We start from the raw sequence: 57,671 nt of genomic DNA, 5'->3' as shown, positions 1-57,671 counted from the left end.
AGTGAATGGCCAAGAATGGACTATCCGGCATAGAGAAAAAAGTCGCTTTTTCGTTAGCCAGCGTGTTTGGTTTACGAATGATGGGCTTGTTTATGATCATGCCTGTGTTTGCGCTTTACGGCCAACACTTAGAAGGATTCTCGCCATTATGGGTCGGTATTGCCATAGGGGCATACGGCTTAACGCAAGCTTGTTTGCAAATTCCCATGGGCATGTTGTCTGACAAATATGGCCGAAAACCTATCATTTTGGGTGGTTTAGTCATTTTTGCTATTGGTAGTATTGTCGCTGCGATGTCTGATCATATTTACGGCGTGGTGCTGGGCCGTGCTTTACAGGGCATGGGAGCCATTGCAGCGGCGGTATTGGCACTCGCTGCCGACTTAACCCGTGATGAACAACGAACCAAAGTCATGGCAATCATTGGGATGTGTATTGGCTTTTCTTTCGCTTTATCCTTACTTGCTGGGCCGATAGTCGCTCAATATGCAGGCCTTGAAGGCTTATTCTTTTTAACTGCCATTTTAGCTGTGTTAGGCATGGTGATTGTACAGGTCTTAGTACCAAACCCTGTGTCTCAAGCCCCTAAAGGGGATACTGTTGCTACGCCGACCAAGCTTAAACGTATGCTGATGGATCCTCAGTTATTTCGATTAGATGCGGGCATTTTTATTCTTCATTTAGTATTAACAGCCGTGTTTGTGGCGCTGCCGCTGGATTTAGTTGATGCTGGTTTAGTCAAAGAAAAGCACTGGATGTTGTACTTCCCCGCTTTTGTTGGCGCATTCTTTTTAATGGTGCCTTTGATCATCATTGGCGTTAAGCGCAATAACACTAAAACCATGTTCCAAATCTCATTGCTTATAATGATGCTATCACTCGCTGCTATGGGAGTTTATGCTGATAATTTGTGGGTGCTCAGTGGCGCTGTGGTGTTATTTTTTACCGGCTTTAACTATTTAGAGGCATCATTGCCTAGCTTAATCGCAAAGTTTTGTCCTATGGGCGATAAAGGTTCTGCGATGGGGGTTTACTCGACCAGTCAATTCTTAGGTGCTTTTTGTGGTGGTATGTTAGGTGGCGGCGCTTATCAATTGGTCGGCGCTTCAGGTGTCTTTTATGTCGCGTTAGCGTTGATGTTTGTGTGGTTATTATTGACCATTGGCATGGAAAAACCAGTGCTTCTTAAAAGCTATACGCTTGAAGCTGAAGCGAAAGATAGAAATCATGCCCAAGATATGGCAACTCAACTATCACAACTTACAGGGGTTGCTGAGGCAATTGTCGTGATTGAAGAGAAAGCGGCTTATTTAAAAGTAGATGATCAATTCGATTTAAGAGAAGCTCGAGCTGTGTTAGGCTCTGTCAGCTAAGAATTAAATTCGTATTTTTGTGTGATAGTTGATGTGTCAACAGACATAAAAATGGCATAATTGATTCAACAGAATTTGAACATTAATAAATGTAGAACATGGTAAATCGCAGGAGATTTCAATGGCCAGTCGTGGTGTGAATAAAGTAATTTTGGTTGGTAATTTAGGTAAAGATCCTGAAGTTCGTTACATGCCAAACGGTAACGCAGTCGCTAACTTTACTGTAGCAACAAGTGAATCTTGGAAAGACCAACAAGGTCAGCAACAAGAACGCACTGAGTGGCACAACATTGTAATGTACCGTCGATTAGCTGAAGTGGCTGGCGAATACCTGAAAAAAGGTTCTAAAGTTTACTTAGAAGGTAAACTGCAAACCAGCAAGTGGCAGGATCAGACTACGGGTCAAGATCGCTATAAAACCGAAATCAATGCAATGGAAATGCAAATGCTTGATAGCCGTGGCCAAGGCGGTCAGCAAGGTGGTATGAACCAAGGTCAAGGTGGCTATGGTAATGCGCCTCAGCAAAGTGCACCGCAATCTCAAGGCGGATACGGCCAACAGCAGCAATCTCAAGCTGGTTATCAGCAGCCTGCTCAACAGCAAGCAGCTCAAAAGCCTGCTTACACGCCTAAGCCTCAAGCGCCAGCGCAGCAGCAAGGTAGTTACCAGCAGCCTGCTCAACGTCCAGCACCTGCCCAGCAACAAGGCGGTTTCCAACAACCTGCTCAACAACAGCAAGGTGGTTTCCAGCAACAATCTGCTCCAGCACAGCGTCCTGCACCAACACCACAACCGCAGAACACTACGCCAGATTTAGGCGGTGATTGGGATGACGATATCCCGTTCTAATACACAGTATTCGCTGGATTAATCGAAGTGATATTTAAAATCCCTGTTATGCAGGGATTTTTTGTTGTTCATTAACAAGTTTGATTGATGATGAGTGTGAAGCACGCTTTGTTGGTATAAAATGAAACATTCATTGGTTTATTTTGACGGATAACAAAGAGTTTAGGATCTGAATAAATGAAAAAAATTCTGTATGTTCGCCATGATAAAATTGGTGACTTCACTACCAAGTGGCCAGCGCTGAGTATGCTCAGGCAAGCGATGCCAGATGCTACGATTGACGTATTTGTTGCTCCTGTAGTGAAAAGTTTTGCCGAGGCATGCCCTCATGTGGATAACGTCTTAGTTGATACAGGTGATGATGCGGCTATTGCAGAGCTGATTAAAGAGCAACATTACGATGCAGCTATCGTTTCATTGTCTCAATACCGAGTTTATAAACTACTTAAACCAGCTCGAATTCCTTATGTACTGGTTCCCACGCTAAATTGGTACCAATATCTCTATAAACACAGAACCAACGCACAATATCAAGACGGACTTTCCGTTTGGCGTAGAGCCTGTAATGTTGTTGAATACTTTCTCAAAGAGCACAGTTACGATATTCCAGAAGTGAAGCGACCTTTTTGGGATATGAGCAATAAAAAACACAAGTGGCAAGAGTATTACAATAAACAGGGTGAAGAAAAGTTGATTTTCGCTCACCCTGGAACGGGCGGTTCGTCGGGCGGAGTGCCAGTTAAGTCATTTTCAAATATGCTTATTGATATTAATCAGCGTACTGCGTTAGATTGCCGATTTGTGGTCACTTACAGCGGTCAAGAAGAAGTGCTTGCCGATGAAATGGTTGCCATTTTGTCTGAAAGCGGCATTAAGGTTGAAAAAGCCAAACCACTGCCGAGCTTAAGCGACTTTGCTGAGTCATTAGTGGCTGCAGATATGTTTATCGCAGGTTCGACAGGGCCTTTGCATTTAGCAGGCCTTCATAATGTCCCGACTCTAGGGTTTTATGCTGGCAGACGCTCTGCACCGCATATACGTTGGCAGTCATTATCAGCAGATGATCGCCGTTTAACCTATACGCCGCCTGTTGGCAAAAGAACGGGTCGCAATATGGCGTTAGTTGATTTTGACAAGGCAGCCAATGAGGCTGCAGCGTTTTTAGATTCATTTTATTCAGACGTTAGTCGTTAAGTTAAGGCTATCAAAACAAGATTTGGTTTAAGCGTGATGTATGTTCACGCCAATACACAGGAATTGAGCTTATGATCGTGGTTACAGGTGCTGCAGGATTTATTGGTAGTAATTTAGTTAAATCGCTTAATGAAATGGGCCGTACAGATATCATCGCCGTCGATGATCTTACTGATGGCACGCAAATGTTTAATTTAGCCGATTGCGAAATCGCTGATTACTTAGATAAAGATGCCTTTTTAGCCAGTATTAAAGCGGGCGAGTTTGACGGTAAATTAGAAGTGATTTTCCATCAAGGAGCATGTTCATCGACCACTGAGTGGGATGGCAAGTTTATGATGCAAAACAACTATGAATACTCAAAAGTATTACTGCATTATAGCCAAGCAAATGATGTGCAATTTATTTATGCATCATCGGCATCTGTGTACGGTGGTAGTGACACTTTTGTTGAGAAGCGCGAAGTTGAAAAACCGCTAAATGTGTATGCTTACTCTAAGTTCTTATTTGACCAATACGTCCGTCAACAAGACACAACTGCCCAAGTTGCAGGTCTTCGTTATTTTAACGTTTACGGTCCTAGAGAGCAGCATAAAGGCGGCATGGCGAGTGTAGCATTCCACTTTAATAACCAAATCAAAGCGAACGGCGTTTGTCGTTTATTTGCCGGTGTAGATGGCTATGAAGATGGTCAGCAACTACGTGATTTCGTGTTTGTTGAAGACGTCGTTAAAGTGAACATTTGGTTATGGCAGAACAAGTCGGTGTCTGGCGTGTTTAACTGTGGAACAGGTGAAGCACAAAGCTTTAATGATGTAGCAAATGCCGTTATTCAGTACCATGGTAAAGGCGACATTGAATACATTCCTTTCCCTGATAAATTGAAGGGTGCTTACCAGAGCTACACTCAAGCAGATTTAACCTTGCTTCGTTCAGTGGGTTGCGACCATGTTTTCAAAACGGTTGAACAAGCAGTGCCTGAGTATTTAGATTGGCTAAAAGACCAACATTTTATCGGCCAGTAATCATAGATTGATGGCAAATCTATAAAGCCTTGATGAGTAAATCATCAAGGCTTTTTTATTGGCAAAATCCTAATGCTATTGACTAACCATGCCTTTAAGCACGATATCGTCATAAGTCACAAAGCCAATAATGTTGCTGTTTTCAACCACAGGTGCTTTATTGATTTGGAATTGATCAAATAGCCTAGCGGTATAACGGATATCCATATCTGCGCTGACAGCCATCACGGGCTTTATCATGATTTCATATACGTTAACTCGCTCCGGTGACTTATTTGTTGCGAGGACTTTTCTGGCAATATCGCTGAGCAATAGCATGCCGTATTCGTCATGCTCATTACGCTTGTTGACGACCAAAATAGAGACATTCTGTTCCACCGCGATCGCAATAGCTTCGCTAATGGTCAGCATACCGTCAATCATAGCGTATTGATTCATCAATACATCTCGATTTTTAATAGGCGTTGTCGGCTTCATATTTGATCCTTAATATCATTGGTGAGTTTTTCAACTTGATGAGCAACACCAACGGCATCTTCAACATCAATTTGAATCGCAATACCTTGGCCTGGGTTAGTGTTAAACCCGCCCACCTCGCATATTGTCTCTAAAATATGGCGACTCATATGCTCTTCTACTAGCCATAAAATCACATCACGCTGAACATCTAAGCCTAAGCCCATGAAGGTTTTCTTTTTCTTTAGACCTTCACCTCTAGCATGGTTGATAACTGTGGCGCCAGTGGCGCCAGCTTCTCGGGCGGCATCAAGTACAGTGTCTGTCGTGATGTCGTCAACAAAAGCGATAATTAACTTAAATCGCATTTATTACTCCTTAATGGAATGATTATTTTTTATTGTTGAAGTTGGCACTGCTGAACTAGGAAGTGCCTCTGATATATCTGCTGGAACGGCTGCATTTTTTTCATTGAGCTCAGGTTCATCAATTGCTTGGGATTTTCGTTTATCTAGCCAGGCTACAAGTTGGGCATAGCTCATTACAGCAATAATGGGGAACAAACTGGCAAAAGCGATAAGCCCAAAGCCATCAATAAGTGGATTACGCCCTTCAACATTTGAGGCTAAACCTAAACCTAATGCCGCGACCAGGGGCACGGTAACAGTTGAAGTGGTGACGCCACCTGAATCATACGCGAGTGGGATGATGGATTTAGGTGCGTAGAAGGTTTGGATCACTACCACCACATAACCTGCCATGATGTAATAATGGATTGGGTCACCAACGACGATGCGAAAGCAGCCTAGCGAGATGCCGAAAGCCACGCCAATTGCCACCGAAATACGTAACCCTTGAGTGCTAATCGTGCCACCTGACACTTCGTTCGCTTTAATAGCGACTGCAATCAATGAGGGTTCGGCAATGGTGGTGCTGAATCCAATAGCGGCAGCAAAGACATACACCCATAAATAGTCTTGCCAGATGTAAGGCCCAGCAGAACCATCAGGATGCAAAATTTCTGGTGAGGTTAACTGATTTGCAAGATTTTCACCGATTGGGAACAGCGCCAGTTCGAGTCCGACTAAGAAAAAGCTTAACCCGAAGGTGACATAAACAAACCCAAGCACCACCGTTTTCCAGTTAGCTATAGGACGTTTAAGTACACCTAATTGGAATCCAAATAGAATGATGGCTATCGGGATCACATCTCGCATTGTGAGCAGCAAGGTTTCTAATAACTGATAAAGCCACGTCATTTGGCCTCCTTGGAAAATTGTACCTGCTCATTAAGTAAAGTAATGCCTTTATTGCACATCATTGTCATAACACCATGCCGTAAAGTAAGACAAAAATTACCGGCGTTAAACTTGCAAAAGCAATGAGTCCAAAGCCATCTAACATTGGGTTTCGGCCTTTAATCACAGTGGCTAAGCCCACTCCTAATGCCGTCACTAATGGCACTGTAATCGTTGACGTGGTCACGCCACCCGAGTCATAAGCGATGCCGATGATATTTTCTGGGGCGAAGCTTGTGAGGATCATGACAATAATGTAGCCACCGATGATCAGGTAATGAATTGGCCAGCCTTTAACTATCCTGATTACTCCAAGCAAGATGGCTAAGCCAACGGAGACTGCTACCGTTAATCTCAGTCCCATCGCATAACTGTCCATTGCTGCTTCTGTGGCGGCAATGGCGCCACCTTCTGCTGCGACTTCAGCCGCTTCAGCTGCTACAGCGGTCAGCGCGGGTTCTGCTAGGGTCGTGCCAAAGCCGAGTGAGAAAGAAAAAATGACTAACCAGAATGTGCTACCTTTGCGAGCAAGGGCATGAGCTAAGGACTCACCGATTGGGAATAGGCCCATTTCCAATCCGAACACAAAAAAAGTCAGTCCTAAAACGATAAAGATGACACCGACAAGGATAGAAAAAAGGTTATCAGGAGCTTGTTGGAGGATAAAAATTTCAAAAAAACTCACCACTAAAATAATGGGGACTAAATCTCGAAAACTGCCGAGCATAGATTGTAATAACTTAACTAATCCGCTCATTCCACCTCCTGTGAAAGTTAATAATGACAATCGCTTAAGCGTAATTCCTCGCGTATATGGAAAAGAAAACGCCTTATTGGAATGGTCTAACTTATGTATTCAGTTTGCCAAGGTTACACAGTGAGGCAACAGAAATTTAACAAAAGTTGCAATAGTTTTGAGCTAGATCAATTTGTCTTTGAAAATGTGCGCTAGGTGAATCGAACTGAGGGTATTTGCAATAAACAATCAAACCTAAAAGGTGCTAATTGTGGGGGGAGTCGTACAGTGCGAGGCATGTATAACTAGGGCATTGTAAAGCAAGGGCATTTAAAACTAAGGAGTTAGCGCTAATGGATCTGCTGGGTGCTCAATATTGTATTTATCCAATATTTGTTGGTATTCCCCCGTTTTTTTGAGCTTAGTTAGCCCTTGATTAAACATTTTGGCAGCTTTAGTCGCGCCTTGGTTAAAGCCAACATACAAAGGCAATGGTTCACCGAAGGTACCTGCAAAGCGAATTTGATCATCTAGAGCTAGCTTTTCAGCCGTGTTTTGAATAACCACTTTATTACCCAGCATGACATGAAAGCGGCCTTTGATAAGCCTTTTTAGGTTCATGGTTAACGGCTGGTTTCCAGTCGCAATGTAGAAACGATTTGAATTGGCAATTTTATCGTTTAATCGCTCGCCATAGTCATAACCACGAATGATACCAACTTGCACGTTATCTAAATCTTCAAGCTGGTTAAATTGCCAAGCAAACCCTGTCGTGGTGTAGAAATCTTTGCTTGCATAACCCACAACGACTTCATCAGTATATAAATTAAATTGGCTAACATGCTCTGGCGTGACGGCTAATATTGCATCAATATTTCCGTGTTGTACTTCTTTTAAAGCACGATTAAATGGCACTGCGATAAAATGAACCGGTTGATCCATTTCAGCAAAAGCCCTTTTGGTTAATTCAGTGACATAGCCTGTTTGACCTTCACATACGTAAGGGCACCAAATATCAGATGCGATTAAAAGGGGCTTAGCAGATAAAGACGCTGACCAAAGGCTACTAAGGCACAATAGACATGCTGTAGTGCAAGCGAACAACTTAGTTAAGGCTGTGTTTAGCGTCATTTTCACAATGATATAAATTCCAGTCAGTTTATGTGTTCGCAATTCATAACAGGCCTAACAAGCAACCCATTATTAGTTTGTTGAGTCAATAGAGAACAGTATAACTAAATCTTCCCGAGTAATAAGTTACTTCGTGTACATTTGAAGTCATAAGGTTAAGCAGTGAGTCTAACTCTTTGAGTTATTGTATCTTAAAGCGGCAATCTATTAGATTAAATTTAATCGTTCTTGGTATTTTTGCCACTTTTGTAAAGCGAAATCGTTAATCGTCGTGAGTTATTGATAAGTTATGTAGCAATGCTATCTTCATGCTTTTGTCTCGGCGCAGTTTTCGAGTTGAAGGTGTCTAGAGGCTAATTTGTTTCAAGGTCATGTTGTCCATCTGGTCACATTCTGGTGCTTATTTCATCCTTGTGCGACTGACTATTATTGAGGTTTATATCATGAAATATATTACTTTTACTGAGCCTGGAAGCGCAGAAGTTATGAATATTGCACAATCTCAAGATGACTTAATCACTCAAGCATTAACGTCGGATCAGGTTGTCATTAACGTCCATGCTGCAGGTGTGAACGGCCCCGATATTAAGCAGCGAGAAGGGGCATATCCAGCCCCCAAAGGGGCTAGTCCTATTTTAGGCTTAGAAGTGTCAGGTGAGATTATTGCTGTCGCAGAAGGTGTTTCTCAATGGCAAGTTGGCGATAAAGTATGTGCCTTAGTTCCCGGTGGCGGCTATGCCGAACAAGTCGTGACGTTTGCTAGTCATTGTTTACCTATTCCTAAAGGTTATAGCTTTGAGCAAGCTGCTGCACTACCCGAAACCTGCTTTACGGTTTGGGGCAACATGATGATCAGAGCAGGGTTGAGTAAAGGTGAGTCTGTGTTAATTCACGGTGGCTCAGGTGGTATCGGAACAACAGCAATTCAAATCGCTAAGGCAATGGGAGCACGCGTATTTGTCACTTCTGGTTCTGATGAAAAGTGCCAATATTGTCTGCAACAGGGGGCAGAACTTACCATTAATTATCACACACAAGATTTTGTCGAGCCGATACTTAATGCGACAGATGGCCAAGGAGTCAATGTGGTGTTTGATATAGCGGGTGGAGACTTTGTGAATAAAAACCTCAAAGTGGTGGCAACGGATGGCCGAATGGTGACTGTCGCCATGCAAAGGGGAATAAGAGCTGAAGTGGATATTTTTAGACTCATGGCAAAGCGGATCAGCTGGACAGGTTCCACCTTGAGGCCGCAAAGTGTTGAAGCGAAAGCTGACATTGCTGCAGCACTGAGAGCGCAAATTTGGCCATTACTTGATAGTGGCTCAATTAACATCAAGCTGGATAAGATCTTTGCCTTTGAAGAGGTTATCGCAGCACATCAATATATGGAGTCAGGACAGCATCAAGGTAAAATTGTATTGAAAGTGATATAGAACAGATTTTTTCGAATTGAGAACTTGAAGCTTACGTATTTTGGGCTAAATTTGAGCGTGTATGAGAGGGTTAATTTTCAGCCATATTGTCTGATTATTAGCGATTGATATGCGGGTAGGTGAATCGCCTAGCTCACTATGATATCGATTTTATTGTTGAGTTCAAAATATCAAAAACTTCATAAAACATCAGTTGATTTTTGAAGAAGTTTTTGATTAATTACCCTCAATAGTCATGCGTTAACTGTATGGTTTATTTATTAAACGATGTACTCATCAGTACATTTTTAAAGGTATGTGTTGATTTAAGGGCGTTAGCATATATGTATAACACTGCAAAAAAACAAGTGTGGTTCGGTGAATTAAGAACTGCAAGAGGCACGTCAATCGTCGTTCATGATAACCGTTTACCTGACGCGTCACCTGGACGGATCTACTTATTCAATGCGAGTCGAAATACCATTGGTGAGTATGTCGAAGATATTGTTAAAGTGAATCTTCATGAACTTGATGATGCGCAACTTGCTGCGGCAAAAGCTGAACATGATGCAGCATGGCAAGCCGCTAGAGCTGAGTTTATGGCAAAGCATGAGGCACATATTGAACTATCTTCAGTGCCAGATTCAGCACCTGAAGTGAAAAGTAAGGCGCCGGTTGTTCCCGACGAACCAATGGATGATGTCATGGATGCTGATGACGATATGGAATTTGAAGATACGGGTTTTGAAGCCAGTATGAGTGATGATGGTGGCGACGACAGGTAGCATCAATGTAAAACGGCATTGGTTGACTATAGTATTGTCATTACAATAAAAAAGGCGCTCCCTTCAAGGGTAGCGCCTTTTTTATGGCGAATTCTCAGGGCTTATAGCACACCAAACTCATAGCGAGTGTGATGGTGATAAGTATCACCTGCAGCAATCCACGGCTCACCCGGTAAGTGGGGTTGATTTGGAGAGTCTGGTAGCATCTGCGGCTCAATACATACAGCGCGATGGGATTGATAAATCTCCCCTTTAAAACCTTTTGTTCCCTCAAGGAAGTTTGCCCCATATAGCTGAACGCCAGGCTGATCAGTGTAGATGGTCATAGTGCGGCCGCTTTTAGGGCTTGATAGGCAACCAAAGCGAACAAGATCATGATTTGTCTGAGCTAGAACATAACAATGGTCAAAACCATTGGTAGCGCTTAATGCTGCTCGCTGTGTCTGCTCAGAAAAAGGCGTCGGTTTTGATAAATCTAAGTCGCTGCCGAGCGTTTCATCCATTGAGGTAGGCACGCCGACATCGTTCATGGTTAAATATTGGTGGGCATCGACTTGAATGTGATGATCCACATTCGTCTCACTATCAGCGCCATCTAAATTAAAGTAACTGTGCTGAGTCAAACTAATAGGACAGGCTTTATCGACCTGAGCTTGCATGTCGATGAGTAAATTATTGCCTTCTAAACGGTAGTCTAGCTGAACTTTACATAGCCCAGGAAAGCCCATTTCTCCATCAGGGCTGTCGACCGTTAAACGCACTCCATCAGCTAAGTTTTCCATATGCCACTGCTTTAAATGAAATCCGTCACGACCGCCATGTAAGCAGTTTGTCGCTTGGTTAATGTCTAGTTGATAGTCTTGCCCTTGATAATGCAATTGACCATTAGCGATACGGTTAGAATAGCGACCTGCAATCGCTCCTAAATAGGCTTGCTGAGCTAAGTAGTCAGCGACACTGTCACAACCCAGTACAATGTTCTGACGCTGTCCAAGTTTATCTGCAGTCCATAATTCACGAATGATCCCACCTAGGCTTAGAATTTCGATTGCGATGTTGCCGTTATCGATTCGGACACGTTCGATGCTGCCACCACGAGGGTCTTGCCATGGCTCCAATGCCGTGATTTCAATCATTGTAGTCTCTTCCTGATGAGATAATTAAGCCCTGTGGCAGCCGCTACATTCACTATTAGACACTGCCAACTGATGCTGTAGTGGGTTAGTCGATTCTGCCTGCACCATCACTGGCTGAGCATAAATAAATAATGGCCTCAAGCCCCGTTTGTTCTGGGTATTTGGCTTCAATAGCGTTGACAACAGCATCGGTAAGTTCATGATCAATTAAGGCTACAACGCAGCCATCACTCATACGAACACCGCCACGGTTGCCAATGACGTCTTTAACAATACCGACAAGGGTATCGATTTCTTGCGTGGAAATGTCGAAATCGGTTTTCATTGAGTCATGAGATTGTGCCATCAACTGACTGAAACGTGTTATATCATTTTGCTCAAGTGCTCTAGCAGCATTTACAGTACGTTGATTCTCAGTTAACACATGCCTTGCTCGACAAAATAGCGTGTCACCTAGGGTATGCTTTTCACGATTTAGCTGCACCAAACTGACTTCTCTTAATGACTCAATGGCTAATAGGTCGTTAATTTCGGCACACTCTTTTTTGCGTGCTTCAAATCGTTCTATTAAACTTTGGCGATCGATATGTGGATCGACAATTAATAAACTGAGATTTTCAGGGATCGAGACAGGCTCACTATCAAGCTCTAAACAATCAATGAGCAGGGCATGATCAGCTTCAGCCAAGGCGCTAATGGTTTGATCCATAATACCTGACTCAGTTTTTATAAAGCGGTGTTCGCCACGTTGCGCTATTTGGGCAATAGCAAGTGGTGATAAGTGCAGTTGACTGGCATAGCTGATAGCGGTGCCAAAAGCGACCTCTAAGGCAGCAGAAGATGACATGCCGGCACCTAAAGGCACATTGCCAACAATCGCTAAATCAAGCCCTTTTGCTTTTAGGCCCGATTGAAACATCGACGCGGTAAATCCTTTTAAATAATTACCCCAGCTATTACTGTCTTGGCTGGTACTTTCTTCACCAAATTTCCACTGTATTATCTGACCCGGAAACGCATCAGTTACAGCACGAAATGTATTGTCACTGCGCTCTTTAACAGCGATGACAGTGTGAAAGTTAATTGCAGCGGGTAAAACAAATCCTTCGTTATAATCCGTGTGTTCGCCAATAATATTGACGCGACCTGGTGCTTGATAAAGGTCGTCAGCCGTAGTTCCAAATGTTTGTACAAACAACTTCATGGCTTTTTGAGCAGGATTAGACATACAGTTACAGTTCCAAAGAATGCCGAATTACTTAGATATTTTTACGAGTATCGAATTGACTACTTAACTTTAAACTTAGACTAAATTGAGTTAATTGTCCGATAGATATGTGATTTATATCACGATTGGTCGGAGGTGTAACTAGGATTCACTATTTTGATTCCATTTCTGACCGAAAATGGATATTTATTAAGTAAATTCATGTCGTTTGGTGTAGCCGCTTATCTTAAAGGACTATTCTAATGCGGCTATTATTTCGTTTAAAGAACAACAGCCGTCTAGATTAAACAGTATCAAGCGCCCATTTTAGACAGCCTTGATCATGAATCGAGTTACTCTTTTTTTGTTATTCGTCGACTTAATGCCGACTGACTGATACCTAACATTTGCGCGGCTGCGGTTTGATTATTTGCCGTACGGCTCATTGCTTCATCAATCAAGGCTTGGCTCATATCGGCTAAGGTCGGTAAAGTCTGCGGAAAAATAATCCGATTTCCTTTAGGAGAGTTTGATGATTTAAGTGCATTAATCGCTTCCATAAATGGGGAGATGGTTAACTGCACTCCATCACTGCGACTGACTGCATCGAACACCATGCCTTTGAGCTCATGTAAGTTACCTGGGAAGTCATAATCTTGAAGCTGTGTCGCTAGATCGCTTGGTTGATGCGGCGGTGTTGAGTTCATTTCTTCTGCAGCTTGTGCGATAAAATGATTAATCAACATCGATATATCAAGTTTGCGCTGCCTTAAAGGGGGTAAATGGATTTTATGGGCACGTAAGCGATAGAGCAAATCACGCCTAAATTTACCTTCTTGGCTCAAGGCGAGTAAATCTTGTTGAGTGGAAGCTATGATGCGGCAATTGACTGGATAGGGTCTGTCACTGCCCATTGGGTAATATTGTTTTTGCTGCAAAATATCAACAAGCTTCGCTTGGCATGATAAAGGCAAATCTGCAATCTCATTAAGGTAGAGCAACCCTTTGCCTACTTGGTGTAATGCGCCAGCTTGCGATTGGCCTGGTTCTTGGCTTAAGCGCCCAAAGACCTGAAGTTCAAAAGCGCTTTCACTTATTCCTGCTAAATTGATATTAATAAAAGGTGCATCAGGGCTGCATAACTGATGGCAACTCTTTGCAAATTCATCTTTGCCTGTGCCACTTTCACCGTAAATCAGTATTGGCTCAGGGCTAAAAGCCACCGCTTCTAAATAACGAAATTGATCAAGCAAGGCTGGCTCGCAGGTCAGAATATTATTAAACGCACTGGGCTGGGTTAACGTTTTGCTTAAAAAGCTTTCTTTTATTCTATGGTAATTACGCTCTAGCCCGACGACTTCTAAAGCACGGCGCACCGTTAATGCTAATTCAGCGACATCATCAGTTTTAATAAAGTAATTATAAGCGCCATGTTTAATACAGCGCACCGCTGTTTCTACTTCATTGACACCAGTAACAATAATCACTCGAGTGTTGGGATACTCAAGGCGGATTTGCTCGAGTAAATCCTCGCCCGAATGAAATGGCATCGTTAGATCAAGTAACACAAGGGCGTAGTCAGTGCCTTCTAACCGACTCATCACTTGGCGGCTATCAACACAGGTGTCGATAACAGCTTCTGGTACTAAACGATTTAAGGTCACTGATAGTGTACGTAGCCATGAGGCTTCATCGTCGACGAGTAAGATATTACGTGCGAGTTTCACTGTATTGGCTTCCTGCTATTTGTTGTTGATGAGCTTATTGGCGAAAAAGGCGCAGATTGTTCAGGTTCGATGGCACTAAACACCAAAGTAAACTGACTACCTTGATTGAGTGTTGAAGTGACTTTCATCTCACCGTGATGCTCTTTTAAAATGCGGCTGCACACTGAGAGCCCTAGGCCGCTTCCACCGTATGAGCGACGTGTCGTGAAAAATGGCTCAGTGATCCGCTTCAGCGTCGCTTTGTCCATGCCTGAACCATTATCTTCAACACTGACATAGGCAGCTTTGCCTTTCATTGCTGTACGTAAATGGATATGGCCATTAGTGGTGTCCATGGCATGACATGCATTTTGAATAAGGTTAATTAACACTTGGTGTAACTGCTGGGCGTCGCCTTTGATAATTGGGCTTGGCTCAGCAAGCTCAACGGTAACTTGGAACCGCTTAAGCTGGTTGGCGGTTAAACGCTGGGCTACGTGTACCACTTCATTTAAGCTGGTAGCTTGATGGTTCGCTGACAAATTTGGTAATGCGTAACATTTAAGATCATTAACGATTCTGGAGATGCGTTTAGCACTCTCTTCTACGACCTCATTACTGTGGTTAATCTCGGCGAAAGCCGCTTGAGGATCTAATCCTGCAATTAACCAAAACGGGTTTTGTTGTTGGTAATACTCGGCAGCAGGTTGCAGATCTTTCATTGCCTCGGCAAACAGAGCAATGGAGTGAATAATAATGCCGGTTGGGTTATTAATTTCATGGGCGACACCAGCCGATAACTCGCCTAAAGAGGCTAAGCGACTGGCTTCATCATTGGCTTGGCGCAAATGCTGTTGCTCAGTGTTTTCTTCAAGTAGTACAACGGCTTGCTCGTCAGCAATTGGATGAATTTGCACTTGCCAATACTGAGCAAGATATCCCATGTCAGCAATAAAGGACTTTTTAGAGTCAATGACGCTTTTAACACTTTCAGCTAAATCAAAAGGCGACCCATCAATGTAATGAAACTGGCTATGAGTCAATAACTGATTATTGTCATTACTCCACAGGCACTGCATTTGTTTATCAAAGATGGTCATTCCATGAGGTATACCATCCAGCACAGCTTGGAACTGCTGTGATAATGAACGGATTTTTTGCTCGGCGATTTTACGTTGTTGTAGCTCAAGCGCTAATGCTTCAGAGCGATACTTCAAACTACGGCTTACGGAAAAGGTATACAGCATGCCCATTGCCGAAATTATCGAAATAACAATAGATAAAGTGAGCATCTTTTGGTGAGTTGAGGTGATATCAAACTTTTCTCGTCCCATGCCAAACCATTTATTGACTAATCTGTCATATTCTCCCGAAATTTTCAGTTGCCTTAAAGCATCATTGATTTCTTTCAATAACGGGGCATTGGCAGGATGACTAACAAAGGTAAATGCACCAAAAATTAATGCATCACTGGCGCTGCGCACTGATGGGTATTTGGGTTGTAACCGTCTAGCGACAAAATTCTCCGCTAGGACCACATCCACTTCTTTACTCATCAACATTTGAAAGCCTGTTTCGTACAAATCGACTTTCACTTGGGTGAAATCTTGTGGCTGATTTTTTAGAAAGATATCCACAAAAGCGCCATTTTTAATGGCCACCCGTTTACCAACTAAGTCTGACCAATTATCGATGTAGTCTTCACCTTGCAAAGTAAAGGCTTTGGCATGCGTGGCATACACAGGATCGGATTGCGCCAGTTCTCGACGAAAGTTAACAGGGCTAACAACTGCAATTACATCCACATCACTGTCGTTACTGTGCATGTCACTGACTAATTGCTGAAATGTCTTGCGCCTCACTGTAATAGGCTTGTTCAACAGTAAACCAATGCTTTCCATGAGTTCTACATTAAACCCTTGATCCACGCCATTATCTCGCCACTCAAGCGGCGCAGTTGTGGAGTGCACACCAAACACAATTGCCTCTTCAGCATTAGCAGGTATGGATAGTATTAGCAGTAATAGCGCAAAATATTTCATCAAAGGATAATGGATTTACAAGAGATATTAGCTGCACTTTAGCAAATGATAATCTTCAGAACTGTGGCATTGAGCGTAAATATGACACAAAGATGAACAGTGAGATTCAAGCTTGATTTTAGTCAGTTTATTTCTAAGCTTTGACACGTCTTAGTTTGAAAGAACCAAGAAATTCAGCATCAATTGATTGTGACACAGATCACTACAGGCTATGCAAAAATGCATAGTCACCATTGAGGTTATGCGCTTTTGCATAGCTATAAATGGCAGATGTGATCCGCTGTAAAGTTTCAAATCGAGTCTGCAGAGTTTGATTGAGGCCGCATTAACCCAGAGTCAAAATAGTCTTACATCAGGTTCAATAGCAAAAGGTATGGCTTAGTGATTAAGCATGCCAAGGCGAATTAGCGTCATTGCTATTTTTAAGGAGTTACCATGAAATTAACACGATGCGCAGCCTTGTTAGCTGTACTACTTGGCTCAGCGGGGTTAGCGGGAGGCGCAATTGCAGCTGACAACCTTGCTGACTTTCACTCAGAAAATCAAGATTGTGAAAGCTGTCATTTACCAAGTGGTGAATTGTCTAATGACAGCTTAACTTATGAAAATGAACAGTGTGTGTCGTGTCATGGCACGTTAGCGGAAGTGGCAGAAAGCAATACTCGTGAAAATTATAATGCCCATGAATCTCACTTCCCAGGTGATGTCGCATGTACATCATGTCATAGCGGCCATGAAAAATCAGTCGTGTATTGTGACTCTTGCCATAGCTTTGAGTTTGATATGCCATTTGGCAGCAAATGGGAGCGCTACGAACCTACGATTGCAGAATTAGCAAAAGATGCAGCAGATCGTAAAGCGGCATTATCAGCAGCACCAAGTGACATTGTGAATGTGGTGGTTGTGGGCTCTGGTGGCGCAGGCTTCTCAGCCGCAGTGGCAGCAACGGATGCAGGCGCTAAAGTTATTTTGATTGAAAAAGAGCCAGTGATTGGTGGTAACGCTAAATTGGCTGCAGGTGGTATGAACGCCGCGTGGACTGATCAACAAAAAGCTAAAGATATTAAAGATAGCGTTGAGTCTATGTATAAAGACACCATGAAAGGTGGTCGCGAGTTAAACGATCCTAAGTTAGTGGATGTATTAACCTCTCACTCTAAAGGCTCTGTTGATTGGATGACAGGCATGGGCGCTGATTTAAATGATGTTGGTCGTATGGGCGGCGCATCAGCTAACCGTTCTCATCGTCCTACAGGAGGTGCAGGTGTAGGGGCTCACGTCATTCAAGTGCTTTATGATAATGCACTTAAGCGTGATATCGACATGCGTATGAATACCCGTGGTGTTGAAGTTATCAAAGATGATTCAGGTAAAGTGGAAGGTTTACTGGTTAAAGGTAAATACAAAGGTTACTACTGGATTAAAGCTGAAGCGGTCGTCATGGCAACGGGTGGATTTGGTCGTAACAATGAACGTGTCGCTAAACTTGATCCTAAGTTAAAAGGCTTTATTTCAACTAACCAGCCAGGTGCGACAGGTGATGGTTTAGATGTTGCGGGTAACGCTGGCGCAGGCATGACAGATATCCAATACATTCAAGCGCATCCTACTTTGTCAGTGAAAGGCGGGGTGATGGTGACTGAAGCGGTGCGTGGTAACGGTGCCATTTTGGTTAATAAAGAAGGTAAGCGCTTCGTTAATGAAATCACTACTCGTGATAAAGCTGCTGCGGCGATTCTTAATCAAACCGGTAAAGTGGCTTACTTAATCTTTGATGATTCAGTGCGTAAATCATTGAAAAAAATCGATAAGTACATTCAACTTGGTGTCGTGCCATCAGCTGAAACGCCAGAGAAGTTAGGTAAAATTGAAGGTATTGACGGTAAAGCACTAACGGCAACGATTGCTCAATACAATAAGTTAGTTGCAGCAGGCAAAGACACTGACTTTGAACGTGCGAACTTACCACGTGCATTAAATGAAGGTCATTACTACGCCATTGAAGTTACACCAGGTGTGCATCACACCATGGGCGGTGTCTCAATTGACGATAAAGCGGAAGTGCTCTCAGAAGATAAGAAAGTGATTCCTGGTTTATACGGTGCAGGTGAAGTGACAGGTGGTGTTCATGGTGCCAACCGTTTAGGTGGTAACGCAATCTCTGACATTATTACCTTTGGCCGCTTAGCAGGTGAGCAAGCGGCAGCCTATTCAAAAAAATAGTCATCAATTTTGAATCGGTAGTAACAAAATAGCATGACTCCCCTTCATGTTATTAACTAAAAAGTGAGCCTCATGGCTCACTTTTTTATGTCTGGTTTATCTTTGGTTATCAGTATTGGTGAGCAAGTTAAAACGCATTTTGCCTGTATGCGCGAGCAGTTTATGTAAAGCAAAGCTAATTGAACTTGTCACAGAAATCGTTAAGGTCGCAAAAATGGCAACCAAAATGACGATCTGATATTTGACTGCGATAATGGGGTCTACACCCCCTAAAATTTGTCCAGTCATCATGCCAGGTAAACTGACTAATCCCGTTGTCGCCATGGATGCCAGAATTGGGGCAAAAGATTGTTGCAGCGCTGTTTGCACAAAAGGCGCTGCGGCTTGTTTAGGTGTTGCACCCAAGGCAAGCGCGCCTTGATATTGTGCTTGCTGTTGGTCAAATGCGGCAAATAATCGCTGCAGAGCAATAATATTGCTACTTAAACTATTTCCCAGCAACATTCCTGCTGTGGGTATCAAATATTGCGCATTGTAAATCGGTGTAGGCCGAAATAACCACAACATCATGATGAGCAATATTGGCACAAGTCCTAGTATTAAGCCTGATATAACAGGCGCCATCAGTGGGTGTTTGGGTAAATTAGCCTTGCTGATTATGGCGCTAGCCCCCACAAGTAACATCACGACAAGCCAAATGAGGTTAACCCAAAGGTTATCAAGGTGAAAAAGATACTGCAGATACACACCAATTAACGCCATTTGTACCGTCATACGAGTCACCGCAATGGCCATATCTTTGCCCAAGTGAAGCTGATAAACCTGATTAATCGCAATGGGGGCGATTAATACCAGCATAAATAACCCAAGCGCTAACCAGCTAATATCCATAGGGTGTCTCGTTTAATTGATGAATACATTTCCCCGTCGTTGACAGGCATTGTAGATAAAATATGAGCATAAAAAAGCGCCTTATGAAACCATAAGGCGCAGATAGATTCACGTTAGCGTGTCACGCTATGCTATTACTGAGAAGCTATGGCTTACTGAGAATTTGGTTTATTTCATCAGACGCGACAGCCTTATCTTGTGAATTGTCTTGTGAATTGTCTTGTGAATTGTCTTGTTCGTCTTCAATGACAGGCTCTAATAACTCATGGATGACATTATCCACAAAACCTGCACCAGCAGCTTCGTACAAGTTATATACGCTGTCTACACCTTGCTCTTTGAGTGACAGTGCATCTTCTGAGTACTGGACTATCGCACTAATTTTGCCTTTATACTCCAGTTTTTTCAGTTGCTCTACAGCAAACATATTCCCCACATGGTGCGGCATGGCAAGTAACACGAGTTCTAGACTTGGGGCACGCTCAAGCTTTTCCCAAAAGTCGGTATCGCTGGCATCACCTTGCACCACATTACGGCCCTCATTACGATGAAAATCGACCAAATCTTGTTTATGTTCAATTCCTAGAATTTCGCCTTTATATTTACTTCGAAGCTCATCGTAGGCGCCCGAGCCAATGCGGCCCATACCTAGAATCAAAAAGCGTGGATTGCCGACAGGAATTTGTCTGTCTTCAGGATGCAATGGGTGCTTTTCTAAGGTCGTTACTGTTGTCTGAAAACGCTGATAAATGCGGTTGACGCTGGCATTCAGCGGCGCTGCAATTAAAAAGCTAATACTTAACGCTACGGCGAGAATAATCAGCCACTCAGCAGGTAACCAGCCTTTTTGCGCGGCCACGGCTGCTACGATTAAGCCAAACTCACTGTAATTACCTAAGTTAAACGATGCAAACATTGATGTACGAGCACGCAGTTTAAAGCGAGTTAATATGACAAAGAACAGCATGATTTTAAACGGCACTAATAGTACCAATAGGCCTGCTAAACCGACATCTTCAATGGTTGGTAGTCCATTTAAGCCAATCGTTAAAAAGAACGCCACTAAGAACAGTTCTTTAAAGTAATAAATTGATTTGGCCAGCTCAGAGGATTTAGCGTGACCAGCAAGTAAAATCCCCATGATCAAGGCGCCTAAATCTGGCTTTAATCCGACCGCCTCAAATACCCAAGCGCCCATAACCAATGCCATAGCAAGACCAAATAGAATTAGCATTTCACCGTGGCCAACACGATCAAACACTTTATAAATAACCGGTTTTAACAGCGGCAATAACAATAAACCCAGAGCATAAACTGAGGGGAATTCACCTTTAGAGATAGTTAAGAACAAGACAGCGAAGATATCTTGCATGATCAAGATACCAATAGCGATACGGCCGTATAACGCTTGGCCATCACCGTTTTCATCTAGCACTTTAACGGCAAATACCGTACTGGAGAAGCTTAATGCGAAGCTCAGCAGCAATAGTTGGTTCATTTCAAGATCAACCAATCTATCTAAGCCAACCAAGCCTAACAATTTAAGGATAGGTAAAAAGAATAGAATTGAGCCAACTAAGTGAAGACTGGAACTGGCCCAAATCTCCGACTTAAGTAAACTTTTAACATCCAGCTTTAAGCCAATGGCGAACAGTAACAACATGACGCCTAAGTCTGCTAACTCTTGTAGCAGTGGAACACTTTCATCTTGTACGCCAAAGATAAACAGTAAGAAGCCGGCCGCTAAATAACCAATGAGCGGAGGGAGTCCCACTCGGCTGACTAGCATGCCGCAAAGAAGGGTAATAATGAAAATTGCTGGTTCCATAATGCCTTAAGTCTAGTTGTTGAAAAGAGGTTGTAGGTAAGTAGATTGTATAAGAAATTAATTAACTTGATATTAAAAATTGCGTATGAAATAAAAAAATGGCCAATTTAATTACTAAATTGACCATTTATCAGTAGCTTACTATGTGGTGAAATTATTTTTTAAGTAATAAATCTAGGTGTTCAGCAAACGGTTTAGGCCCCATAAAGCCTGTTACTCGTAAATCTTCACGTTGGTTGCCATTTTCATCAAACATCAACAAGGTAGGTAAGCCTAATACGCTGAAATGTTCTAGCAATTCCACATCAATCGCATCACTCTTAGTGACATCAGCTTGTAGTAACACCATTTGATCTAAACGTGCCATCACTTCAGGGGCAACAAAGGTAATGTTTTCAAACTCTTTACACGCCACACACCAGTCGGCGTATAAATCTAACATTACGGTTTTGCCACTAATACTGGCCTTATCGAGTTCAACTTCTAAATCTTCTACAGATTTAATAATTGTAAACTCAGCATGCTCAACTTTAGCTGTTTGACTAATTTGAGTGCTCATTGAAGGCGCTTGCATCCCCAATGCAGACATTACCGCTTGGAAACCATACGAGAAACTAGCAAGCAAAGTCAGCATCAGTAGCACGCCTCGAGTGGTTTGCTTCCAGTTAAATTCTGAAAGTTTATTCTGGTGCATTAAGTAGCCAGTTAAGCTAATGCCCCAAATTGACCACAGTACATCAGATACTACGCCAGGCCAGATACGGCCGACCATCACAATCGATACCGAAATCAGTAAGAAACCGAAGATGGTCTTGATGATATCCATCCATGCACCTGCACGAGGTAACAGCTTACCACCAGATGTACCAATAATAAGAAGGGGAACCCCCATGCCCATGCTTAATACATACAAGGCTAAGAAGCCTTGGAGCAGATCACCACTTTGTGCAACATAAATAAGCGCACCAGACAGCGGCGCAGTAGTACAAGGGGAGGCCACTAAGCCTGAAATCACGCCCATAAAGAATACGCCAACAAGGTTGCCACCTTTTTGGTTATTCGACAGGGTGTTCATTTTGTCTTGCCATTTACCAGGTAGACGCAGCTCGTACAGACCAAACATCGATAAACTTAATAGCACAAACATGACGGCTAAGAAGATTAAGATAGCGGGATGCTGCAGCGCCGCTTGAAACTTCATTCCGGCAGAAGCTACCACTAAACCTAATAGCGAATAGGTGATGGCCATACCTTGAACATAGGCCATCGATAAGGTGAATGCTTTAGCCGTTGATAACTGCTTGCCTTGGCCAACAATAATGCCAGACAAAATAGGGTACATTGGGAATACACATGGGGTTAACGCTAATCCAATACCTAAACCAAAAAAGATAATTAAGGTCCACATTAGACTGTCGTTAGCTAACATCTGGCTCAAACTATCTTGCTGAGTAATTGGCGCTTGTGTGTCAGTGTTTTCTGAGGCGTTATCAGCCGCTTTCTTTGCTGCATAAGCATCGCCGATGATGGCTTTTTTCGTTGCAATTTTACCGTCGTTTGCTTCAACCGCATCTAAAATGACATCACGCTTGGTTGGTGGGTAACATAGCTTGCCTTCAGCACAGCCCATAAAGGTTACTTGTACTTTGGCATCGTCAGCGGCTTCTTTTATCGCTAATGGCAATGTAACAAATGAATAGTAAACGGCTTGCTCGCCAAAGTACTCGTCATCGTGCATCTTGCCTTTGGGGAGGTCAATATCACCAATCACAGCGCCATCGGCACTAAATTGCAGTTTGTCGCGGTACATGTAGTAACCGTCAGCAATGACAAAGCTTATGGCGACTTGATTACCTTTTTGCTGGTAATCAAATACAAAAGCTTCTTCAACGGGCATTAATTCAGGCTCATCTTGCAAAAAACTGAATTTATTACTGTTGCTAAAAATGTCTTCACTGTGAGCTAAAGGGGAGAGCAGCAGTAAAGTGGTAAATATAAGCGCAAATATTTTTTTCATGATTGAGAAGTTTCTTTTATCCATTGTAAATAGTTTGGCAAGCCTTGAGCGATCGGCACAGCGATTAACTCTGGTACTTCATAAGGGTGTTGTTGGATCACTAATTGTTCAATGGCATCATAATGACAGGCCAAACATTTTATGTGCATTCCTACTTCACTACTATGACAAACCTCATCCTCCCATACATAGACTGACTCCATTTGTGGATACAGTTGTACGCATGCTGCCAGCTTTGCATCGACTAAGGCACTAGCCAGTTTCTTGGCACTGGCAATATCAGGACAAGTTGTTATAACTAATAAATACGCTGCTGACATAGGGAGTCTATCATCTTTGGTTTATCTTAAAGTTAGCTTAAGCTTAATAACCTAAAATAGGTGATTGCCAAGGCTGGTATATTTATCACGACCCTTTATTGCAACTAATTTTCATTATTCACAATAAAGCAATACTGTACGATTTTTTGTAATCGGTTGCATTAGTCATTAATGATTATCGTGACGCGTCTTGAATTAAGACCCGACTACCCCCATATATCGTTCATAGCCAATGAAAAAATTGAGGCCAACATGCTGTTAGTTATATTTTTAGTGTTTATTCTTGTCCCTGCTATTGAATTATCAGTACTGATTTCAGTAGGTGAAGTGTTCGGCTCATTAAATACCATTGCATTAGTGTTTTTAACTGCGATTGTGGGTGTGTCATTGGTTCGTAGCCAAGGCTTGAGCACCTTGATGTCTGTGCAATCTAAGCTTGAGCGTGGCGAAGCGCCAGGCAAAGAAATTGTTGAAGGTATGATGCTTGCTGCTGCTGGTTTATTACTGTTATTCCCAGGGTTTGTGACTGACTTTATTGGTTTATTACTGCTTACCCCCATCACTCGCTCGCCGATTGCGAGTTATATTTTTAAACGCATGCAAATGCGAGTTGTTGCTGGTGGCGGTTTTCAAGGACAAGCTGGACAAAACCCGTTTGGTCAACAAGGTTTTGGTCAAAATCCATTTGATCAAGGCCGTCATGGAGATAACGGTAATACGTTCGATGGCGACTTTGAGCGTAAATTCGATCCAAGTGAATTAACCCCAGAAACTCATCAAGTTGAAGTGAAAGATATCACGCCAAAAAGCGACGAAAAGTCAGAAGATGAAAAAACGAAATAGCGACGCGATTTAAGTCACTGCGCTATATACCTTAATGCTGACGCAATTAAGGAAAGACTGCCCATTTCGTATAAATGCGACTAAAAAAGAAAGCCGGCTGAGAATACTCAGCCGGCTTTTTAGTTATGTTTTTTGTTACTGCTTAGCAAATATTAATCACTGGAATGAGCAACGGCATCATCCATTTTTTTACCCATTATAAAAGCGCTAATGGTGCCACCAATCCAACAGAGTAAAAAGGCGTACATTGCCAAAGTGGCCGACGTGGGTAAGTTGGCAGTGACACTCGCGTGCACTGCGCTATATATGGCTGTAAAGTCTAAGGCGATGTTACCTGCGACAATATCATCGGCTATGGCTTGAGCTCGCTCGATAACCACAATCATCATGGCGCATAAACTGGCAAAACAGGTGATGATAATACCCCAACCCATTGCCTTTTTGCCCAAATATAAATGTCCTGTGCCAGGGCAGACAAAGGCATTGAGTAGCGCGGCATTAATGGGTTTACTCATAAATGATTCCTCATATTCTTCCTTGAATGCTTGCGTCATGACACTCGGTTACATAAACCTGTATAACGCTACGTTATGACACATTGGGCAAGTAATACAAATTAATAAATCGTCATCTTGATAAGTTGCTAAAGCGCCAGATGTTAGATTCCAGATGGCTTAGATAACGCTGTCAGCAGAGTTTGTAACGCCACTATCACTACCGCTATTACCATTTGAGTTATTATTGGTGTACTTAACCGAAGGGTGTTCAGTTATTCTGCAAGCCATAATGTAACAGGCTATTCCCATAATGACGTTAGTCACTGGTATAGCAATAAGCAAGCCTTTTACGCCGCCCAAATACATGCCTAAAGCAGCCAGTGGCAACATCAATCCAAACAACCTGATGACATTAATGACTAATGACTTGAGTGGTCGGTGGTAGGCATTTAAACAGGTGGCAAACATGATAACGATAGCCAGCCAGCCGTACGCAGCAGGCAATACTTGAATATAAAAACTCAGCCAATCGATGACTAAAGGGTCGCTACTGAACAACTTAGCAATGGATTCGCCACTTAACAATATTGGAATATACATTAAGCTTTGAAACACAAATGCAAACCGTAGTGCGAGCAACATGCCTTCTTTGGCTCGCTTGTGTTGTCCGGCCCCGAGGTTTTGCCCAACAAATGGCATAAGACTGGAGGTCATCGCCATGGTGACTACAATAAATAAGGTTTCTAAGCGAATACCTGCCCCATAAGCTGCCACAGCGGCTTGGTCTGCTCGGGCTAGCATGGCTAATATCACCCCATTGGCAATAGGATTTAGCATATTCATTAAGGCGGCAGGTCGTGCAATGTGACCTAATGTTTTCCAGTTCTTTTTTATCCTTAGCTTACATAAACTCATCATTTCGAGGATTTGTTTTTTAAACACTAAGATATAAACAGACACGGTAAATGAAACGACCCAAGAGACCAATGTCGCAATGGCAGCCCCTTGGATTTCTAATCGTGGAAATGGCCCGATACCAAAAATAAGGAAGGGATCTAAAACCAGATTAATAATGGCGGCAACAGACATAATAATTGCTGGTGAGCGGGTGTCACCAGTTGCTCTTATTCCTTGGTTACCGACCATTAATAAGACTAAAAGTGGAGCACTGATGAACCAAATCAGCATGTAATCGTGGATCAGTGGTAACGTTTTTTCGTTTGCCCCCATTAGGGTAAACAATGGGTCAATGGCCATAATTCCTACTGACACCAGGACACTGACTAATAAAAACGTCAGTAATAGGGCATCAAACAAGAAATTTTTCGCTTTATCATGATGACCAGCGCCAATGAGCCTTGCTAAGTTTGTTGATACAGCGGCACCAATGCCTATTGCAATACTTGCAAAAACAACAGCGACAGGAAAAGTAAAACTGACAGCAGTAAGCGCATCAGTCCCTAATTGGCTAATGAAAAACGTATCTATAAGGCTTCCACCATAAATGGTGAGGATACCGATAAGGTTAGGGAAACTCATGTTAAATAGCACGCGGCCAATGGGTGCGCTGAGTAACCCGTGTTTATCTATCATTAATCTCGACTTAAACACGAAAACGGGAGGCAAATACTACCAGCATTCATTCTGTATTAATAAATACTCGCTACAAATTTTACAAAAAAATCGCAGTTTTTTAGAAAAGCCCCTTGGAACTGTGATCATCTACCCCCATATATCATTCATCAAAGGGTAAATACCCTTATCATTTGTTTAAACCGCCTCGTTTGTGGGCAGCAATCATTAGGAGAGTCCGTAGATGAATATTCGTCCATTACATGACCGCGTAATCGTAAAACGTTTAGAGGTTGAGTCAACTTCAGCGGGTGGCATCGTATTAACTGGTAGCGCTGCAGAAGTATCAACACGTGGTGAAATCCTAGCTGTAGGCAATGGTCGCATCTTAGAAAACGGTGAAGTTAAAGCCCTTGACGTAAAAGTCGGCGACGTAGTGATTTTCAATGAAGGTTACGGTGTGAAGAAAGAAAAGATTGATGGTGAAGAAGTTCTTATCCTATCTGAATCTGACTTAATGGCAGTTGTAGGTTAATCCGCGCTATTAAATCGCTTTCAATCAACAAATTTTAAGGAACAGAAAAATGTCAGCAAAAGAAGTGAAATTTGGCAGTGACGCACGCGTTAAAATGCTAGACGGCGTAAACATTCTTGCAAACGCAGTAAAAGTGACGCTAGGCCCTAAAGGTCGTAACGTCGTTTTAGACAAAAGCTTTGGCGCACCGCTAATCACTAAAGATGGTGTATCGGTAGCAAAAGAAATCGAACTAGAAGATAAGTTCGAAAACATGGGCGCACAAATGGTGAAAGAAGTTGCTTCTAAAGCCAATGACGCTGCGGGTGACGGTACCACTACCGCTACTGTTCTTGCACAATCAATTGTGACAGAAGGTCTTAAGGCTGTTGCCGCGGGTATGAACCCAATGGATCTTAAGCGTGGTATCGACAAAGCCGTTGTTGCCGCCGTGACTGAGCTTAAAGCATTGTCTCAAGAGTGTTCAGATTCTAAAGCGATTGCTCAGGTTGGTACTATTTCAGCTAACTCTGACGAATCAATCGGTGAAATCATTGCTACTGCAATGGAGCGCGTCGGTAAAGAAGGCGTGATCACTGTTGAAGAAGGCCAAGCACTAGAAAACGAATTAGACGTTGTTGAAGGTATGCAGTTTGACCGTGGTTACCTATCACCATACTTCATCAACAAGCCAGAAACTGGCAGCGTAGAGTTAGATTCTCCATTTATCTTATTAGTTGATAAGAAAATCTCTAACATCCGTGAATTACTACCGATTCTTGAAGGTCTAGCAAAAACAGGTAAGCCATTGCTTATCGTTGCAGAAGACGTTGAAGGTGAAGCATTAGCAACATTAGTTGTAAACAACATGCGCGGTATCGTTAAAGTCGCTGCTGTTAAAGCACCAGGCTTTGGTGATCGTCGTAAAGCAATGCTTCAAGATATCGCGATTTTAACTGGCGGTACTGTTATCGCGGAAGAAATCGGTCTTGAAATTGAAAAAGCGACATTAGAAGATTTAGGTACAGCTAAGCGCGTAGTTATCACTAAAGATAACGCAACCATCATCGATGGTAACGGCGAGCAAGTTCAAATCTCTGCACGCGTATCGCAAATCAAACAACAAGTTGAAGAATCAACGTCTGACTACGACAAAGAAAAGCTACAAGAGCGTATGGCTAAGTTAGCTGGCGGTGTTGCAGTGATTAAAGTTGGCGCAGCGACAGAAGTTGAAATGAAAGAGAAAAAAGCGCGCGTAGAAGATGCATTACATGCAACTCGTGCTGCAGTTGAAGAAGGTGTTGTACCAGGAGGCGGGGTAGCGCTAGTACGTGTTGCATCTAAAATTGCTGAAGTTGAAGTGAGCAACGAAGATCAAAAACACGGCGTTATTATCGCACTACGTTCAATGGAAGCACCACTTCGTCAAATCGCGACTAACGCAGGTGAAGAAGCATCAGTTGTGGCTAACAACGTGAAAAATGGTAACGGCAACTACGGTTACAACGCAGGTAACGACACTTACGGCGACATGCTAGAAATGGGTATTCTTGACCCAACTAAAGTAACCCGTAGTGCACTACAGTTTGCAGCATCTATTGCAGGTCTTATGATCACAACAGAAGCAATGGTAGCTGAAATTCCACAAGAAGCTGCAGCGCCTGATATGGGCGGTATGGGTGGAATGGGCGGTATGGGCGGCATGGGCATGTAATCTAACTGGTTAAAATTGGCTATTACTGTGTTGCTACTCGCTCACATACACAAAACGTATGCTTCGCTTGCAGCGCCTCGTACTAGTCAATTTTTCCTGCGTTAGATGATTATTGTTGATGTTGGTCTAAAGCCTAAAAACTTAGAACCGAACTTCTTGCAAAAGAAAGTGAAAGCCCCGATACCGTTAGGTATCGGGGCTTTTTGTTAATTGGGTAATTTAAGAATTAGTTTACTCTGCCCCAACTTACTCTAAGGTTTTTAGTGATGAGTAAATATTTCGATAATTCAGTAATATAATCGTATTTGCTGGTTGAATTTTGAACCCTTCAACCCCATTAATAATATGGGTATCTAATCAGTTTGAGGAAATTTAATGGAACAGTACGATCTGCAGTTATCTTCAGTTAAGCACACGTCTCCTGATGGTATAGAAATGGGGGTTATGAGTAATGGGATTCCTTATTTAGGGGCAAGAGGACTTGCATCTTTATGTGGTGTTGCACCCAGTGTAATTATTACTTTAGTTAAGGATTGGGCAGAGCTCCGCCTCAAACCAAGAGGTAAATCCATAGAACGTTTAATAACATCTCAAAATGGTGACCCTAGCCAGCTTTATGTACCTATCAAGGTTGATGGTAAGACTTACCATGCGATCAATGATACTAATTGTATGGCTATCCTTGAGTATTATGCTTTTGATAGTCAGACACCATCTCAGCAAGCTCAACTCAACTATCGTAATTTAGCAAAGTTAACTCTTAGAAAATTTATCTATGAACGAACTGGTTATAATGTTGAGGACAACCTCCCACACTATTGGAAAACCTATCACGCTAGGATTACTTTAAATGACTTACCTTCGGGTTATTTTAGTGTGTTTTCTGAAATTGCTAATTTAGTTATTTCAGGAATACGAGGAGGGATGCCTTTTGACCATCAAACAATGCCGGATATTAGTGTTGGTATTGCTTGGGGAAAACATTGGACAAATAATAATTTAAGCACTCGGTTTGGTGAAAGATGTAAGCACCAGCATAAATTTCCTGAAGACTTTCCCCAAAGAGATCCCATGGCATGGATTTATCCAGTCGATGCTTTAGGCGAGTTTAGAAAGTGGATGGATGATGTTTATGTGACTCAAAAGTTTGAGCAATACCTGAATACTAAGGTCAAATCTGGAAAACTTAATAATGTAGATGTAACAGCATTGATTGAAGCTGTACAGCCAGTAAGGTTAAATTAAAAATTATCATCAATAATAATTGGGTAAGAATAAACTTTTCCTAGTTTATACCTACAGAATACTAGTTGAATGAAAATTAAAGCCCCGATACCGTTAAGTATCGGGGCTTTTTGATCGTGAGAGGAAGCATCATTTGGTTTAAGTTTACTCTGCTTCCAGTTATTTCTTTAGCTAGCTTTAGGGAGCATAGGATATTGCAGAAGCTGAGCGAGTTGTTGATTGATTTTGGGACTCATTTGCTCGCTCAAAAACTCTATTCCTAATGACAGCACTCCATTACGACCAGCATTACTATTGCTCACTTTGGCCTTGATTTTAAGTGGCACAGTACTCGCGTCTAAACTAATAGCTAGCTCAATCAATCGGTCTAAATGATGCAAGGCTTTAGGTTGGCTATCGGTTTTAAAGCGACAACCCGATACCGAAATATCATGGATTGTTCCAGTCAGTACTTGACTACGTTGCTCAGAGTTAGCTTGCTGAACGCTCAAGCTAGCTGGGAGCTGAGTACTCAACCTTGCCTGTTTGCGCAGGCTAATCATCTCTAATTTTTTTGGGAAGTCGATAAACAACAGATAATAGGGAGCTCGACTTACCGACTGAATACGGACTTTAAAGGCAACGCAGGCACCTGTGTCACCTTCAATAATTGATCTTACGACCACAGTCTGTCCTTCAACTAGCATATTTTCTTGAGTACGAAATACCGTTTTAGGTAACGCCACTAGAAAGTACTTGCCAGCTTGAGCACCTACAACACGACCTTTGATGCGCTCGTTACTAAAAAAAGCGAACTCGATGTCAATTTGACTATCAGCATTAAGCAAACCTAAAGTGTGATTGATTTTCTCTGGTTCAGTAACAAGCTGTACGCGTTTATTAGTCACTCTAATGCCACCTCGTGATAAATAGGCCGCAGCCTAAAATAAGTCTAGATTTAGACTTATGCTAACGGATAAATAGGCTACTAATTTGCCATTTGGCGCCAAGCTTGATGGGAAATAATAAAAAAGAGTCAACCAATGCTAATGCCCTTGAGTCATCATGGTGAGAGTTATATGCCCGTTTATGGCATACTTGTTTTCATGCTATGGATCATTCTACTTATTGTCATTGCTGGCTGCGTATTCTTGCCCGGCTTGTGGGTCAATCACATCATTAACAAGTTTAAGCAGCCTGCAGATCGCTACCGTCAGCAAGGTAGCGGTGGTGAACTTGCACGTCACCTTCTAGATCGTTTTGGCCTGCATGACGTCAAGGTTGAAGAAACTCCCGACGGTGATCATTATGATCCCACCGCTAAGGCTGTTCGCCTAACGCCAGATAACTATTCTGGTTACTCCCTGACTGCTGTGACTGTCGCTGCCCATGAGGTCGGACATGCGCTGCAGGACTCTCGCGGCGAATCTCTATTTCTTGCAAGACAGAAGCTCGCTAGAGCTGCGATGGTCGGTGAGCGAATTGCTGGCATAATGATGTTCGCGGCGCCAGTGGTCTTTATGCTAACCCGTATACCGCAGGCTGGCGCGTTGACCATTTTGATTGGCGTGCTGTCGATGGGGTTGAGCACTATTGCACATCTGGTGACTTTGCCAGTGGAGTTCGACGCCAGTTATGGCAAGGCGCTGCCCATACTAAAAGAGGGCAATTATCTGCATGACGGTGACCTAAAACATGCGGAGAAGATCCTAAAAGCAGCGGCGCTCACCTACGTGGCTGGCTCGCTTGCCAGCTTACTCAATCTTGGCCGCTGGATAGCGGTGCTACGTCGTTAATAGGATAAGTGGGTCAGGGTCAATTTAAAAAAACTATATCAATAAGACGAAAATCAAAGCTCTGATACCTAACGAAGCAGAGGCTTTCATATGCTTAACCTTATAAAGGTTTTCTTCTTTTAAGATCAGATAATCCATGCTCTCGACGATAGAGAGGGTTATTTTCTAGCATAGTAAGAATTGCAGTGTTCAGTTCTTTTTCGCTAGGCTCTTGATTGATTTCATCCCATTTGTCCAAATATTCATAGAGTTCTAATCTTACTTTCCAAGCTCGTTCTTGGCAGTAGTACTCCGATTTGACCCATATTGATGGTGTTCCCCTCGTTGCTGAACCGTAGGCCGCACAATAGGAGTAACCATAACCTCTTAATTCTGAACCAATCCAAAAGCTGTACATGACACTTGAAATTATTATCAATGGTATTGATATAGCTGCAGTTTTTATGATTGTTTTCATTATATTATCTTTGAACTTTTCCATAAAAACGAGCAGAAACATATAGTCCATGGCTGCTAATATTGGAATAAAGAAAATTGCGCCAAATGCGAGATCTCTGTTAGCAATATAAATACGACCATCTCTTATTTTGTCTATGTTGCTTATTTCTTCAAAAAAGACATTCCCGCAGACATAGAACATAAAAGTAAAGAGACAGATGAATAATAGTGACAAAAATTTTAATTTTTGTTTACTCATAGGATTTTCAATATGCTTAACTTCCTGTTTAGTCATTAGTAGTTAATTACTCGATATGGAATGCCAAATAGATTGTGCAGAAACAGTAAAGGATCATTATTATATTGTCTTACAGCTTTATTAATTTTATTATTTAAATTTGAAGTATGAGTCTGTAAATCTTTTTCTAATAAAATTAGTGCTCCAACTAATTTGTTAGACCAATATGTGTTATCTATAAGCATTGAACTAAAAATACCGATCAATGTACCTGTGACAACAATAACTGCTAAACTGCCAATTACGACCGTTGTGAAGGCCGCTGCTGTGAAAACTAATCCCCAAGCAATAGTCATGCTGCCAGCAGCTATTACAATATCAACGGCCATACCTGCAACAAAATCATGCCAGGTTTTTTCATCGCTCATCAATTGATCATATGCATGAAATGTTGCAGAAATCAGAATGGTAACAACCCCACCTGTCTTAATAGTTTTCAGTGCTCCAACTTTTCCTATCCCCATGGAGATGACCTTAGGGTTGTTGGCTAAATATCGAGTGCCAGTAAGATCTCTTCTAAGACCTGCATATCCTTGGAATATGATAAAGGATTTACCAGAATAAGTTGCGAGCTTATATTTATTGAAAACATTCCCACTTCGCTGCATTTCAATTGCTAGTGCACCTAGTGCGATACTATCATCAAATACCGGTATAAAACCGCTTAATGTTTTAATCGAGTCTCGGTATTTATCCCAATATTGTTTGCCTGCTGCAGATGCATTGGAAAGTACTTCGCCCACTTCATTTACAGCTTGCTCTTTAGTCATCCCCTGTTTTAGTTTGTGACTAATATTTAGTTCAATGAATTCGGCAGCGTTCATTTGTACTAAGGTATGTTCGTTACCTGATAATATTTTGGTGAGTTGTTTTTTTCTTTGGTAATCGTGGGTCGCTCTTTTGGCATAAGCTGACATGGAATATCCTTATATTTCGTGTCTCAATCCTTTTTATAATGTCAATTGTACCTTGCTGTGTGATTTATGTAATCTAGTCTTAATAGCTATTTAAAAGCTTTAATACATTCTTAATGATGTATCGAGGCCAGTTAGTATCAATACAGAAAAATAATTTTATTTATTATTTTGTTCCAACACTCATTTCAAATTCATTGCTGGTTAAAGCTGAAAGCTTGAAGCTAAACTTCTTGGGTAAGAAATTATAAAGCCCTGAAACCTAGCAATTCTGGGCTTTTATTAAAGTATATTAGCATTACGTTCCGTTAGGATTGCGTTATTTTCTCTTAGCCAAAAACCTATTAGATATTAGATGTGACAGTTTATATGTTGTTCTAAGCGCAATAAGTTAGTCGGTGCTAGGCAAGATATAAGGCACGAACCCGAAAACCACCCTGTGCCCTCTACAGTTGCTGCAATTCAAGTTCTTTAACGTATCTACCACGTGTGAATAAGCCATATTTGTCGATACGGTAATTCGCTCTATTTCTCTGCCTTCTTTATCATATAAGGTTTCCTTTTTTATCGATTCTTGAGCCGCGGGTTGTTTTATTTCAATAGGCGGCTCTGAACCATCCAATATGGACTCTAATTTATTCCTCATTACAATCGAATCGCGTAGGTCACTTTGTGAGGCCTTTTCCATCCATTTTTCTGCCAGCTTAAAATCTTGTTCAACATACATCCCATACATGTAATACAAGCCTAATTGATAATGTGCTGGCGGGAAGTCTAACTGTGCAGCTTTTTTTAAGTAGTAAATGCCACGGCTATGACTCACATCCACGCCATTACCAAGCATATAAACGTGAGCTAAGGCCATATGTGCTAACGGGACATTTTCTCTAGAGTACTGGCGAAATGCTCGAACTTCTTCTGCGCATGTGGTCTCACAAAACTCTGAGGATGCAAAAGAAAAGCTCGTTGTTGAAACAAACAACATCACATAAATAATGATTTTCATATTCAATCCTTTGACAGTTTATGATCTATATTCAATTTCAGCATCGCAAAATCGAAGATGTACCAATTCTGATACATATTTATCTCTTTTTTGAGTATTAGGGAATAGTAAAAAAGTATCGAACTTTTTGATATTCAAATAAGCCGTCAATTGAGCAATTAACGAATTAACATCACTTTTAGCTCCCTTGTAACTCGTTATAGCTAGAAATTAAGTGTGAAAGAGTGAATCTTTCTAAATTTTTAAAGAAAAACTTATACGCTCATATTGAATTTCACTCATGTGTTGATGAATGCAATTCAATTCATCAATCGAGTGAGTTTATTTACAATTCATTCAACTGACATAATAAACAAATAGAAGTTTGATTAATGAATATCTTTGAATTTATAACCGCGAATATATCGACCTTTTTGGCCTTGGTGGCCACTGGCGTTTTCGCTGGAATTTTAGCGGGTTTGTTAGGTGTCGGCGGCGGGATTGTTATTGTGCCTGTGCTGTTTTTCTTGTTCCAAAGCTTTGGCGTATCAGCTGAGTCGGCGATGTTGGTGGCGACCGCGACTTCGCTTGCGACCATAGTGCCGACCTCTATTAGCTCAATACGATCGCATCATCATAAAGGTAATGTGGATGTTCATCTGCTGAAAGCTTGGTTTGTATTTATTCTATGTGGTGTATTGCTGGGCAGTTGGTTAGTGACTCGCGTTGATGGCACGTTATTGACCATTCTGTTTGGGATGATTGCGGTGCTGTCGGCGCTCAATATGTTATTTAGAACAGGTAAACCTGCGTTGTTTAACGCATTGCCGGGTAGAGCTGGTCAAACGTTGATGGGAACATCGATTGGTTTTTTCAGCTCAATGGTTGGCATTGGTGGTGGGACTATTTCGGTGCCATTGCTTACTTTGTACAACTATCCGGCGCATAAGGCTGTCGGGACTGCTGCTGCAATAGGGCTAATAATATCCTTGCCTGCAGCGCTTACTATGTTGGTATTAGGTAGTACCCCAAGCGATGCGCCAGCTGGCACTTTGGGTTTGGTTAATCTGGTGGGGTTTATCTGCATTGTGCCGCTAACAGTATTATTTGCACCTGTTGGGGCCATATTGGCAGTCAAATTGGATGCGAGAAAATTGAAGAGAATATTTGCAGTAGTATTGCTCATAACAGGCTTAAGAATGTTAGCTCAGTTGCTTATATAAGCATTTCCTATAAACTGCTTTAGAGACTTAAGATGAGTTTATAGCTATAGTGTTCTTGTTGAACACTAAATAGCTTATTTTACAGACGACTGGTGTGTTGCTTTGGTTCTCGGGTTCGTCAAGGTCAGAGTAAACTTTTTCAATCTATCTCAAGTGGATCTGCTGGCTAAATGTTTCCCTTTAGTCTGGCGTGGGCTATGCGCCACGACTTTCTGTATTCGAAAACAAGTTAAAAAGTGAGGTCAAAATAAACATCTCACAGAATCATATCACTTCATTTTATTAATATTATGAGAGTGATAATTGAAAGTCTTGTCCCTTCATTATTTGCTTTGACGCCTTCATTTTACCGTGACGTTATAACTACCTTATAAAACTGATTTCGTTACCCACTATAGGCTTTCGAGTCAAGTGTTTTAGTGTGGTGAGGTGGATTTAAACATTTGCTTTATCAGTGCTAGTTGTTGGCTTAATAAAACCAAACCCTTTTCAACATTCCACTACATATAAGACTGTTAATATCTAGGATATAGCCGAGAATTTAAAAATTTCTCTTGAGTTTCATAAAAGGATTCTCAATAAAAATGTGTAAAATATATGCACTTAATACACTTGATAAAATATAAATTACTACGAATTGCAATATTGAGTTCGAAAGTTGAAGGCTATACGGGATAACGACCATATGAATTGCGTAAAGTGGATATGAAATCTTTGAGATGAAGTGGCTTATTTTTGAGCTTAGAATTTTATTGATTAGGCTTTTAGAGTAGATCGCTCCGAGGATTAATAAGCTATATAAAGCGATAGATATTGCAATTATGAAGATAGTAAGAAGCCAGTTAGCATTATCACTAGCATAGCTTTGTGAGGATAATATAAAGGTAAGCAATGCTAGAGAAAAAAGAACGACGATATTTCCTTTATTTTTTATCCATAAGGGAATTCCATCTCTGGCATAAAAGGTAGCCAGTATCATACCGATAAACAGCCCCAAAAAAGCGTAATGAAATGGTGCTCTGTACTTCCAAAAAAAGTGACTATATGAAATGAAGCTGAGTTCTTCACTAAGAGCTATGTATTGACTGTAAAGTATTAAACTAATAACGGTAAAAGTGATTATCAACAGGATTTTACTGTTAACTTTTAAAAAAAAATAAAGTATGAGGGGGGCTAAAATATAAAACTTAATTTCAGAAGCCAGACTCCAAAGAGATACAATAAAGTTAGAGCCTAAGTAATCTTGTAAGAATACACTGTGAATAGCTAGATCATAAGTAACATTATGGCTATGTATACTATATATACTTGCAGGAAGTAACAGTACGACGGCAATAGAAGCATAGTATATTGGCAAAATTCTAACGCACCGTTTATAGATGTAACTTCTTATGAAACTCTCGAATTTTGAAGGTTCGTTAGGCCATCGGTTTTGCAAATGGTAACCAATTAAAAAACCGCTTAATACAAAAAACAAATCTACACCGCTCCAACCATTAATCATGAATATTACAAAAGGAGAGTCGATATTAATGTTGAACTTTTCCAAAGCTCCTTTAACTCCATGGCGAAAAAGAACTAGTAAAATTGCTAGAGCTCTTATTCCAGAAAGGGATTCAATCATCATAGGTGGATTTTTAATAATCAATCATGGGCCTATATGTTTTCACGAATTGACTTTTTTCTAAGCTTCCATATACATGTATCTACGATATAGTGATGGAAATTAATGCTTTGGTAAGCAATGACAATTAAAGGTAATGATGTGTAAGGAGACAGCTGCTTGATAGACCAATCTACTCCAGAATAAAAGAAATAAGTAACGAGAATAGAAACGGAGAAATAGCAAAAAACTCTTAGATATCCTTGCTGACTTAACCAAGAAATAACAGGGTGGTTTTTATCAAACCCTTTTTGAAATTTTTGTGAGTTGTAATGCCATACAAAAGAAATATATTGAGAGTTATGCCATATGTTGATAGCGAGCCAGCCAACATTAATATCGGTGAATAAAGCATAAGCTACCCAGTATATTGTTTGGTGGCTTAGTAAATACCCAAAATGTCTTGGTTTTAATTTACCGCTACGAAGAGCTCCTATTTGGTTATACAGCCATATGCACTGAATAATAATTACTATACAAACTAGAGCGATAGCAACGGACATAGATATTGGAAGAGTTTTTACTTCCATAAATAGGAACGTATTTGGATTCCTTGCTGACATGAATGAGAAAGCAGCTATAGGTACCGCATAAAATACTATTCGATTAAATAGTTCATTGCCACCTTCACTGCTTTGGACTTTATATCGTATGGCTTTTGACACGCCTTCGCTTTGCCGTGTGTAATGCCACCATTGCCAATGTAGGTATATAGTTGATATTAGCCATGAAGAGTTAATATAAATACACGTAAAAACAAAAGCTATTACAATAAATGGTAAAATCAAGGTCAAAAATCGCGTTTCTGAATCACTTAACTGTGATATGCCTAGCCTTGTATAGGTTGAAATGACGTGATGATAGCCTAAGAAAAATATATTTAATGAAAATATAAGGTTGTACAAAATTGAGGAAGTGCTAGCAATAGATGCAACTGCAATGGCAAATACAGGCAATAGTAAGATAAAAAATATATCAAATTGAGGATTTCTGAAAGAAGAGTGTGAAATCGCTGACATTAAAAAAATCCTTTTATTTTCAGGGAAAATAATTTTTTAAAATAGCTCAATGACGTTTGAGTTGCTTGCTTACAAAATAGAATGCTTCCTGACAGTCTATCATTTTTTTATTTTTGTTTTTACTATTTATTAACAATTGTTTTGGCATCTGCGTCCAGTGTGAATATTGAACACTCTTTCAAATTTGTGCTTTTGTACCATCTAATAAGTAACTGTCACAAGGCAAGTAATAACGCAAAAAATGGCGGATTTTTTCCTAACAAACTTTAGTTCTATGTCCTGATTCATTGGTTAAAGGCGACGAAATGTTAAAAAAGAATAGTTGGGGGGAATAAATGAGGGTAGAGCAAACTCTTTCAAGCTATTTCATTATTTTAATTGTATTTTTGTATATATTGCAGAGAAGGATACATTACCTCGTCACGCTGAAATAGTTAAGGCTAGAAACATAAATTCGTGGTAAGAAGCCTTTTTCTACAGCGATTTATTCTGCCCCCTAGGGTAAAGTTCATTGCTGGTCTTCGTGGGTACGGACTTAGTTAACCTTTTTATAGCTATTTGTTTAGTTTTATATTTGGACTTTCCATTTTGATACCTATTTGCTATCTGTTTAGTTTCTCACTTTAGGTTGATTGGGCAAGTGCTCCGGTTGAGCACTTGCCATTAACTTTTCTAGCGTAGGATTTTTAGCTTTTATCGTGTGCTCATTGTTAGTTCTTTTCTAACGATGTCAGCTCCAGCTGTTAACGCCTGTAACTTGCCTCTTGCGACATCACGTGATAAAGGTGCCATGCCGCAGTTAGTACATGGGTACAGCTTGTCGGCATCCACATACTGGAGTGCTTCACGCAGGGTGTTAGCGACTTCTTCTGGTGTTTCGATGGTGTCGGTGGCCACATCAATCGCGCCGACCATGACCTTTTTACCTCGTATTAGCTCAAGCAGTTCGATGGGCACATGGGAGTTATGACATTCTAACGAGATAATATCGATAGTAGACTGCTGCAGTTTAGGAAAGGCCTGCTCGTATTGGCGCCACTCTGTGCCTAAGGTCTTTTTCCAATCTGTGTTGGCTTTAATGCCGTAGCCATAGCAAATATGCACCGCGGTTTCGCATTTTAGGCCTTCGATGGCTCGCTCTAAACACGCAATCCCCCATTCATTCACTTCGTCAAAAAACACGTTAAATGCAGGCTCATCAAATTGGATGATATCAACCCCTGCAGCTTCTAACTCTTTCGCCTCTTGATTAAGTATTTTGGCAAACTCCCAAGCGAGTTTCTCGCGGCTGTGGTAATGGTCATCATAGAGGGTGTCTATCATGGTCATTGGGCCAGGTAAGGCCCATTTAATGGGTTGCTTAGTTTGCTGGCGTAGTACTTTAGCATCTTCAACAAAAACCGATTTAGGACGTGAAACTGCGCCGATAACGGTTGGCACGCTCGCATCATAACGGTCACGTATTTTAACCGTTTTTCGGTTTTCAAAGTCGACGCCAGTTAAGTGCTCGATAAAGGTGGTCACAAAGTGCTGACGGGTTTGCTCGCCATCACTGACGATATCAATCCCTGCTTGTTGCTGTTCATGTAACGACAGGCGCAATGCATCGTGTTTACCATCAATTAATTCCTTGCCTTGTAATTTCCAAGGCGACCATAAGGCCTCAGGCTCTGCAAGCCATGACGGTTTCGGTAAGCTGCCCGCTGTTGATGTTGGCAGTAGAGGTGTTTGTGTATTTGTTTTCATAATAATGCTGCGATACCTTAAATTTTAGCGTGTGTAGCTTAATGTCATCGCCTAATGTTATTGCTAAAATGAGTACTTAAAATGAGTACTTAAAATGAGTACTTAAAATGAGTACTTAAACTGCGTAATTAGCAGACCATTGGTTAAGTAAGGATTGGTAAGGTTTGATGAAGTGTTCTTCTGCAAACTTGCCTTGTTTCACTGCTAACTTACTGCGCTCTTCTCGGTCATAAATAATTTGCGTGAGCGAGTGGTCTTGGTTTTTCAAATTAGGCTGATAGCAGTTTCCTGCCACCGCATTGGCATTATAAATTTCAGGTCGGTAAATTTTTTGAAAGGTTTCCATTGTGCTGATGGTGCTAATTAACTCAAGGTTGCTGTAATCATTCAGTAAATCGCCAAAAAAGTAGAACGCTAATGGTGCAACACTTTTAGGCGGCATAAAGTAGCGAACCTGTAAGCCCATTTTTTTGAAGTATTGCTCGGTTAACGATGACTCATTGGGCTGATACTCAAACCCCAATAATGGATGTTGATTACCCGTTCGCTGGTAGGTTTTGTTGTCTGATACACTCAGGCAAATAACCGGTGTTTTTTTGAAGTGCTGCTTATAGGTATCTGAGTTCACGAAATACTTAAACAATTTGCCATGCAGATCGCCAAAGGTATCAGGGATACTAAATTGGCTTTGACCTTTATTATGCTCAGACAGTAAGACGCTAAAGTCATAATCTCGCACGTAAGATGAAAAGTTATTGCCAACAATGCCTTCAATCCGTTCCTTGGTGTGATGATCTACTATATGGGTTTTCAATATCTCAATTGATGGGAAGGCTTGATTATTTCCTTCAATTTCCATATCTACAGAAATGATTTCAAGTTCGACAGAGTATCGATCACCTTTTGGGTTATCCCAATAGGCGAGGGCATTAAAACTGTTATCGATCATCGTCAATGCGTTTCGTAAGTTCTGCTGACGACTTTCGCCTCTGGCTAAGTTGGCAAAGTTAGTGGTAATGCGAGTGCTGTCTGATGGCTGGTAGTTTTCATCAAGACAAATATTTTTAATCGAAAATGTAAAACTGTTACTCATGATCTGCTGTCCCTTTTCCGTAATAAACCCTGAACCTGTCGCTAATGCTTGCTTGGCTTTCAATTCCATCTGAAGGTGCCTTCGATTAGTCTTCATCTTTTTTGTAAGCCGAGTGTGTTTTATACGTGTTTAGGTAGATGATGAAAATTGATTAAATTTCCGCTGCAACATGAGCGTTGTTCATGTTGGCTTTCGCGTCATGCTAATCGCTTACGTTTATACACACCGAAATCAGCAACTCAAGGTCATTAGGAGGTTAATATGTGGGTAAATTTAATTGGCATTACGTTAATAATATTGATCATATGGTGGTTTTGGGGGAAGAAAATCGATAATTCTAAGTAGTAAAAAGCGTATTGATGGCTTACTCGTTTAAAACTACTTTATAATTCTTATCGAACGATTGTTGCAGTCTTGTTAATTTTTGCGGCTAATGTATTATGCACCTACATACATGGATGTAAAACTTAAGTAGGACGCTAAATGCTTTTTTCTCGTATACAAAATTTAACCTTTTTGAGCTCAATATTACTATTATCAGCATGTGGCGGTGGTAGTAGCGGCGGTGGTGAGACAAATAATAACGAAATAGCACCGCAGGAAAAAACCACATACCTTGTATCAACTTTGGTAAATGAAGGTGGGAGAATAGAACCGATTAGCTTCACTGTTGAAAGCGGTTCTTCAGCCACTTTTACTGTTATGGCCGACGAAAACTATATGATTACTAGTGTGTCGGGCTGCGATGGTAACTTAACAGGCAATACCTATCTGACTAATGCTGTAACGGGGACGTGTGAAGTTTCGGCAATGTTTAGTTTAATTCCCCCTGCTGATGACGAAGCCCCTATCGTAAATGTGCTATTTCCAGCCAATAATTCAAGAGCTAACGGCTCACAAATTACTGTTAGAGGCACAGCTAGTGATGAGGGAGGAGTTAAAGCTGTAAGGGTAAATGGAAAGTTAGCTAACATTACAACTCAACAAGAAAGTAACTCAATTGGGCTGCTAGATGAGGTAGTCAATACTCAAGTTGATTGGCAAATAGAGGTTCAGTCAGACATCGATGAAGATCTGGTTATCACCACTGAAGATGACGCAGGTAATATTGATGAAACTGCTGAATCAATTAAAGTATTTAATGCGATAATCCCATCTAATTTTATTGTAGATAAAACCAATAATCGTTTAATCGGTCATTTAAATCCCACTCAATTTGCCATAGTTGATTTACCTACAAAATTCATGCATGTCATTAATGTGCAATCACTTGGCGAGTCTAACCCCTTCACCTATTACGAAAATCAAAATAGTCTTATTCATTCAGAGTTAATAGAGGAACAGCTTACATTATCGAGAATTGATGTAGCTTCTGGCGATGTTGAAGTTATTTTAAATCATGATTTACAACTCGATTCATCTAAGTGGTCATTTGCACATGTTAAATCACTCGTTATTGGCCCTGAAGAAGATGAATTATTCATGTTGCTGACTTATTTTCCTGTAGAAGGTGTTAACCAAGCACAATCCATCATTATGAAACTGGATTTAAATACTAATTCTTTATCTACGATAATTGAAGGTCAAACCTTGTCAGGCAATTCGGTTTCAACAAGCGATATTGCATACACTTCCAAAGGGTTAATCGTTTTTAATAGTGCTTTTGGGGGGAATGATGATGGACTGTCCATTGTTGAGTTTGACGGTTCTGATAGTAAAGCTATCACGGGAAATCTAGGTATTACTTCAGCAAGTGTTGATGTTGACCATCAAAATAACACTGCTTATGTTGCTGGGTATAAAGGATTCAGTCGAATAGATTTAACGACAGGTGAGCATAGTGAATTCTCACTTGAAACAGATCAAGATGAATTGGCTATTTCTCAAATTCGTTCAACAGGGCTAGATTTATCAAATGATCAGTATTTAGTGAGGGATAGTGATTTAGATGTGATTGTGGCTGTTAATCTAACCTCAGGAACAAGAACTACATTTGCTAGTAATGGGGTAGGAACTGGCCGTGTCATGATTGCTCCGAGGGAGTTATCTTTAGATAGTGCGAATAATATTGCTTATATTGCCGATGACGGAGGAAACTCTCCTGGTTTTATTTTAGCGATCGATATGGAAACTGGTGACAGAGAAACTGTATATAGTTTTGAAGATGAATATAACTATATGATGAGTGGCTTATCATTCGATCCAGCGACGAATATTTTGTATACGTCGATTAATAATCAAGTTTTGGCTATTAATATTGAAGATAAGTCTAGTGAAGTTATTAGCAGCGCCTCAATAGGGAGTGGTGTATTTTTCAGTGGTATTACTGATGCAGTGTTAGATAAGACTAACGAGCGAGTTTTAGTTGTTGATTACCATGGTCAAGCAATACTTGCTGTTAACCTATCTGATGGCTCTAGGACGATTATTTCTTCATCTAATTCGGATAGTCTTGTCGGCGAAGGCATTAGTATTTATGGGATAAGTTCAATTGCGTTAGATGAAGCTAACCAGTTGGTTTATGCCGCTAGTCAAGTTAACAAGAATATTATTAGCATCGATCTTGCTACAGGTAACAGAAGCTTATTATTAAATTCTTGTGAAGGAGAGGATTTCGTTGATGACGGCTTAAATCATATTTCATTCAATAAATATGATAACTCACTGCTATTCGCTAATCGTGTCATTAGCCAATTTAATATTGATGATAATGTCTGCAAAAACTCATCGCTTAGTTTACCTTTCGATCTCGAGCAAAATGAAAGGGGACAAACTTTCGCTAATGACTTTAACAAGCTATATCAGATTGATTTAGTCACCAATGAAAAAGTGATACTGTCAAAGTAGAACACTTGTCTTCGCATTGAGAAACACTTATATGAAAATGAGTGTTTCTCTTGTATCTAAAAGTATTAAAAGACTGGGACTGCTTTTAAGCTAATTCTCAGATACGTTTATTACAATTCACACCTTATTGTGTATTTCACCCGTTAAAGAGGGACTTGTTATCAAGGATACAACTCAATCTAGTCAGTCAACTAAGTCTCGCAAGCCTTGGATTGCGTTAGGCGTCATTGCTGCCATTGTGATGTTAATTGCTGTGGTATTTAGTGTATTGCCTAAAGGTTTTAAAACGACACATGAAGATATTGGTTCTGGTAAACCCGTTTTAGTGTTTGTTTACGATCCTAACCTTGCTGTGAGTAACAGTCAGACTGAGCAAATGAATACAGCACGCGCGGCGTTAGGTGATGACGTGTCGTTTCTGATTGCGAGAATAGGGACGCCAGAGGGCGATCAATTTATTCGTAAATACCAAGCAAGACCTGCAGAGCTACTCATGTTTGAGCCCGCTGGTAGTTTGGTAAAAAGGCAATATGCCTTAATGCAATCCAATGAAATCATGCAGTGGATAAATTAGTGAAATAGCTAAATCTCAACGCGTGATATTTCACAGCTTTAGTCATTAAAAAGGGTCGAATGGTTCCATTCGGCCCTTTTTATATGTTAACTAACAGTCATAACTCGATTGATGTTCAATTTTTGGTGACTTTTTGCTGCCAATATTCATCGGCTTCTTGAATAAATTGCGCTTTATTTTCGAGCCAGTTTTCTCGCACACTTAAACTGTAGTTTAAATATAGTTTGTCTTGATACACGGTAAAAGCTTGTGGATCACTGCTGACAACAAAGCCGCTGCTCATGGCGTAGGCGCAATAACCGCCGTATTGTGGGGCATATCGTTCGGGGGATTGTTTAAATTGGGCTAAATGTTCTTTGCTGGCAAATAACCATTGTGAGCCTTGATACTCAGCTTGAAAATCTGTGCTACCTTTAATGGCTTTATTTTCAGTAAAGTAAGCTACGACATCGTAACCTGTAACAGCATATCCTTGGTCATTATAAATAGGCTTATTGCTTAAGCTAGTACAGCCGACTATTGCGAATGCCATAATAAGCGGCAGCAATAATTTACTCAGTTTTATCATCTCACGTCTTATCATCTCACTTCCTTTGAAGTTAACAGCTTTGCTACTGAGTAGACCTAGAAAGTTAGAAAATCATTTCATTGCTTATGTTTACATCTGCCTGTGCCTTTTAAAATATCTGCGTTAACAGTATATTAACGTTTCGAGTTTTAAGGGGATGCAATTGAAATGCATACCTTTGTGGTTTAATTCCTTCTACCCACTCGCATTTAAAAGTCGATAACGCTGATCTTTTTATTAATTCGTGGCGACATAATTTTCCCAATGGCTTGGCTTTTTAAAAGTTTGTTTTGTCATGATTTAAGGATAAAAAATGCAAACTGATGTATCGATTGCAAGGCTCAAACAATTTCCGCGACTGATGTGGATTTTACTGTTTGGCTCGTTCATAACCCGTGGCAGCTACTACATGGTATGGCCATTTCTTGCGGTTCTCTTATACGAAGAATTTGCTTTAACTGCCACTGAAGTTGGGATGGTACTTTCCGGTGCTGCAGTCATTTCAGTGTTTACTAGCTTTGCCGGAAGTGCGCTATCAGATTGGGTTGGCCGGCAAAAATTAATGTATATGACTGGGGTACTGTACATTATTTCTTTTTCATTGCTTGCAGAAGTGGATACGGTTAAAGGTTATGTCGTCGCGATGACACTGTGTTCAATTGCGACATCGCTGTGGCGGCCTTTAGGTTCTGCGTTAATTGGCGATATTATTCCCGATAAACAAACCCGTGAGCTTGCCATGCAGTCCTGGTATTTTGTTGTCAATGTCGGTTGTGCTGTGGGTCCAATGCTTGGGATTTGGCTTGGTTTAACGGGTCAGCAATCTAGCTTTTATATTACTGCTGGTGCTTTTGTTGTACTGCTGATTTTATTGTTTTGGGGTTTCAAGCACCAAGCGGAGCTTGATAAAGCGAGTGCTATGGCCTCTGGCAGTTTTGATTTTGGCAATGAACAAAATTGTGAACAAGACAGTGCAAAAGAAGCTAAAGTTCCTGCTGAACATTATGACGACAGTGTGAAAACCAATGCTGATACACAGCCTGTTTCAGGTAAGCGCATCGCCAGTATTTTGCTGCAAGATAAGTTATTTCACTGCCTTATTTTAGCGAATACCTTATGTATGTTTATCTATGCTCAAATGGACAGTTCACTGATTCAGTACTTAACTCGTGAACAAGCGCCGCAATTACTAACGCTAATATCGAGCATGATTTTTACCAATGCTTTGGTGATCATTTCAAGTCAGTTTCTACTGCTTAAATTAATGGCCGACTATAGCCTAACTCATCGAATTCAGTGTGGGCTGGTGTTGTTATTGATATCTCAGTGCTGGATGGCTGCTAACCCTGTTGATTTGTTCTGGGGCTGGATTGGCGCTGTGGTGGTGATGAGCCTTGCTGAAACAATTTTGTTCCCGACAATGAATGTGCATATTGACCGTCTCGCGCCAGCTAAATTACGCGGTGCCTACTTTGGCGCAGCATCCTTTTATGAATTTGGTTTCGCTTTTGCACCATTTGGTGGAGGTATTATTTTAGATTCACTAGGTGGAAGTTGGCTATTCATCATTGGTGCGGGTTTGTGCGTTGTAGTAATGGGATTATATAAAGTGCTTCCGAAATTCTCGCGTCCTGATTTTGCCTCAGTATCGTAACGGCTAGGTTTATAATAAAAATGCCCTTTATAGAAAATCTGCTAATAGATGAATTTATTTTGCTCTTTGCCAAACCTTTAAAATAAAGGCGATATTAGCGCCTTTATTTATGTTATGAGTCGTTGAAATCCTATTGCTTTTACCGACTTCAATACTGCTGTTTTTACTGCAATGAAGCTAAAGTGAACATTCACCAGCACTGAGTTCATTGGTTAATTTACGTAACATGGCTTCATCAGTAAAACCACGGCGTTTAGCCAATACATGACCCTGTGTATCAAGCACTAAAGTGGTTGGAAAGCCTTTTACACCACCGCTTTTACGCACAAACATTTTATTGCTTTGTTTTGATGGGATATCGGCTGAAAAATGACGTAATTCACGCTTTAGTTGGCTTTTAGAACCTTTATCGCCAACTAGAGTAAAGTGCACGCTATTGCCACATTCACCTAATAGCTCGGTGATAATTTTGCCCTGCTTTTTGCACCAACTGCAATCAGGCTGAAAGTACATCAACACGGTAGGTTTTTCAGCATGGTAACTCACCGAGGATTGACTGGTGCGCAAATCCTTTAATTGAATTTGCGCCACAGAAAGCTCAGTGCCGTTTGATTCTGCACTCGCAGTGTTACTGACAACAAGAGTTGCCAGTAACACTAGGCAGTTAAAGCTTACCTTCAATGCCAACATAAAACTCACGACCATGTAATGGACCATAGATGTAAGCAACGTCATAGCCGCCATCAGCATCATAAAACAGTGGTGATTCCCCTTCTTCAATTTGGGTATAGTTAAAGATATTTGATAAGCCGCCGTAGACTTTGATTTGGTCTGTTAGGCTGTACTGTACTTTTACATCAGATACTGTAAAGGCAGGTGCATCTTGGCTTTTAAGCGAGCTAGGGTCACCTTTGATGTCATAACCTTCGTAACCGTAGTCGGTTAAGTCACGCTCACCAAACCATGTGGTATTCCAAAATACGGTGAAATCGTCAGTTTTCCACTCAAGCTCAATACCTGCACGGGTTTCAACCGGGGCAATTGAGTATGAAGAGCGAAATACGTCGTTATAATCAAAGTATTCAGCACTGGCATTAATGGTAAGCTCATCAGTTAGGCTGTAGCCTGCCACGATGTCGACGGTAGTGACTGATGCATCTTCATCAAGCTGAGTCAGAATCGGTACACCGTCGTCAGTTTCTTGCAGTGATGCTAAGTTTTGCACGTTTGAATGCGCGACTGAGAAGGTTCCCGTTAATGTGCCAGCATCATAGCTTAAGGCATAGTTAGCTGATAACGATTCTTCTAATGAATCGACGTCAATCAGGTAGCCTTTTTCAGAGTCTAGAATACCGTGGTCAGTTTCAAAGAATGATAATGGCGCGCGGTAGCCTCGACCTGCAGATAAGCGAGAAGTCCATGTGTCACTGTGGAAATAACGCATGTCGACACGAGGGGCGATAAAGGTTTCGTCGATTTCAGTGCCAGGTTTTTTGTCATCAACAAAATCAGCGGTCACTTTGTCTACCCGAAGTGCCATCGCGATTTCAATATCGTCAGTAGGAGTCCATGTATCTTGAATGAATACGCCTTTAACATCGTAATCAAATGAGTCACTGACATAAGCTTCAACGTCATGCAGCGCATCGGTATGCGAGCGCATTTCTTCGGTGCGAATATCTGCGCCGTAGGTTAAAAAGTGATTGTCGGTCAGTTCTGTATCAAACTTAGCTCGGGCATAGTACATGGTGTCTTTTGCGCGGTAATCAATGCCTTCATAAAAAGAGTCTTGCTCATGTCTTGCATAGCTTACGGCAAACTCAGAGGTGGTGTAATCAGATAATTCACTGAGTAATTTAATGTAGGCTTCATCACGGTTGGTTTCAATCCACTCAGTGGTTTCCCACGCTTTACCTATGTACTCATTACGGACATCATCACCAACAAATAAGCTATCAGACTCTACGCCATCATAGCTGCTGATCGCCTCTTGAATAGAGCCAACATTGTCGCCAATCACAGGGCCACCAAAGATCTCGCTCCGCACTTTTGCTACACGCAGGTGAATGTTATTGGTGTCGTTTAAATCATGGCTGACTAACGAACTGACGGTATAGTTCTCTTGGAAAGGCGCTTCACTAACACCATTATCATCATGATCTTCCTGATCTTGTTTATCATATTGGCCGATTAAGGTGATACCCGTTTTGCCGTCATCTGAAATTCCTGTTGCCATTCCTTTCATTGCGGTGAAGTCATGTGATCCCTTAGCGATATCAACAGACACTTCGTTTTCGTAGGCTTGTTTAGTGACAACGTTAACGGTTCCGCCAATCGCTTCAGGGGCAATCAAGGAAGCGCCTGCGCCACGTGCAATTTCGATACGGTCAACACCCGTGGTTGAAATAGCATCAACCGCATAGTAACCAGAAATCATAGTATGTGTTGGTAGGCCATCTACTAAAATTGTCGTATGTTCGCCTTTCATACCATTGAGCATGATGCGCTTAACACCACACATTGAACATTCATTTGAAACATTCACGCCGGGTTCATTATTGATTGCATCAGTTAAACTCAAGGCATTTTTGTTTTGAATCATCAGTTCATCCAACACTTCTGTTTTTTGAATGACATCTTTCAAACGACCATCTTGCTGTAATTTTTGACGCACACCTCTGACTTCAATTTTTTCGATTTCATCATCGGTGGCTGTGGTCTCAGCTTGAGCCGAAAAGGTCAGTGCGCTGAGTATTGCTGCGGCTAAAATTGAATGCTTCATATTGTCAACTTTTGTGATTGTTAGTGTGTGTAAATGTTGCTTTCGTGCTGCACTTGTTAAGCTTGTTGCAATTTTATGGCGTAGATAAAGCTGATACAAATGATAATGATTAGCATTTGTTGTAATTGTGGGCTGGTGCACAAAGGTGTGAATTACTTGGTTTTATAGATGATCTAGATCAATAAATGTTGTGATTTATTTTGCTGTATTTGGTGTGTAAATGACGTGTATCAGCTGAAAGTAGAGGCTTTTGCGATTTAATAAACTGCCAAGGATGTTAATTTTAGTATTTCCTTTATCATGTTTTTGGGCATGAAAAATGCCATTTAAAAGCTGTAATCACTTTTCCCTACATGATTAGAACGGCTTGTTCTTCAATTGAAACAAGCATCTATCGAAGATTTATTGCTTCAGTGTTATTATCAAAAAAATAACAACTATATATCATTTGTTTTTATGCTTGAGCTGAGTGTATGGAATAAAATATTTTCAAAGAAAGCGGCGTGTGTTGGTTTCCAACATATGAGGCTGGTGATGATACTTTTTTACTCAGTCATGTCATTATTCATGAGCTTTACACTGCATGCAGACACAATTGAAATCCCTAGTTTTAGTAAAGGCAGTGTTGGTAAACATACGGCATATTTTCGTGAACGTGACGGTAAGCTTTCTTTAACAGAAGCGCGTCAACAATTTCAAACAACTGAACTTTCTCTTGGCTCAAGTAACTCTATTTCTTTGGGCATTGGCGTTGATCCTGTGTGGATGTCAGTTAAGGTCAATAATGTCGCTAATACAAGCCAAGACTATCGCTTATCAGTAGAAACGCCATGGATTGATTATATTGATACTTGGCTGATTAAAGATGGGCAGGTAATCAAACATATTGCTGGTGGCGATGCTTTTAGTTTCGATACTAGGCCAATGCAGTATCGCTTTTACGCTTTCGAACATGCCTATTTACCTGGCATTACTGACATTATTATGCGGGTTGAAACGAAAGGCCCAATGGCGCTACCTGTGCAATTTAATAGTGTAGAAAATGCGATAAATCGCGACATTGTCAGTGGTTATCAGTATGGCGCGTTATACGGAATTATGGTGGCGCTAGCATTATATAATTTAGTGCTATTTGTGTTTATTCGTCAGCGTGAATATGGCTTATATGGTTTGTACCTGTTGGGCTTTGTTTTAAATAGCTTGTCTTATACTGGTCAGTTGCACACGATTATTACCTATGATTTTGGCCCTTACTTCCAAGATTGGCTCGATATCTTTTTAATGATCACTTATAGCGTTGCAGGGTTACATTTTGCAAGATCGCTACTGCATACCAAAGAATATGCACCAAGGTTAGATAAATTTGTATTGCGTACAACGCTGTATATTCCGCTAGGAATGTTAATTGGCTTTGTGTTTAACCAACTATTTTTTTCGATGGTGTTGGCATTTATCTTAAACACTTGCTTCGTCATGTTATTTATCGCCATGGGGGTAAAAGCATTGCAAGCACAAAAGCCATTTGCGGTTCTTTTCATTTTATCTTCGGTGACTGCCGCGGTGTGTATAACTATTTCAACACTCGCTGTTGCAGGCGTGTTAGTGCCTTATAACGATTACACGTTTAAAGCGATTGAAGTGGGTATGGCATTCGAAGCAATTTTACTGGCATCCATTTTGGCAAGGCAGTTTAGAATAGCGCAAATTGACAAGCTGATAGCTGAAAAATATGCCCGCACGGATCCATTGACTGAACTGAATAATCGACGTGGTTTTAAAGTGCTTACAGAGTTAACTTGGCCAAACATTGTCGATACTCAACGTAATATCTCAGTTGCTCTCATTGATATTGATTTCTTTAAAAAAGTAAATGATGAGTATGGGCATAGTAAAGGCGATGAAGTGTTAAAAAAAGTGGCGAAAGTCATTGCTGAAACATCAAGAGAAGGCGATATCTCAGCCCGCTGGGGAGGTGAGGAGTTTATTGTATTTTTACCTGATACCACACGAGATGGCGCTATTATGCATGCAGAAAGAATACGTGAGGCTATTGAGGTCATTTCATTTACGGGAATTGATTGCGAATTAATGTTAACTGCAAGTATTGGTGTTGCTGGTAGCGTCGCTGCTCGATTTGAGCATGAATCAATTAATCACGACACCCTTGAGGTTATGATAAAAAATGCCGATAGGGCACTTTATATTGCTAAGCAAGATGGTAAAAACCAAGTTAGAGTGGTGAGTTAATGGTCACCTCTGTCATTCCGATTAAGTTTATTGATGACTTCTTATGCTTATAAATCAAATTCTTACCATAATTATGAAGTTCAGCACACCTCAGTGCTAGGTCAATCTTCATATTGAAACGCCGTAATATAAAATGTAAGCGCATTAAATTAATACCTAAGTTACAACAAAATTAATTGTTGAAAATTTTTGTAATGGTAGAATGCGCCCCACGAGCCACATGGCAATTTTCCCGATATTTTTCACTTCACATTAGAGCCGCTATGAAACGGATTTTATTACTCACTTTATTGGCATTTTCGAGTGCTACTCTTGCTGTTGAGCCATTAATCGATACACCAGAAGACATGGAGCCGACTTGGGTCGATGATATCTTGTCGATATTTGGTGCTGATGGTGAGTTTGATGACAGTAAACCCATCGATATGAGTTATCTGCCTACGGCTTATTACACACCAGAAAAGAAGTTTGGTGTGGGGCTACTCATGGTCGGGTTATATAAAACTGAAGGGGGAGCCGCAGATGAACAGCCTTCATCATTGGTATTGAATTCATTTGTGTCGATGAACAACTCTTATGGTATTGAAGCTGAAAACATGACGTTTTTTAATGGCGGTAAGCAGCGCTTACTGTTAGACGTCGAATTATATAATGAAGCGGCGGTGTATTATGGCAAAGGAATTGATGATGGTAATCTAGACATTAATCATCATGAATATGAAGAACAGCTTTATAGCTTTAAACCACGTTGGATGACTGAGTTTGCTGATAATTATTATATTGGTGTCGGTGCCGATTTTATTTACTCAAGTGCTGACAAGCTTGAGTTAGTTGAAACCGAGAAGTCGATAGAAACAGATGAGATTTTACCCAGCAACTTCAGCTCGGGTGTGGTCGTTACCAGTATTTATGATTCTCGCGATTACCGTTTAAATGCCACTAAAGGTTGGTTGTTTCAAATTGATGCAGGCATATATCAAAACAGTGAGTATTCGACGTTTTCAACTTACAATGTTGAGTTGGCCAACTACATCGACTTAAGCTCTACGTCTATGTTAAGTAATGCGCCTGGTCTTATTGCTTGGCAAGTACAAGGTCATTTTACTAATGGCGATGTGCCGTGGAATTTATTGCCTGACTTAGGTGGCTCTAGCGCAATGCGCGGTTTTATTAAAGGCCGTTACCGTGATGAGCAAATGATGATGGGCCAAGTTGAGTATCGTTTACCGATTTTCCAACGTTATGGCATGGTATTTTGGGGCGCGGTAGGCAGTGTTGCTCCTTCAGTGAGTGACTTAACTGATGAGTTATTAGCCTCTTACGGCACAGGCTTTCGCTTTAAAATTAAAGACAATATCAACTTACGATTTGATGTGGGTGTAGGCGAAAACGAAACTAACTTCTACCTTAATGTGAATGAAGTTTTTTAATCTACATCACTCAACTTGTATGTTTGAGCACGATAGTAAAATAGTAGAGAAGTAATGAGCGTATTAAAACTGACAATAGCGGTTAAATTAGTGCTGGTGGTTATCTTGTTTCCACTTTGCACCAATGCATCTGAACAGGATGCTGCTGTCGAAAGTCAGTGTAGTCGTACTTCTCACTATGATATTTATTTGAGTGGCATTCACACTGGCACCATGAAAAGAACCGAAACATGGCAAGGTCAGTCGGCTGTGGTCACCTCAACCAGTAAAGCCAGCATATTAGGTATTGGCACTCAATACGATCAGCGCGCTGAGCTGTCTTGGTCGAATACCCGTGATGAATGGATAACCGATAACTTTCATCAATTAGTGACAGGCTTTCGCGCTCGGGATATGAAGGTGTCATTTAGCCATGATGGGCTTGCATCCGAGGTCGATATTGATGGTGATAAAGACAAGTATGCTTCAACTCATATCCCGTTAAGAGATGTGGATACCTTAGCCATTCAAATGCGCCAGTTTTTACTTCAAGGTCGAACCCAGTTTGCATTAGTGAGACAAGCATCAGATGCAATTGAGCCTTATCAACTGTATGTCAAAAAGCCTATTTCCGAACAGATTGAACCATGGGGAGAAATGACCTTAATTCCTGTTGAGCAGTCAGGTGCTGAAGAAGTCACTTATTATTTCGCACCAGAGATGGATTATCAGTTAGTAAAAGCACGTTATCACGGCATCATTTTAAAAGGGCTTATAGAGCTTAATCATTACCATTCTACTTGTGATAAACAATAACGGAAATTCAAGTAAATAGTTTAATCTTGTCATTATTGTTCAATACATTGGTATAGGTAAGCTAAACGTCTATAACTGGTGCTTTAATTTTTCTTTGTGGCTTTTTTTTAGCTTATAAATATATTTTTTATTCATATATCTCCCTCCTTTTTTATTTGATGAAAGGTCTTTCCCTTTAAACTATTGCACTTGCTAGTGCTATTTTACTAGCGTGTTTTACGTACTAAAACATGATCTATATTCCATTTTTGAAGCATTTTTAACCATTTTTGATTTTGGAAACAAAAATAGCTTTACTTGTTATTGCTTCAAGAATACATTCGCCGAAAATAGTCTAAGGGTGATTTTACCCCTTTAGCCGACAAGCACGATTTAACCCTTCAAAACCTTTCATTAAGTAGTACTAAATTGACGATAATCATGAATGATAATGTTGAAAATAACATTATTACCCCTGTAGTTGGTTTAACTTTTTTCGCTGTCGCATCAGGCTTTTTAATGAGCCTTATTCCTTTATCTGTGACCCATTTTGATATCGATTTATCATTAATACCTTGGCTCGCCAGTGTGTTTTATTTTGGTCTATTGGTTGGTGCTACCTGTATTCAACGAGTGATTAAACGACTTGGACATAGGCGATCTTTCATCTCTTTTTTGACTCTGGTGACGCTGACTGTTGTTGTTATGATATTGGTGCCACATCAAGTGACTTGGTTAGTCGCTCGTTTTGTTGCTGGCATGGCTGTAGCAGGTGTATTTGTAGTCGTAGAGTCTTGGTTGTTAATGGCAAATTGCTCTAAGCAACGTGCTAAGCGGTTAGGGCTATACATGGCGGCTTTGTATGGCGGTAGTGCTGTAGGCCAGTTAGCTATTTCAGTGTTTGGAACAGACGGAATACAGCCATATTTGTGTGTATTGTTACTCTTGTTTATGGCGACATTGGCTCCCATTCTGATTCGTTCTGGCCAGCCCCATAGTCACGATCAACAAACTATTAGCCGCAAAGAAATCCGTCATATCAACCGCCCAGCGATTATTGGCTGTATGGTGTCAGGGTTATTGCTCGGTCCAATTTATGGATTAATGCCATCATATTTAACGCATATCAGTGTTTTTGCAGAGCACACAGGACTGCTAATGGCGAGCATCATTATGGGGGGAATGTTAGTGCAACCCATTGCCAGTGCGATGTCGACCCGAATGAGCAAAAGCTTATTAATGGCGATATTTTGCATGCTAGGTTGTTTAGCGGTTATGGGCGTACTTGAGTCTTCTACGTTAGTAATGATGGGGTTTAGTTTATTGCTATTAGGCGCGAGTAGTTTCGCGCTCTACCCCATCGCCATCACACTGGCATGTGATCATTTACCAACTGAAAAAATGGTATCGGCTACAGAAATGATGCTGCTGTGCTATAGCGTGGGTTCTGTTTTAGGTCCGCTGTTAGCCACAACATTTACCGAAGTCGGAAATGGCTTGATCATGTACCTAGGTGTTTGCTTAATAACAACCTGTATTTATATGTTGATGAAAAGCGCTGAAACCATTTCGTCAGGCCAAAAGCCCATTGCGGGTTAACGCCCTTACGGCAGCTGCGAAGTCCTCGCAGCTGCACTTCATTCTACAAGCTTTACTGCCTGTTATAGGCAGTAAAGCCATCAGTTGAACCAAGCGTGCTAGTTTGGATAAATCGAGTCATTTTTTCTATTCAAAAACAGGTCACGACACAAACTTATCAATATGTTGCATCGGTGGTTCGGCCTTTTTTACACTCAGCTTCATTTAATAACGTGTAAATTTCTCACTCTATTAACGCTTCTATTTGTTTATATTGTGTTTTTTTAGCAAATAAATGCAGTTTTTCTTTCGTTAAAGCCTATGTGGCAGTCTACTCATAACGCTGATAATAGTTCTTTATGTTACATAATTACTCTTATTTATCAGTAATTTGATACTTAGGTTTATTTTTTGTTGAATAGGTCGCTTTGTTCAACATGTCGACCGAAATGAATATTAATGAGTGAGTTAATATTCAAAAACAATAAAGGATATTTAATGACAACAATAAGACTCATAGGTGCAATGGCAGCAGTTTCTGCTTTGTATTTCACTATGTCTAATCAACAAGCACACGCTCATGGCTGGGCTGAATTTCCTGAAGCAAGGCAATCAAATTGTTATGAACAAGGTGGGCTTTGGAGTGGTACACCGCCGAATGCGGCTTGTGCACAAGCAAAAGAGATTTCTGGTACGTATCCATTTATTCAGCGCAATGAATTTGCCATTAACATACCTGCGCCTGCTTATAATGACATGGATGCGGTGAAAGCGGCGATCCCTGATGGCAGTTTATGTTACGCCAATGATGCTCAAAAGCGGGGAATGGGGGCTGAACATACAGCATGGACACGAACGGAATTAGCACCTGGTGAATTTGAGTATGTGTTTAATGCAACTGCGCCTCACAACCCTTCATTTTGGCAATTTTATTTAACCAAACCTGGAGTGGATGTGTCTAAGCCACTTAACTGGGATGATTTAGTCTTACTGCAAGAGTACGGTAATGTTGCAGTCGGCGAAGATAAAAAGTATCGGATGAATATTACAATACCTGCAGACCGTTCTGGTGATGCGATTTTGTATACTCGCTGGCAACGTGAAGATCCAGTCGGTGAAGGGTTTTATAACTGTAGTGATATCACAATTACTGGTGACGGCCCAATTGATCCTGAGCCAACAGAACCCTATTTAGAGCAGGGGGATGCGTTTATTCCAAAAGAGGTGAGCTTAACAACGCCACAAATAGGCGAGTCAGTTAACTACAAAGTCTACAATAACAATGGCGAAATCCATTCTAGCTTTTCACTCGTTATCACCGAAGAGAACCAGCTGGCTTGGGATCGTTTATTGGCTGCTGAAGTCAGTGGTTATTATCACGACCATTATGATGGCAATGTGTTTATTGGTCGCTGGCATGCTGAGATGAATCACTATATGTATTTTCAAAATCAGCTGCATGAGAATTTCTTTAACTCAAAGAATGCTCAAGCCTATGGTGAGTTTAGTATTTCTGAGAAGAATGAGTTTGTCGAAGCCGTCATTACGCCAACGGTATTAAAACCTATTACCGATGCTACGGTGTCACATGGCGAGTATGTCGTATTAACCCCAGCGAACAGCCTGGGTGATATTGAACATGTGGCATGGGTGCAAGTGAGTGGCACACCAATTGAGACTGAAATTGGTCAGCATGACGAACTAATTATTAACACTGCACGACTCGATAATCTCGCTCAAAGCTTCAGCTTTGAACTCACTGTCACAGGGCAAGGTGAGGAAGATAAATCAGTTTATAGCTTTAGCGTAACGCCGAGCGATGTTGAGCCAGGACCAGGCCCTGAGCCTGGTGAGCAATGGAGTGCATCTGCAGTGTACACCGGTGGTGAAACCGTTATACATAATAATCAAACTTGGACAGCTCACTGGTGGACTCAAGGTGAAGAACCAGGTACCACAGGTGAGTGGGGCGTGTGGCGCTAAGTAACAGTGGTATGGTCAATTTGTCATGTAAGGTGATGAGTATTGATCTATAAGATATAAAA

The 57,671-nt window shown here is 41.0% G+C and carries 47 protein-coding genes; 21 read left to right on the top strand and 26 right to left on the bottom strand.

The window, feature by feature from the left end; genetic code table 11:
- Positions 1-5: 5 nt before the first annotated feature.
- The 4 genes from J8L86_RS13065 (at position 6) to rfaD (ending at position 4,442) form a co-directional block, all read left to right on the top strand.
- The gene (locus J8L86_RS13065; RefSeq protein WP_211030728.1) at positions 6-1,373 is read left to right on the top strand and encodes an MFS transporter; all 1,368 of its coding nucleotides are present in this window, start codon (positions 6-8) and stop codon (positions 1,371-1,373) included.
- A 121-nt stretch (positions 1,374-1,494) separates the two neighbouring features.
- A complete protein-coding gene (locus J8L86_RS13060; protein WP_080914764.1) occupies positions 1,495-2,223 on the top strand; it encodes a single-stranded DNA-binding protein in 729 nt (242 codons plus the stop codon).
- 177 nt (positions 2,224-2,400) lie between these two features.
- On the top strand, positions 2,401-3,417 hold the full coding sequence (locus J8L86_RS13055) for a glycosyltransferase family 9 protein (protein WP_211030726.1): 1,017 nt from the start codon (positions 2,401-2,403) through the stop codon (positions 3,415-3,417).
- A 71-nt stretch (positions 3,418-3,488) separates the two neighbouring features.
- A complete protein-coding gene (gene rfaD / locus J8L86_RS13050) occupies positions 3,489-4,442 on the top strand; it encodes an ADP-glyceromanno-heptose 6-epimerase (protein WP_211030724.1) in 954 nt (317 codons plus the stop codon).
- A 75-nt stretch (positions 4,443-4,517) separates the two neighbouring features.
- Here the strand turns inward: rfaD and J8L86_RS13045 are convergent, their stop codons facing one another.
- The 5 genes from J8L86_RS13045 to J8L86_RS13025 form a co-directional block, all read right to left on the bottom strand.
- On the bottom strand, positions 4,518-4,919 hold the full coding sequence (locus tag J8L86_RS13045; protein WP_055022874.1) for a CBS domain-containing protein: 402 nt from the start codon (positions 4,917-4,919) through the stop codon (positions 4,518-4,520).
- Positions 4,916-5,266 carry a P-II family nitrogen regulator gene (locus tag J8L86_RS13040; protein WP_055022873.1) on the bottom strand — a complete coding sequence of 117 codons (351 nt, stop codon included), beginning with the start codon at positions 5,264-5,266 and terminating at the stop codon, positions 4,916-4,918. The genes J8L86_RS13045 and J8L86_RS13040 overlap by 4 nt, the downstream gene beginning before the upstream one ends.
- A gap of 3 nt (positions 5,267-5,269) precedes the next feature.
- Positions 5,270-6,157, bottom strand: a complete 888-nt coding sequence (locus tag J8L86_RS13035; protein ID WP_211030723.1) for a DUF1538 domain-containing protein — start codon at positions 6,155-6,157, stop codon at positions 5,270-5,272.
- 64 nt (positions 6,158-6,221) lie between these two features.
- The gene (locus tag J8L86_RS13030) at positions 6,222-6,953 is read right to left on the bottom strand and encodes a DUF1538 domain-containing protein (RefSeq protein ID WP_055022872.1); all 732 of its coding nucleotides are present in this window, start codon (positions 6,951-6,953) and stop codon (positions 6,222-6,224) included.
- Positions 6,954-7,268: 315 nt separating this feature from the next.
- On the bottom strand, positions 7,269-8,063 hold the full coding sequence (locus J8L86_RS13025) for a transporter substrate-binding domain-containing protein (protein WP_055022871.1): 795 nt from the start codon (positions 8,061-8,063) through the stop codon (positions 7,269-7,271).
- 443 nt (positions 8,064-8,506) lie between these two features.
- Between J8L86_RS13025 and J8L86_RS13020 the strand changes: the two genes are divergently transcribed.
- Together J8L86_RS13020 and J8L86_RS13015 are read left to right on the top strand one after the other, a co-directional pair.
- Entirely contained in the window at positions 8,507-9,499 is a 993-nt protein-coding gene (locus J8L86_RS13020; protein WP_211030721.1) for an NAD(P)H-quinone oxidoreductase, read from the top strand.
- 323 nt (positions 9,500-9,822) lie between these two features.
- Positions 9,823-10,263: a hypothetical protein gene (locus J8L86_RS13015; protein WP_211030719.1), complete on the top strand. Its 441-nt coding sequence runs from the start codon at positions 9,823-9,825 to the stop codon at positions 10,261-10,263.
- A 101-nt stretch (positions 10,264-10,364) separates the two neighbouring features.
- Here the strand turns inward: J8L86_RS13015 and J8L86_RS13010 are convergent, their stop codons facing one another.
- The 4 genes from J8L86_RS13010 to J8L86_RS12995 all read right to left on the bottom strand — a co-directional run bounded on the left by J8L86_RS13010 (position 10,365) and on the right by J8L86_RS12995 (position 16,354).
- A complete protein-coding gene (locus tag J8L86_RS13010) occupies positions 10,365-11,399 on the bottom strand; it encodes an aldose epimerase family protein (protein ID WP_211030717.1) in 1,035 nt (344 codons plus the stop codon).
- An 85-nt stretch (positions 11,400-11,484) separates the two neighbouring features.
- Entirely contained in the window at positions 11,485-12,627 is a 1,143-nt protein-coding gene (gene galK / locus J8L86_RS13005; RefSeq protein ID WP_211030715.1) for a galactokinase, read from the bottom strand.
- Positions 12,628-12,959: 332 nt separating this feature from the next.
- A complete protein-coding gene (locus J8L86_RS21185) occupies positions 12,960-14,333 on the bottom strand; it encodes a sigma-54 dependent transcriptional regulator (RefSeq protein WP_065109670.1) in 1,374 nt (457 codons plus the stop codon).
- Positions 14,330-16,354 (bottom strand): transporter substrate-binding domain-containing protein, encoded by a 2,025-nt coding sequence (locus J8L86_RS12995; protein WP_211030713.1) that lies wholly within the window; start codon positions 16,352-16,354, stop codon positions 14,330-14,332. Before J8L86_RS12995 ends, J8L86_RS21185 begins: the two co-directional genes overlap by 4 nt.
- A gap of 435 nt (positions 16,355-16,789) precedes the next feature.
- Here J8L86_RS12995 and J8L86_RS12990 point away from each other — a divergent pair, with 435 nt between their 5' ends.
- A complete protein-coding gene (locus J8L86_RS12990; protein ID WP_065109672.1) occupies positions 16,790-18,577 on the top strand; it encodes a flavocytochrome c in 1,788 nt (595 codons plus the stop codon).
- Between the two features lie 96 nt (positions 18,578-18,673).
- On the opposite strand, the gene J8L86_RS12985 is transcribed toward J8L86_RS12990, so the two are convergent.
- From J8L86_RS12985 to cutA, 4 genes are all read right to left on the bottom strand, one after another.
- Positions 18,674-19,468 carry an ABC transporter permease gene (locus J8L86_RS12985; protein ID WP_211030712.1) on the bottom strand — a complete coding sequence of 265 codons (795 nt, stop codon included), beginning with the start codon at positions 19,466-19,468 and terminating at the stop codon, positions 18,674-18,676.
- A 145-nt stretch (positions 19,469-19,613) separates the two neighbouring features.
- The gene (locus J8L86_RS12980) at positions 19,614-21,296 is read right to left on the bottom strand and encodes a cation:proton antiporter family protein (protein WP_211030709.1); all 1,683 of its coding nucleotides are present in this window, start codon (positions 21,294-21,296) and stop codon (positions 19,614-19,616) included.
- Positions 21,297-21,450: 154 nt separating this feature from the next.
- On the bottom strand, positions 21,451-23,313 hold the full coding sequence (locus J8L86_RS12975) for a protein-disulfide reductase DsbD (protein ID WP_211030707.1): 1,863 nt from the start codon (positions 23,311-23,313) through the stop codon (positions 21,451-21,453).
- Positions 23,310-23,633 (bottom strand): divalent-cation tolerance protein CutA, encoded by a 324-nt coding sequence (cutA, locus tag J8L86_RS12970; RefSeq protein WP_065109676.1) that lies wholly within the window; start codon positions 23,631-23,633, stop codon positions 23,310-23,312. The genes J8L86_RS12975 and cutA overlap by 4 nt, the downstream gene beginning before the upstream one ends.
- 252 nt (positions 23,634-23,885) lie before the next feature.
- Here cutA and J8L86_RS12965 point away from each other — a divergent pair, with 252 nt between their 5' ends.
- On the top strand, positions 23,886-24,476 hold the full coding sequence (locus tag J8L86_RS12965; RefSeq protein ID WP_119967774.1) for an FxsA family protein: 591 nt from the start codon (positions 23,886-23,888) through the stop codon (positions 24,474-24,476).
- 152 nt (positions 24,477-24,628) lie between these two features.
- Here the strand turns inward: J8L86_RS12965 and J8L86_RS12960 are convergent, their stop codons facing one another.
- Entirely contained in the window at positions 24,629-24,991 is a 363-nt protein-coding gene (locus J8L86_RS12960; protein WP_211030706.1) for a hypothetical protein, read from the bottom strand.
- Between the two features lie 159 nt (positions 24,992-25,150).
- Complete coding sequence (locus J8L86_RS12955) at positions 25,151-26,566, bottom strand: MATE family efflux transporter (protein ID WP_211030704.1); 1,416 nt, start codon at positions 26,564-26,566, stop codon at positions 25,151-25,153.
- A gap of 223 nt (positions 26,567-26,789) precedes the next feature.
- On the opposite strand from J8L86_RS12955, the gene J8L86_RS12950 reads away from it, so the two are divergent.
- The 3 genes from J8L86_RS12950 to J8L86_RS12940 all read left to right on the top strand — a co-directional run bounded on the left by J8L86_RS12950 (position 26,790) and on the right by J8L86_RS12940 (position 30,018).
- The gene (locus tag J8L86_RS12950) at positions 26,790-27,080 is read left to right on the top strand and encodes a co-chaperone GroES (protein WP_055022857.1); all 291 of its coding nucleotides are present in this window, start codon (positions 26,790-26,792) and stop codon (positions 27,078-27,080) included.
- Between the two features lie 49 nt (positions 27,081-27,129).
- Complete coding sequence (groL, locus tag J8L86_RS12945) at positions 27,130-28,773, top strand: chaperonin GroEL (protein WP_211030702.1); 1,644 nt, start codon at positions 27,130-27,132, stop codon at positions 28,771-28,773.
- A gap of 375 nt (positions 28,774-29,148) precedes the next feature.
- Entirely contained in the window at positions 29,149-30,018 is an 870-nt protein-coding gene (locus tag J8L86_RS12940; protein ID WP_211030700.1) for a hypothetical protein, read from the top strand.
- Positions 30,019-30,185: 167 nt separating this feature from the next.
- Here J8L86_RS12940 and J8L86_RS12935 read toward each other — a convergent pair whose 3' ends face one another.
- Positions 30,186-30,905, bottom strand: coding sequence for a flagellar brake protein (locus J8L86_RS12935; protein WP_211030698.1), 720 nt, complete (start codon positions 30,903-30,905; stop codon positions 30,186-30,188).
- A 135-nt stretch (positions 30,906-31,040) separates the two neighbouring features.
- Between J8L86_RS12935 and J8L86_RS12930 the strand changes: the two genes are divergently transcribed.
- Positions 31,041-31,793, top strand: coding sequence for a zinc metallopeptidase (locus tag J8L86_RS12930; protein WP_247663390.1), 753 nt, complete (start codon positions 31,041-31,043; stop codon positions 31,791-31,793).
- Between the two features lie 100 nt (positions 31,794-31,893).
- Here J8L86_RS12930 and J8L86_RS12925 read toward each other — a convergent pair whose 3' ends face one another.
- The 3 genes from J8L86_RS12925 to J8L86_RS12915 form a co-directional block, all read right to left on the bottom strand.
- Positions 31,894-32,526 (bottom strand): hypothetical protein, encoded by a 633-nt coding sequence (locus J8L86_RS12925; protein ID WP_211030696.1) that lies wholly within the window; start codon positions 32,524-32,526, stop codon positions 31,894-31,896.
- On the bottom strand, positions 32,526-33,446 hold the full coding sequence (locus J8L86_RS12920) for a hypothetical protein (RefSeq protein WP_211030694.1): 921 nt from the start codon (positions 33,444-33,446) through the stop codon (positions 32,526-32,528). The genes J8L86_RS12925 and J8L86_RS12920 overlap by 1 nt, the downstream gene beginning before the upstream one ends.
- Positions 33,447-33,834: 388 nt before the next feature.
- On the bottom strand, positions 33,835-34,449 hold the full coding sequence (locus tag J8L86_RS12915) for a tetratricopeptide repeat protein (RefSeq protein ID WP_211030692.1): 615 nt from the start codon (positions 34,447-34,449) through the stop codon (positions 33,835-33,837).
- A gap of 371 nt (positions 34,450-34,820) precedes the next feature.
- Here J8L86_RS12915 and J8L86_RS12910 point away from each other — a divergent pair, with 371 nt between their 5' ends.
- The gene (locus tag J8L86_RS12910) at positions 34,821-35,651 is read left to right on the top strand and encodes a sulfite exporter TauE/SafE family protein (protein WP_211030690.1); all 831 of its coding nucleotides are present in this window, start codon (positions 34,821-34,823) and stop codon (positions 35,649-35,651) included.
- A 541-nt stretch (positions 35,652-36,192) separates the two neighbouring features.
- Here J8L86_RS12910 and J8L86_RS12905 read toward each other — a convergent pair.
- The 4 genes from J8L86_RS12905 to J8L86_RS12890 all read right to left on the bottom strand — a co-directional run bounded on the left by J8L86_RS12905 (position 36,193) and on the right by J8L86_RS12890 (position 41,172).
- The gene (locus J8L86_RS12905) at positions 36,193-37,299 is read right to left on the bottom strand and encodes an acyltransferase (RefSeq protein ID WP_211030688.1); all 1,107 of its coding nucleotides are present in this window, start codon (positions 37,297-37,299) and stop codon (positions 36,193-36,195) included.
- 8 nt (positions 37,300-37,307) lie between these two features.
- A complete protein-coding gene (locus tag J8L86_RS12900; protein ID WP_211030686.1) occupies positions 37,308-38,333 on the bottom strand; it encodes a hypothetical protein in 1,026 nt (341 codons plus the stop codon).
- A gap of 693 nt (positions 38,334-39,026) precedes the next feature.
- Positions 39,027-40,079, bottom strand: a complete 1,053-nt coding sequence (locus tag J8L86_RS12895) for a methionine synthase (RefSeq protein WP_211030684.1) — start codon at positions 40,077-40,079, stop codon at positions 39,027-39,029.
- 115 nt (positions 40,080-40,194) lie between these two features.
- Positions 40,195-41,172, bottom strand: a complete 978-nt coding sequence (locus J8L86_RS12890) for a DUF1852 domain-containing protein (protein WP_211030796.1) — start codon at positions 41,170-41,172, stop codon at positions 40,195-40,197.
- Between the two features lie 483 nt (positions 41,173-41,655).
- Here J8L86_RS12890 and J8L86_RS12885 point away from each other — a divergent pair, with 483 nt between their 5' ends.
- Both J8L86_RS12885 and J8L86_RS12880 read left to right on the top strand, forming a co-directional pair.
- The gene (locus J8L86_RS12885) at positions 41,656-44,019 is read left to right on the top strand and encodes an Ig-like domain-containing protein (RefSeq protein ID WP_211030682.1); all 2,364 of its coding nucleotides are present in this window, start codon (positions 41,656-41,658) and stop codon (positions 44,017-44,019) included.
- 127 nt (positions 44,020-44,146) lie between these two features.
- A complete protein-coding gene (locus J8L86_RS12880) occupies positions 44,147-44,593 on the top strand; it encodes a hypothetical protein (protein ID WP_247663388.1) in 447 nt (148 codons plus the stop codon).
- Between the two features lie 115 nt (positions 44,594-44,708).
- Here J8L86_RS12880 and J8L86_RS12875 read toward each other — a convergent pair whose 3' ends face one another.
- Complete coding sequence (locus J8L86_RS12875; RefSeq protein ID WP_247663387.1) at positions 44,709-45,176, bottom strand: YHS domain-containing (seleno)protein; 468 nt, start codon at positions 45,174-45,176, stop codon at positions 44,709-44,711.
- 298 nt (positions 45,177-45,474) lie between these two features.
- On the opposite strand from J8L86_RS12875, the gene J8L86_RS12870 reads away from it, so the two are divergent.
- Entirely contained in the window at positions 45,475-46,815 is a 1,341-nt protein-coding gene (locus J8L86_RS12870; protein ID WP_065109694.1) for an MFS transporter, read from the top strand.
- A 177-nt stretch (positions 46,816-46,992) separates the two neighbouring features.
- Here J8L86_RS12870 and J8L86_RS12865 read toward each other — a convergent pair whose 3' ends face one another.
- Positions 46,993-47,520 (bottom strand): thioredoxin fold domain-containing protein, encoded by a 528-nt coding sequence (locus J8L86_RS12865; RefSeq protein ID WP_211030680.1) that lies wholly within the window; start codon positions 47,518-47,520, stop codon positions 46,993-46,995.
- Positions 47,480-49,597, bottom strand: coding sequence for a TonB-dependent receptor (locus tag J8L86_RS12860; protein WP_211030678.1), 2,118 nt, complete (start codon positions 49,595-49,597; stop codon positions 47,480-47,482). Before J8L86_RS12860 ends, J8L86_RS12865 begins: the two co-directional genes overlap by 41 nt.
- Before the next feature lie 534 nt (positions 49,598-50,131).
- Between J8L86_RS12860 and J8L86_RS12855 the strand changes: the two genes are divergently transcribed.
- From J8L86_RS12855 to J8L86_RS12835, 5 genes are all read left to right on the top strand, one after another.
- The gene (locus tag J8L86_RS12855) at positions 50,132-51,844 is read left to right on the top strand and encodes a diguanylate cyclase (RefSeq protein ID WP_211030676.1); all 1,713 of its coding nucleotides are present in this window, start codon (positions 50,132-50,134) and stop codon (positions 51,842-51,844) included.
- A gap of 263 nt (positions 51,845-52,107) precedes the next feature.
- Positions 52,108-53,274 (top strand): BamA/TamA family outer membrane protein, encoded by a 1,167-nt coding sequence (locus J8L86_RS12850; RefSeq protein ID WP_211030674.1) that lies wholly within the window; start codon positions 52,108-52,110, stop codon positions 53,272-53,274.
- 54 nt (positions 53,275-53,328) lie between these two features.
- Positions 53,329-54,069 (top strand): hypothetical protein, encoded by a 741-nt coding sequence (locus J8L86_RS12845; protein ID WP_247663386.1) that lies wholly within the window; start codon positions 53,329-53,331, stop codon positions 54,067-54,069.
- Between the two features lie 420 nt (positions 54,070-54,489).
- Positions 54,490-55,647 (top strand): MFS transporter, encoded by a 1,158-nt coding sequence (locus J8L86_RS12840; RefSeq protein WP_211030672.1) that lies wholly within the window; start codon positions 54,490-54,492, stop codon positions 55,645-55,647.
- Positions 55,648-56,124: 477 nt separating this feature from the next.
- Positions 56,125-57,609 (top strand): lytic polysaccharide monooxygenase, encoded by a 1,485-nt coding sequence (locus tag J8L86_RS12835; protein ID WP_211030669.1) that lies wholly within the window; start codon positions 56,125-56,127, stop codon positions 57,607-57,609.
- The last annotated feature ends 62 nt before the right edge of the window (positions 57,610-57,671 follow it).

This window comes from Shewanella sp. MMG014, assembly GCF_018100775.1.
GTDB lineage: Bacteria > Pseudomonadota > Gammaproteobacteria > Enterobacterales > Shewanellaceae > Shewanella > Shewanella japonica.
This window is presented reverse-complemented; position numbering and strand designations above follow the sequence as displayed.

Excerpts from the sequence above, each read along its gene's own strand:
- J8L86_RS13065 (WP_211030728.1), top strand. The coding sequence starts at position 6 with ATGGCCAAGAATGGACTATCCGGCATAGAGAAAAAAGTCGCTTTTTCG.
- J8L86_RS13060 (WP_080914764.1), top strand. The coding sequence starts at position 1,495 with ATGGCCAGTCGTGGTGTGAATAAAGTAATTTTGGTTGGTAATTTAGGT.
- J8L86_RS13055 (WP_211030726.1), top strand. The coding sequence starts at position 2,401 with ATGAAAAAAATTCTGTATGTTCGCCATGATAAAATTGGTGACTTCACT.
- rfaD (WP_211030724.1), top strand. The coding sequence starts at position 3,489 with ATGATCGTGGTTACAGGTGCTGCAGGATTTATTGGTAGTAATTTAGTT.
- J8L86_RS13045 (WP_055022874.1), bottom strand. The coding sequence starts at position 4,919 with ATGAAGCCGACAACGCCTATTAAAAATCGAGATGTATTGATGAATCAA.
- J8L86_RS13040 (WP_055022873.1), bottom strand. The coding sequence starts at position 5,266 with ATGCGATTTAAGTTAATTATCGCTTTTGTTGACGACATCACGACAGAC.
- J8L86_RS13035 (WP_211030723.1), bottom strand. The coding sequence starts at position 6,157 with ATGACGTGGCTTTATCAGTTATTAGAAACCTTGCTGCTCACAATGCGA.
- J8L86_RS13030 (WP_055022872.1), bottom strand. The coding sequence starts at position 6,953 with ATGAGCGGATTAGTTAAGTTATTACAATCTATGCTCGGCAGTTTTCGA.
- J8L86_RS13025 (WP_055022871.1), bottom strand. The coding sequence starts at position 8,063 with ATGACGCTAAACACAGCCTTAACTAAGTTGTTCGCTTGCACTACAGCA.
- J8L86_RS13020 (WP_211030721.1), top strand. The coding sequence starts at position 8,507 with ATGAAATATATTACTTTTACTGAGCCTGGAAGCGCAGAAGTTATGAAT.
- J8L86_RS13015 (WP_211030719.1), top strand. The coding sequence starts at position 9,823 with ATGTATAACACTGCAAAAAAACAAGTGTGGTTCGGTGAATTAAGAACT.
- J8L86_RS13010 (WP_211030717.1), bottom strand. The coding sequence starts at position 11,399 with ATGATTGAAATCACGGCATTGGAGCCATGGCAAGACCCTCGTGGTGGC.
- galK (WP_211030715.1), bottom strand. The coding sequence starts at position 12,627 with ATGTCTAATCCTGCTCAAAAAGCCATGAAGTTGTTTGTACAAACATTT.
- J8L86_RS12995 (WP_211030713.1), bottom strand. The coding sequence starts at position 16,354 with ATGAAATATTTTGCGCTATTACTGCTAATACTATCCATACCTGCTAAT.
- J8L86_RS12990 (WP_065109672.1), top strand. The coding sequence starts at position 16,790 with ATGAAATTAACACGATGCGCAGCCTTGTTAGCTGTACTACTTGGCTCA.
- J8L86_RS12985 (WP_211030712.1), bottom strand. The coding sequence starts at position 19,468 with ATGGATATTAGCTGGTTAGCGCTTGGGTTATTTATGCTGGTATTAATC.
- J8L86_RS12980 (WP_211030709.1), bottom strand. The coding sequence starts at position 21,296 with ATGGAACCAGCAATTTTCATTATTACCCTTCTTTGCGGCATGCTAGTC.
- J8L86_RS12975 (WP_211030707.1), bottom strand. The coding sequence starts at position 23,313 with ATGAAAAAAATATTTGCGCTTATATTTACCACTTTACTGCTGCTCTCC.
- cutA (WP_065109676.1), bottom strand. The coding sequence starts at position 23,633 with ATGTCAGCAGCGTATTTATTAGTTATAACAACTTGTCCTGATATTGCC.
- J8L86_RS12965 (WP_119967774.1), top strand. The coding sequence starts at position 23,886 with ATGCTGTTAGTTATATTTTTAGTGTTTATTCTTGTCCCTGCTATTGAA.
- J8L86_RS12960 (WP_211030706.1), bottom strand. The coding sequence starts at position 24,991 with ATGAGTAAACCCATTAATGCCGCGCTACTCAATGCCTTTGTCTGCCCT.
- J8L86_RS12955 (WP_211030704.1), bottom strand. The coding sequence starts at position 26,566 with ATGATAGATAAACACGGGTTACTCAGCGCACCCATTGGCCGCGTGCTA.
- J8L86_RS12950 (WP_055022857.1), top strand. The coding sequence starts at position 26,790 with ATGAATATTCGTCCATTACATGACCGCGTAATCGTAAAACGTTTAGAG.
- groL (WP_211030702.1), top strand. The coding sequence starts at position 27,130 with ATGTCAGCAAAAGAAGTGAAATTTGGCAGTGACGCACGCGTTAAAATG.
- J8L86_RS12940 (WP_211030700.1), top strand. The coding sequence starts at position 29,149 with ATGGAACAGTACGATCTGCAGTTATCTTCAGTTAAGCACACGTCTCCT.
- J8L86_RS12930 (WP_247663390.1), top strand. The coding sequence starts at position 31,041 with ATGCTAATGCCCTTGAGTCATCATGGTGAGAGTTATATGCCCGTTTAT.
- J8L86_RS12925 (WP_211030696.1), bottom strand. The coding sequence starts at position 32,526 with ATGACTAAACAGGAAGTTAAGCATATTGAAAATCCTATGAGTAAACAA.
- J8L86_RS12920 (WP_211030694.1), bottom strand. The coding sequence starts at position 33,446 with ATGTCAGCTTATGCCAAAAGAGCGACCCACGATTACCAAAGAAAAAAA.
- J8L86_RS12915 (WP_211030692.1), bottom strand. The coding sequence starts at position 34,449 with ATGAAAATCATTATTTATGTGATGTTGTTTGTTTCAACAACGAGCTTT.
- J8L86_RS12910 (WP_211030690.1), top strand. The coding sequence starts at position 34,821 with ATGAATATCTTTGAATTTATAACCGCGAATATATCGACCTTTTTGGCC.
- J8L86_RS12900 (WP_211030686.1), bottom strand. The coding sequence starts at position 38,333 with ATGTCAGCGATTTCACACTCTTCTTTCAGAAATCCTCAATTTGATATA.
- J8L86_RS12895 (WP_211030684.1), bottom strand. The coding sequence starts at position 40,079 with ATGAAAACAAATACACAAACACCTCTACTGCCAACATCAACAGCGGGC.
- J8L86_RS12890 (WP_211030796.1), bottom strand. The coding sequence starts at position 41,172 with ATGAGTAACAGTTTTACATTTTCGATTAAAAATATTTGTCTTGATGAA.
- J8L86_RS12885 (WP_211030682.1), top strand. The coding sequence starts at position 41,656 with ATGCTTTTTTCTCGTATACAAAATTTAACCTTTTTGAGCTCAATATTA.
- J8L86_RS12875 (WP_247663387.1), bottom strand. The coding sequence starts at position 45,176 with ATGATAAGACGTGAGATGATAAAACTGAGTAAATTATTGCTGCCGCTT.
- J8L86_RS12870 (WP_065109694.1), top strand. The coding sequence starts at position 45,475 with ATGCAAACTGATGTATCGATTGCAAGGCTCAAACAATTTCCGCGACTG.
- J8L86_RS12865 (WP_211030680.1), bottom strand. The coding sequence starts at position 47,520 with ATGGTCGTGAGTTTTATGTTGGCATTGAAGGTAAGCTTTAACTGCCTA.
- J8L86_RS12860 (WP_211030678.1), bottom strand. The coding sequence starts at position 49,597 with ATGAAGCATTCAATTTTAGCCGCAGCAATACTCAGCGCACTGACCTTT.
- J8L86_RS12855 (WP_211030676.1), top strand. The coding sequence starts at position 50,132 with ATGATACTTTTTTACTCAGTCATGTCATTATTCATGAGCTTTACACTG.
- J8L86_RS12850 (WP_211030674.1), top strand. The coding sequence starts at position 52,108 with ATGAAACGGATTTTATTACTCACTTTATTGGCATTTTCGAGTGCTACT.
- J8L86_RS12845 (WP_247663386.1), top strand. The coding sequence starts at position 53,329 with ATGAGCGTATTAAAACTGACAATAGCGGTTAAATTAGTGCTGGTGGTT.
- J8L86_RS12840 (WP_211030672.1), top strand. The coding sequence starts at position 54,490 with ATGAATGATAATGTTGAAAATAACATTATTACCCCTGTAGTTGGTTTA.
- J8L86_RS12835 (WP_211030669.1), top strand. The coding sequence starts at position 56,125 with ATGACAACAATAAGACTCATAGGTGCAATGGCAGCAGTTTCTGCTTTG.